The sequence below is a fragment of the uncultured Nostoc sp. genome (assembly GCF_964247315.1).
Lineage (GTDB): Bacteria > Cyanobacteriota > Cyanobacteriia > Cyanobacteriales > Nostocaceae > Nostoc.
Genome location: NZ_CAXTTT010000047.1, coordinates 1 through 53,052, shown reverse-complemented (window position 1 = coordinate 53,052; position 53,052 = coordinate 1). Strand labels below are relative to the sequence as shown.

Here is a 53,052-nt window from a genome sequence, read left to right as displayed (position 1 = left end):
AACTCGCGAATATTGTTGTCTTTTTCCCATCTTTTTGCCAAATTGGGATGCTCCCGTTTAAGAATATATCTTCACCTTGGGCGATTAATCCCTTAGTAATTTTAACTGCCCCTACCCATTGATAGGAAATGGGATTATTGGGATTGAGTCCCTTATTTGCAACTAGTTGTGATGCTTCTTGAGGACTCAGCAGTTTGCCGAAATAGTCGTAATAGCCTAACGGTTGAGTCGGAGCAGGTTGTAAAAGCTCAATTTTTGCGAAAGCTGTCTGGCTTGTCATCAACCAATTTGATAACAAGATCCCAAAAACGCTAATGAGAAAAACGCAGATTAATAAAAAAATCTTGGTTTTTGAAACATACAATACCCTAACGACACCAGTCTTCGGGTTGTTTTTTTTTGTTTCATAGTGAGGTATTTACTAAAAACCTATGGGTAGATATATCACACTATTACGTAAAGATATGTAATAGTGTGTTTAACTTTTTTATCAATTTGATGGCTGGATTACTTACTTGTATCTAAGTATATACTCATAAAACCATCACCCGATATTGAACCTAAAGGCTTGTCTTACCTACCTCAATCTATTTTTTGAATTCGTTGAACTTCAGGTTAAATTTAGTGAATTCTCTCTCTAAGTAATTGTTCTTCTAAAGCAGCAATGCGATTGTACGCTGCTGTTAATTGGGCTGTCAGTCGTTGTATTTGAATTTCTGGTGTTATATTATCTCCAGCTTGACGATGCATGTCTAGATAAATGCCATCGGTCAACACATCCTTGTGTTCCATTTCTGGATTTAAATTGTTACGTCCTTTAAACTGGTAGCCTCCAGCCGCGCCATTTTGTTGGTAATTATCCTTTGCTTGTGTATTTGCTAAAGAACACTCTGAGAAAGTTTGAGTAACTTTACCATCAAGCTGCTCAATTACTTGGCACACGGCATCTAACTTTTGGCTTAAAGTCAGGATCTGCTGCTGTAATAGCTCCATTTAATACCTTTATTCGTACATTTTCTATATGTTATTCAATTTACTCCCAACCTTAACGATACTTATGGATTATTTAAGTATTGATAATTTTTGGTGGAAATGTGACATTTAAATCATTACTTCTAAATACAAGTAAGGTTTCACCATAAGTACCATCAAGTAAATTTATGGATAAAAATTAATCTTTAGGGAGAAATTTGCCAAAAAATCGCTAATTTGAGTCAAATATTCTAAATTAACCGTATTATCAAGAAAAAATACCGATAATTCTCCAGATTCATTTTTTCAGCTAGTCGGTCACTGCTAAATCTCTGCTTAATATTAGGTATAATCAAAAATCTCAAAATCCAAAATCAATGGATCGACGGTCTTTTTTGCTAGGTACAAGCACACTGGCACTTTCACAACTGCTTTTTGGCTGTGGTGGAAACAAGCAGATGCAACTAAAAGTACAGTTATTAAAAGGTTCTATACCTGGTCAGGTGGTGAATCAGTTCCACAAAGGTTTGCAACAACGGGTGCAGTTAAAGTTTGCTCCAGTTGGGCATATACAGGATTTATTTCAGCAATTACAAAATTGGCAGCAAAAGCCAAAGACCAGCGATGAGCAAGGATGGAGACGCTTTATACCCTTTAGGCAAGGTCAAAAAGCAGCTGACACAGACCTAGTGACATTGGGAGATTACTGGCTACAAGCAGCTATTGAGCAGAAATTGATTCAACCACTCCAAGAAGTACAGGGAAACCAATTAAAGCAGTGGTCTGTTTTAGATGAAAGGTGGAAACAACTGGTAACGCGTAACGATCGAGGTATTTTGGATACTCAAGGGAAGGTGTGGGGTGCGCCTTACAGGTGGGGTAGCACGGTAATTGTTTATAACCGTGACAAGTTGCAAAAATTGGGATGGACGCCCAAAGATTGGAGTGATTTGTGGCGAGATGGAATGCAGCAGCGTATTTCCCTACTCAATCAACCACGAGAAGTTATTGGTTTGGTCTTAAAAAAACTGGGAAAATCTTATAATACAGACAATCTTGACCAAGTACCAGACTTGGAAAAGGAATTACAGATATTAAATCAACAGGTGAAGTTTTACAGTTCCAATAACTATTTGGAACCTCTAATTATGGAAGACACTTGGCTAGCAGTTGGTTGGTCAAGCGATGTATTGCCTATTCTAGGACGTTATCCGCAGCTTGCCGCAGTTATCCCCCAGTCAGGAACAGCAATCTGGGCGGACTTATGGGTACGTCCTGCAGGAATTACTAAGGATACTTTATCAGATCAATGGATTGATTTTTGTTGGCAACCAAGCACAGCTAAACAAATTTCGGTGCTAACTAAAAGTAATTCGCCAATTTCTACAAATATTGCCGCTTCCGATATCCAAGAACCATTATGGAGTTTGTTAGAGAGCGATCGCAAAGTTTTCGATAAAAGTGAATTTTTACTTCCCTTACCTCCATCAGCAATAAAACAATACGAGTCTTTATTCGCCAAAATTAAGGTTTAATTGGAAATTGGGCATGGGGCATTGGGCATCGGTTATTTATTCTCCTTGTCTCCTCAGTCTCCAGTCCCCACTCCCTTTTTTTCTACAAAGAACGCTGTAACCCGATCTTGTTCTTAATAGTGGTTTGGATACTGCATAAAGCTGGACTTGTACTAAAGTTGCAAGTGTAGGTTGCCAAGGGTTCTTTTTGATAATTAAATACCCGGACGTTGTAACCAAAGTTCCGTGCAGCGCTACCCAAGCGATTTACGAAGTCGTAGCGCTCTACATACTCTAGTAAACTCCAAATTTGCTGATTCACGATCAAGTCTACTCGTGCAGGTTCTTTGTTAGAAGCTGGATATGCTATCCAATTATCCAATAGCTTTTTTTCAGAGTTTTGTTGTGCCCACCATAAACTGGGAACGGTTAATCGTTCTGGATGAATGGTGGTAGCTGTGATTATATAGTTTTTTGGCTTGGTCAATAAGTCTAGTTCTAAAGGCGCACTAGAAGGCGACGGGATTGAGGGGGTTTGTGCTAATGAAGGCGGGACTAGTAAAGTGGTGAGGCTAATAGTTAGTAGTAATGAAAATGATGTCTGGCGATGGCTGCGCCAAGGCCAAGGGCGATCGCACAATTTAGGTATATACATAACTAATTCGTAATTCGTAATTCGTAATTCGTAATTAAGGCATTAGTAAAAAATAGTACATTTTATAGTTTAATGGCAACGATGCGAATTCTTCGATAATCTGCTGTCCAAGTTCCTTGTTGATATAGTGTTGGCTTCAGATATTCCTCAACGACGCAAATTATTTGTATTTGTTGCTCAGGTGAAAGTCCTGCTAAAAAAGTGCTGGCGAACATTTTAATCCAGTTTGCGATGCCAGCTTCTCCCTCTGCTAGGGGAGTTGGGCGAGGAAACAGGATAGCATAAATGACATCAAAGCCATGCTGTTCTAGGAGGCTGGCGTATTCGCCAATGCTGGGGTAATACCAAGGATTCTCTACTTGTGCTTTAGGGATACCAATGGACTCTAAAGCAGTGTATAAAGCTGTGATGATCGCCTTTATATTCCCTTTACCCCCAAATTCTCCGACAAAACGCCCTCCAGGTTTTAAGGATTTATGTATGGAAGCGATCGCGCTATCTGCTTGTTTCACCCAATGTAATACAGCGTTGGAAAACACAGCATCAAAAGGCTGTTTAACTTGAAAATTTGTCGCATCCGCAACATCAAAGCGGATATGAGGATAGTTTTCTTTTGCCTTTTCAATCATCGCAGGTGCGCTATCAACTCCCATTACTTCAGCACCAGCTTGGGCAATTTTTTCTGTGAGTTGTCCAGTACCGCAACCAAGATCCAAAATCGATTCTCCTGGCTGAGGGTTGAGTAATTTCAATAAGTCTTCGCCATACTGCCAGACGAAGGCGTGTTTATCTTCGTAAAGGGAAGTGTCCCAATTATTGCTTGTCGAAATATTATTCATAACGTAGGATTTTATGGTGTGTAGAGACGTTGCATTGCAACATCTCTACATTAAATTACAGCGATCGCTAATCCTAATCCCGTACTACCAACACCTTTAGTGGTAAACAATTTGAATTCCCACAACAGTAGTCAATGGTTGAAGAATTGAGTATTGATGAAGATTCAATCGGGAGAGTTAGCAAAGAGTGAAGATTGAAAGTATTGCTATTGTATCAATTTAGCTCTGTGATCGAAAATAAACGTTGTCGGTCTATTTGTTGAAGCTTGATTTTTTCAGCGTAGAAAGCCTGATAATAATATTGATACCGCTCTGGTTCAGCTTCTGGATCGGTTTGTTGCCATAGTTCCAAAAAGTGACGATAGCGTTTTTCAAGCATCACTAAATCCATACAAGCGATCGCAGCTTGAACTACTTGCGGAGTCCGCAGTATTTCTTTCTGGTTTTTTTCATCCACATGAAATAAATGAGAAATTAATCCGATCTCGCTGTCAAATTCTAAGAACCGATCTTGGAGGCGGGAAATTAAATTTGGTAGAGACACAAAGTTTTTCGTCTCTCCATCACCGGATGAAATTTCTAAAATCTGTTGCCATAAAAATCGGTGGTGGGAAAGGCTAAATTGCAAATCTCGCTCCTCTAGTTCGTCAACAATCATTTGACGCTGTTCGGGACAATGCAAGTAAACTCGCAATAATAACGCCTCTGCGTGTTCTAAAAGGCTGCGTTCTGTGGGGAGTGAGGAGTCGGAAATGGGGAGTAAAGATTTACCACCTCCCCATGCTTTCTTCGCTGACACGGGCTTAGAGTATGTAGCCGCAGCCGGAGCAATTTGAGTTAGCAGATTTTCGACTCGTAGAGGTATGAGTCTGGTATCTCCCAAGCTGAGTATTTCAGCACAATAAGAAACATAATAATTTCGTGTATCGCTGTTAGCTATATTTTTAAGTAATTTGACTATTTGCTGAGTTACTTGCTGAAAATCAGTAGCCTGTTTTAAGTCTCGGTCTTGAATAATTTGCTGAATCTGCCAGTCTAGCCAAAGTGGCGCATTTTTTAGCAGTTCTCCATAATCTTCAGGAGAACGCTTATGCAAGTATTCATCAGCATCTTTACCATCGGGTAAATTGAGAATTTTTAGCTGAACTTCGCCCTTATATGCTAATTCGGCAATTTCACCGATCGCACGAACGGCTGCATTAGTTCCGGCTTTATCAGCATCAAAGTTGAGTACTAATTGTTTCGATTCGGTGTAACGTAATATTAACCGAACTTGTTCTAAGCTTAATGCCGTACCGAGGGAGGCGATGGCGTTATTAATACCAGCAGCGTGGAGAGCGATCGCATCAAAATATCCCTCCACCACCACCGCTTGATCGAGTTGAGAAATTCCATCTTTCGCTTGATCGAGGGCAAATAATGTTTTACCTTTACTAAAAAGCTCGGTTTCCGGTGAATTCAGATATTTAGGTTGTTCGTCAGTCAGGGTTCTCCCACCAAAGGCAATGACGCGCCCTTGAACATCACGAATGGGAATCATCAAGCGATCGCGAAATACATCATAATAACTGCCTCCTTCCTTGCGTGGCTTAATCAATCCCGCTTTTTCCAGAATTTGCACTGGGTAATGTTTATCATCCACTAAATAACGATAGAGAGTTTCCCAACCTGCGGGGGCAAAACCTAAACCAAATTGCTGTATAGTTTCTTCTTTGAGTTGGCGATTAGATTGCAAATATTGAAGTGCCTTTTGCCCTTGGGATTGTCTGAGGGCGTGTTGATAAAACTGGGCGGACGTTGCCAGAACTTCATATAACTGTTCGCGCAAAGATAGCTGACGCTGTAATTCTTGGCGTTGTTCGGGTTTGAGAGTTTGTACAGGTACTTGGTAACGCCGTGCTAAATCCAGCACCACGTCAGCAAAAGAACGCTTTCCCAACTCCATGACAAACTTAATCGCATTTCCCCCAGCTTGACAGCCGAAGCAATAGTACATTTGCTTGGTTTGACTAACGGTGAAACTGGGAGATTTCTCATCATGGAAGGGACACAAACCGACGAAATCCTTTCCTCGTTTGCGTAAAACTACGTATTCCGAGACGACATCTACAATATCAGCCCGTTGTTTAACTTCCTCAATTGTGTCTGGGTGTAAGCGGGGGATTTGCATGGCTTTGTCATTAGTCATTGGTCATTGGTCATTGGTCATGAACTTTGGAGAAATACCAAAGGACAAATGACTTTAGACTTCTGATCGCTATTATATTCTTGTTGCTAGATCGAGAATGATGTATACAATTGCTTAAACTTAATTTTATCAGAGGAAATACTGAAAATGGGGCGTATTTTTATATCAGCAGCTCATGGAGGTCAAGAAGCGGGAGGAATAGATCGAGGTGCGATCGCAGGTGGTACAACTGAAGCCAAAGAAATGATTTTGCTGCGGGATTTGATTGTCACGGAACTGAGAGCGCGGAGTTTGGAAATTTTAGCGGTTCCTGATGACTTGAGCGCCGCCCAAACTATCACCTGGATCAATTCCCGCAGCCGTCGGGGTGATGTCGCTCTAGAAATTGCAGCTAATGCAGCTAACAGCCCTTCTGTGCGTGGGGCTAGCGTTTTCTACATTGTTAATAATAGCGATCGCAAGAGTAATGCTGAACAGTTACTAGTAGGGTTGTTGCGCCGCGTACCCCAATTACCGAATCGCGGAGTCAAACCAGATACAGATAGTGGATTGGGTAGGTTAGCATTCTGTCGCCAGACAACGCTGCCAGCTTTGGTGATACAAGTAGGGTTTCTTAGCAATCCAGAGGATCGGGCTTTGCTGCAAAATCGTCGCCGCGATTTTGCTTTGGGAATTGCCGATGGATTGCTAACTTGGAGTCGTGTAATTGACCCCACTCCTGGAACTCCAACAGAAGCAAATTATCCGCCAATTAATATTAATATTAATGGACAAAGTTACACAGAACAGGGGGTTTTAGTTAATGGTAATGCTTACATCCCCATTGATTTAGTAGACCTTTTACGAATTGACCTTTCAAAAGCAGCTAATGTCAATCGGATTACCTATCACAAAGTAGTTTATGTCAAAGCGATCGAATTGCGAGATTTTAATGTTGCAGTCACTTGGGATGCTGCAACGCGTACTGTCAGCTTGCGCTCGAATTTAGTAGTTTGCCCTGGTCAATTTTCGCGGGTAATGTCAAACGGTAATACTTCCGAAGTACAGTTACAATTATTCCTCAGAAACAATAATGAAAATGCTTTAGCAAAGTTTCCTGACATCCCAAAACTTTATCGAGAAGAAGCAGGTATAGAGGGAGTTAACTATGATATTGCCTTTTGCCAAATGTGTGTAGAAACAGGATTTTTACGGTTTGGTGGTGATATTAAACCTGAGCAAAATAACTTTGCCGGCTTAGGTGCGATCGGTGGTGGTTCGGAGGCTGCGTCTTTTCCAAGTGCCAGAATTGGAGTTAGGGCACACATCCAACATTTGAAAGCTTACGCTAGTTTAGAACCCTTGGTACAAGAAGTAGTAGATCCAAGGTTTCGTTTCGTCACACGTGGGATTGCGCCATTAATCGATCAGCTATCAGGGCGGTGGTCAGCAGATTTGGATTATGGTACGAAGATTTCAGCAATGCTTAAACGATTATATGAATCAGCAGGACTTCTTTGAGTATTGAGTAACTTATTTAAGTAGGTCTGCGTCAAAATTTGTAGTTAGAATAAAGCAAGAAGCAAGAGGGCTTTAGCCTAGTTTATCTTTGTTTATATAGTTTGGTTTTAGCCAACCTACTTAGCAATTTTTTTTAGGATATTGTTCCCTAGATTAATATTCATAAAATTTCTGTTTAATACTCTAAGTTAAAATATTAGGTGAAAAATTTATGTATAAATTTATCTATAAAAATGTAGAATAGAAAAGAAAATGAAAGAACTATTTGATTATCTATTGATAAATGAAATTGCTAATGATGTTGTTACAATTGCTTTCTTTGTTATTGTTATTTCAATAACGCTGATATATGTTTTTGCATTTTTTCAGGGGCGAGATGTTTCGTTCTGGCCTCCAAGCATCGGTAAGCTACCAGTTAACTCAGCAGTACAGAGTAGTTCTCCAGGTGGTTCAGGAATTTCGACAAATCGTCGAAGTTTTATACCTACTGTTATTGGTACATCAGTAGGGTTAACTGCTGGTTGGCTGATTCGAGGTCGCTTGCCACTGCTGAAAGCCTTTCTTTTTAGGACTCTAAGAGCTGCTTAAGAACATATCGGGCACGGTTATAAATAACACCCGGTCGTGAGCTTTCTCGTGGACCAGCAACATTCAAAATGCGAATGTTGTGCTTCTGAATCCAACTCCAGAAACGAGCAGCGTCATTTCCACTGAACGACAACGCGTTAATAATGAGGACGGGGCGATCGTACTTATGCGCTAGGTCAGCCGTAAGCTTTGTTCCTTCTTCAAGCGATCGATACGCTAGGACGAGCGTCCCGTCCGAATCTCGAACGTTCCACTCGGTACGCAACGCATAGTCTGTACTCGTCGTCTCTTGAAGCGGATATACAGATGGTATCTTTCCATCCTCTGCAAGCCGCTCCTTTGGACACCATCCACGAACTGGTAACAAAAGTGACAAAGCTGTATCGAGCGCAGCCCTGTCAACTCCTGTCTGACCTCCGGTTACAACCCAAAGCCGTTGATGAGACGATATTGACTCTCGTTTCTGGGATGGTGTGGCGACCAAAAGTGCGATCGCATTTCTTACTTTTCTTCTCAAACTTGAAAACAATTAAGTCTGAATCCTTATCTTTCTTACATATCTTGCTGATATTCTTCTAACAATTGCGGAATGTGATCGTATCCATCCACACCAATAACCGCAATAATTTTCGGACGATGTTGCTGTAAAAACTTTTGGAAAGCTTCTACCCCGATTTGTCTTTGTAAAATTGTCAGTAACCCTGCTGGTTGACGCCATTCACTAGAAGCAATTTGCTCTAAAAGATACATTCCCAAGCAGCCCGTGTAAACAGTTTTTTCGGAATTTTGCAGATGATAATAAGCTTCTGCTAAATAAGCTAAATTCCGCCCTTGGAGATACAAATCACCGGAAACTTGCGCTGTTTTAAAACCATCTTCAAGATATTTAATTGCAGTTTGGTGTTCTCCAATTACTAGATAGGCAATTCCTAAGCTGCTGACACATAAGGCTTTACTTTGAATATCGCCTAATTTTTCTGATAATTTTAAACCTTGTTCCAAATAGTTAATTGCAGCTTCATAGGTTTCGGGTTCTAGGTTTTCCAATTCCTGAGCTTGCATGACTTCGCTGTAACCTAAATTTACCAGCGCGTTTGCTTCTCCTGTCCTATCGCCTGCTTGCCGACTTAATATTAATGCCCGTTGACTATAGTTAATTGCCTCACCATAATTTTGCTGTTGTACGTAGGTGCGGCTGAGGTGATTGAGATTGGCAATTTCACAGGTGCGATCGCCTGCATTTCTGGCTATCTCTAGCGCCTGCTGATGAAAATCAATGGAGCGTTGGTATTGTCCCAAAGCACGCTGAGAATAGCCTAAAAGTGTCAATATCCTCGCCTTTTCTTGGGTTCCCTCGCCTCGTCGTAACGGTTCATCCAAATAATCTAGGGCATCTCGCAAATAGGTGCCAGTAAAAGAGGCAAAAATCCCACCGTAAAAGGGAAAATACGGACGCTGGGCAAAGGTTCGCAAAATCTGGAGCATGATTTGAGAACAGGCATCGCTGTATACTGTCCCAATACTCCCAAAACCACTTGCTAACTGACTCCAAATCACTGCAAAGGTCAAAAAAGTGGAAATGGACAACTTTGGCCCCGCTTTCACATCGTAAGCTTGTTGGTCAAACCAGTTAATTAGTCCCCGTTGCAAGTACTGTAAAATCAATGCCATTTCCACCCAATCTCTAAGGGTAATCCCCCGTTGTCGCTCGGCAAACTCTATTGCAGATTCTTCCCTAGCTAAGGTGCGAAGCAGTGCTTGTGGTAACTCACTATTAAGTTGTTTCGCCCAACTTGCCCAAGGGCCGCGTTCTCCCGGTACACCGCCAAACCCCAGAGATTCTTTTTGCTCGTACATCCAACTGAGCAAGTTGTCTTGCAATCGCTGCCAAGAAGCTAAACCACGGGTAATCCCTTCAGAAAATTGTTGTAAATCAGCATCTGCCTGAGCAAATTGCTGCAATGCCTTTGATAATTGCTGTAACTGTTGTAAATTTAGCGGATACTTCTGATTCGGGTCAGTAACTCGGATAAATACCGCTAGACGCTCGGCAGCAGGGGCTGTGGTGATTTCTGTAACTGCGGAGGCGATCGCTTCTGTGGCTTTGTTTTGCTCTTGCCAGCGTTGCCATTGACTTTGAATAGTCTTAATGGCTCTTAAACTCCGAGTCGCTTTAGCTTTCTTGAGTTCGTCTTTTTCGCTATCTACTTGGGTTTGCAGGGAATTCAGGCGATCGCTCAAAGCTAGCTCAAAGACTTCCCCTGTACCGGAAGTAATTCCTTTAAGCAGCATTTGATACACCTGTTCTACAGAGCTAATTTTGCCCTTGAGGGTGGTTTCGACAATTTCATCGATTAAGGCAAGATAGCGATCGCTTAATGGCAGAGAGTCTGGCACTTTGGCTACTAGAAGAATGTCACATCAATTTTAATTCTAGTCTTGGCAGCAGAGGTAGGGGAAACAATTTGCCACTTTTGGGCAGTCATGGTTATAACAAATGCAAAATTTAGAAAAAATTTATTTAGCGATTTGTTATAATTCCTTGAGCGATTCGCTTTTTAACTACGCGATAAAAAAATAATGGAATGCCTACAAGATAACGGTCTGCTAGACGATTAGGTTCAGTAATTAAGCGTGTTAACCACTCCAGACCATTATCAGTCAGCCAACGCGGCCCGCGATATATAGAGTCAGTATAAAAATCTAGACAAGCACCCAAAGGTAAAAATACAGTAGTTTCAATTTTATTGAAGTTATCTAAAATCCAGCGTTCCTGTAACGGCATACCAAAACCAATATATAAAATATCTGGTTGGAATTTATTAACTTTTTCTATTACCAAATCATTTTCTTTTCCTGATTTTTCAAAATAACCATGATGTCCCTGTACGCGTAAATTAGGCGCAATTGATACTAATTTAGTAATTGCTTTATCAACTACGCCAGGTTTTCCAGCTAACAAAAATAAAGAAAGGTTTTCTTTCTCACATTTTAATGCTAAATCTTCTATGTAATCTGGTGCTGTCATTCGATGTGCAGATTGCATGGAATAACCATTGAATCTAGCTCCTACCATTACACCAAATCCGTCACAAAATACTAAATCAGCCTTATTCAAAAAATCTCGATACCAAGATTTTTCATAAGCGAAATTCATGGCTCTGATATTCACATGTCCTACAACTGTCTTTTTTTGGGTTTTTGCTGCTTCTATTAAATAATCAACTAATTCCTGTACTTTAACTTTATGGAATCTTGTATCAAACAACTTCACTTCAGGAAAAGTTTTCATTTCTGCACCTCCTTATTTATTACCCAGTATACCAAGTTTATAATAATGCGAACAACAAAAGAATAATATCTTTATCGCTCCTTGACTTTTCCTAATATTAAATCTATACCTTTTCAACGCCTATTATCCTTATACAGAATGAATTACGTCGTTTGTAAGTTCGCTATTTAATACATAGTGTAAGTCACTTCAAACTATTTTCGTCAAGATAATTCTTGATTTATAACTGCTGTATACATGCATCTTAAACATGTAAGATAACTGTTTATGTCCAAGTTTTTAACTCTGACTCGTGCATTACTTCCCAAAGATATTCTCAGATTTTCGTCTGCAATTAAGGATTGCATTGCTTCTGACAATTGTTGAATATTTCCCGGATTAACTAACAAACCATTCTGATTTTGAGTAACTAATTCGGGTATTCCTCCTACTGCGGTAGTGATAACTGCCAAACCCCAACTCATTGCTTCTAGTAATGCCATAGGCAGACCTTCGTTATAGGAAGGTAATACAAAGACATCAGCTTTAGTTAAAAGCTCGTCGCGTTTTTCTTTATCTACCCAATCAAGAATAGTGATGTAGTCAATAAGATTTAGAGTTGGGATCAAACTACGAGCTTGTTCTACATCTCCATCTCCCGCTATAACTAACTTGGCTTGGCTTTGTTGAGCAACAGGCATAGAAGCAAATGCTTTAATTAAATCAAAAGCACCTTTGCGCTCACCAATACGCCCTAAAAATAAGAAAAATATCTGTTTAGAATCTATTCGCTGTGGAATTTGGGCGGGAATTTTTACTGGGTTAGGGAGAACAATAACTTGCTCTGACTTCAAGCCAAGATTCTCAATGTAGAATTTTTTCCAGCTATCTGATAAAACAATGAAACGGGTACATTTACAAAACGACCAATTTAACCACTGTTTAAGCCATTGAGGTAGTTTAGAGTAAAACAAATGAAAATCAGCACTATGAGTATGAATAATTACTGGTTTTTGAAATAGCCAACCAATAAGAGTAGTGATTGAATGACGAAAAGCGCTACCTCTATCAGAAACATGAATGTGAATTAGGTCAGTCTTTTGATTTAATAAGTTCCAAAACAACTCACCTATTGCCTGCAAAAACACTAACACTTTATGGATAGCAGAACCATTCGGTAAAGTAGCAATATGTTTAATTTTAATATCAGAGGTAGTTTCTTCAAGAATGAGCTTTTCCACAGAAACTATTCCACCTTGGCGCTCCAAGCTTTCGCCCAACATAGTAATTTTTATGGGACTCATAATTGCTATTAATCTGTTTTGGAAATTGAGTACATGGCTATTTCTATAAACTATATATAAGAACGGATTTCTGATATTTTATATTTAAAGGCTTACTTTAAGGGCATTTTGAGAGTTAATGCCACTAATTCTTAAAATGCCCGATCGCAGTTCCACAAATTTATTCGATATACGCTTTATTAATTTTACAGGATTACTGCAAAAAAAAATTCTGCCATAGGAAGTGCTATAAAAGGATGTTTAAAAAGTATTGTTTTTAATAAGAAAATATTATATATTTAACCCTCTTTTTATTTGAAGGTATGGCAGTTTCAAAGTCCCTCACGAGTGTGGGAGGTTTATAGTAGACTTTTTGCAGCTTTTTAACCATCTACTTAAATATAGCAGAAGTTACAGGTCTTGGTAACTTCTTTATGATTTCCCTGCTTTTTCCAGCTAGAACGGCATAATTTTTTGTTTAAGCTAAATCATAATATTTACAGTTCGGAAAAACCAATGAATTTATTTGAGCTTTTAGTAGGGGCAGACAATCATCCAGCCCTAGTTACACCTGATGGGCGATCGCTAACCTATAAGCAATTGCGCGAGAATGTTATTGGACTGGTATCTCAACTCAACAGCTTTGGATTGAAACGGGGAGAACGTATTGCCATTGGCATGACTAACGGTTCACCAATGGCGATTACCTTTTTGGCTGCTGCCATCTGTGGTACTGCTGCACCCTTAAATCCGAAATACAAACAAGAAGAATTTGCCTTTTACTACCAAGATACCCAAGCAAAAGCACTGATTACGTTGTCTGAGGGATCGGAAGCAGCCATTACTAGTGTCACACCCGGTATGATGCTGATTAATGCTAAGGTAAATACTGACGGCACATTAAGCTTTGAATTAGTCAAAACAGGCTCACAACCAGCAGAACTAGCGAATCCCGTAGCCCCCAACGCTGATGATATAGCGATGATTCTCCACACTAGCGGTACTACCAGTCGTCCCAAGCGCGTGCCTATTCGTCATCGTAATTTAATCGCTTCAGCCAGCAACCTGATTAGTGCTTACTCACTTACAGCAGCTGATACTACACTATGCCTAATGCCGCTATTCCATGTTCACGGATTGGTGGGCTGTTTGCTGGCAACTCTGGCTTCGGGCGGTACATTAGTTTGTCCCAATGGTTTTAATGCCTTGGAGTTTTGGAAACTGGTAGATACCTACAAACCCACCTGGTACTCCGCAGCGCCAACCATGCACCAAACAATTTTGGCACGCGCTAGCCGCAATACAGAAATTGTCAAAGCTAATCGCTTTCGTTTCATTCGCTCTAGTAGCGCTTCTTTGCCGCCGATTATCATTGAACAGTTAGAGGCAACTCTTAATGCTCCTGTGGTGGAATCTTACAGCATGACTGAAGCATCTCACTTAATGACCACCAATCCCCTACCGCCAAAAGTCAGAAAACCAGGTACTGTAGGTTATGGCTTCGGTGTAGAAGTAGGCATTATGGACTCTGAAGGCAACCTGTTATCTAAGGGTAGCTTAGGCGAGGTGGTGGTAAAAGCACCCAATGTTATAGATGGCTACGAAAACAACCCAGAAGCTAACGCCACTGCTTTTGTGAACGGTTGGTTCCGCACGGGGGATCAAGGTACTGTGGATGCAGACGGCTACCTCCGTTTGACTGGACGGATTAAAGAATTGATTAACCGGGGTGGGGAAAAAATTTCTCCTTTAGAAGTGGATGATGTGTTGCTGCGCCATCCCGCCGTCGCCGAAGCCTTAGCCTTTGCCGTCTTCCACAAATCTTTAGGAGAAGATATCCACGCGGCTGTGGTTCTGAAAGCAGAAGCTGGCGAAAAAGAACTTTTAGCTCACTGTGCAACTATGCTGGCAGACTTCAAAGTTCCCAAGCAAATTCACATTTTAGATCGACTACCTTGTGGTGCTACCGGCAAACTGCAACGATTGACGATGGCGAAATTGCTGAATATAGGAGAGTAGGAAGTAGGGGAGATAACGGAAGTTTAGTGTACATCAAAAGTTATCTACACTGTATTGCAACCTCCTACCTCCTTCACGACTTTGTTTTTAATTAAAAAGTATTGAATGCAGTTGACAAATTCTTCTAATTCTAAAATTAAATTAGTAGTGCCTTTAAGGTCTCGATCGTTAGCTAGTTGTTCTAGTTTGTCAGCTACTAAGTACATAGCTGTGGCTCCAATGTTGGCACTAGCACCTTTAAGGTGATGAGTTTCTCGCGCTATTTGCCCAAAGTCATCAGCTGCGATCGCTGCTTTAATTATTTCTAAACGGGGTTTAATATCTTCAACGCATATTTGCAATAGATTTAATTCAAATTCTTGATCATTTCCTGATATCTGATGCAAGTGTTCCCAATCAATTGCTAAGTCAGTGGAAACTGTCTGTTCATAGACAACTCCTTCTTGTTGGGAAACAATCGCACCTATCCAATGCTCCAAAGTCTCAGCCAACTTTTCTTTAAATACTGGCTTACTTAAATAGTCGTCCATTCCGGCATTTAGACACGTTTGTTCGTCTTCTTTCATCACATTAGCTGTCATTGCAATCACCACAGGACGATGACCTAATGCAAAAGCATCTTCTTGCCAACGATGAATTTCTTTTGTGGTTTCCAAACCGTCGAGAATTGGCATTTGGCAATCCATTAAAATCAAATCGTAAGGAATTTTTTCTAATAGCTGCAAAACTTCCTTTCCATTGGCAACGACATCGGCTTTATAGCCCAAACTCTCGAGTTGCTTTAGGGCTACTTTTTGATTCACCAAATTATCTTCGGCTAAGAGAATTCTTAACTTGGATTTAGTAAAGGAGTTAGAGGAAGAAGTCAGAATACCTGAAGTTTCTATACTCGGAATTTCTTCTGTAGCCTCTAGCCTCCTGCCTCTAAACCCTTGTTCTGATTCCGGCTGAGTTTCTAAAATATTTTTGATGGTATCAAGGAGTCGTGATGGCTTAATGGGTTTGAATAAATAAGCAACAAATCCGATTTTGAGCGCCTGTTGTACTTCATCCCGTTGATTAGTAGAGGCGAGCAGAATCAAAGGTATCTCAGCAATTGCAGAATTGGCTTGAATTTGTTCTTTTATTGTGATGTTATTTGTTTGGGGTATTTGCATATCAACCAAGGCAACATGATAAGATTTCCCTTGCTCGCTAGCTTGCTGAATAACTTTAACGGCCGCAGCAATACTGTCAGTTCGATCTACCTCTATTCCCCAATGAGTAGCTTGATGGGAGATAATTTTATAATTAGTTGCGTTGTTATCCACTACCAATAAGCGGCAATTTTGCAAAAGTCCGCGTTCGGATTTTGGCTCAACAGGCTCAACTTGTTTGGTAAAAAGCACCTCAAACCAAAACTTAGATCCTTTGTCCATTTTACTTTCTACCCCAATCACTCCTCCCATCAAAGTTACAAGTTGTTTACAGATGGCTAATCCCAAACCGGTACCACCATACTTGCGAGTGGTCGAAGCATCGACTTGGGTAAATGGTGTAAAGAGTTTACGTTGGTCTTCAAGGCTAATGCCAAGACCTGTATCTGTAATGGCAAAATGGATGGTGGCTGTAGTCGGAGAAAGCGATCGCAATTCGGCTTGTACTAATACTTCGCCAGCGCTGGTAAATTTGATCGCGTTGCTGATTAAGTTCATCAAAATTTGCCGCAGCCTACCAGTATCTCCTTTGAGTTGGGTGGGGACGTTGCGATCGATCAGTGCGGCAATTTCTAATCCCTTGTTATGGGCTGAGGGAGCCAATAATTCCACCACTTCTTCTACACAAGTGGATAGGTCAAAATCGAGAGTTTCGAGAGCCATCTCTCCAGCTTCAAGTTTGGAAAGATCCAAAATCTCGTTGATTAAACTTAAAAGAGCGTCTCCACTACTCCGAATTGTTTCAATAAAATCTCGCTGTTCTGGGTCTAAGGGAGTATCTAACACCAAACTGGTCATCCCTAATACAGCGTTCATCGGCGTGCGAATCTCATGACTGATATTTGCCAAAAAGGCACTTTTCGTCTGAGAAGCTAATTCGGCTTGGCGACGGGCAATTTCAAGTTCTTGTCGCTGACGAGTTTCTGCTGCTAATAGTTGAGCTTGGGTTAAAGCAATACCTACTTGGTCGGCTATTTGTCGCAAAAGATGAGTTTCAAAGCTAGACCAGTGGTGGGAATCGTCACACTGATGAACTATGAGCAAACCGCGAAGTTCTTCTTTGACAAGAATGGGCACAACTAAATTGACTTTGACCCCAAACTGTTGCATTAATTCCAGATGGCTTTGTTCAACTTCCAGGAGATCCAAGTTATCCAGTCCGAAAATCTTTCCTTGACGGTACTGCTGTAGATAGTACTGTTGGAGATATTCTGCTTCAAAGTAGGGGGCAGTGTTGTTTTGCTCTTTGATTGCTGGTAAGCCAGAAACTACTGCTTCAATAACAGTGTTTGCAGACTGATCTGGCAAAAGCTGATAGATCAAAACTCGGTCAGTCTGGAGAATCTGTTGTACTTCTTCGACAGTGATTTGGAGAATTTCTTCGATATGCAAGGACTGGCGAATCTTCAGGGTGATTTCGGTAAATAGTTGCGATCGCAAATTTTGGCGTTGTATTTCTTCTTCAGCCTGTTTACGCTGGATAAATTGCCCCACTTGCTCGCCAATAGAATTCATCGCTTTTACTAAATCTTTGTCAAGCGGCTGGATTTCCCGGTTGAAGCAGGTAATGACACCGAGGATTTTGTTACCACTGCGGATTGGAAAACCAAAAGCTGCGTGTAGTCCTACTTGAGCAGCTATTTTGAAGTTAGGGAAATTAATATCTTTAGCGATATCAGTAATCCAAACAGGTTCACAATTAGCCCAAACCCGGCCAGGTAGTCCAATTCCTCGTACAAAGGTGGTTTGGCGCTTCAGTGTTTCAAATTCTTGCATCTCAAGGGATGGTTTATGCCAGATATCGAGAAAACGCAACACATTTGCCTGTTGATCGACCATCCAAATTTCACCCAAATCCCATCTCAAACTCTCACAGATCCCTTGCAAGATTTGGCGGGTAGCTTCGCTAATTGTGGCTGACTCTGCTAGGACGCGGGTTGCAGCATATTGTGCAGTCAGATGCTGCTGTGTTCGTTTGCCATCGGTAATGTCAATGCCAGTGCCAACGATGTACTCAACACGGCCTTCATAGTCTTTTAAAATGGTATTCGACCAGGAAATCAGCCGCCGACTACCATTCTTCATTACCCAATAATTTTCATAATTATTGGAAAGTTGACCAGATCGTAACTGGTCAAAAACTGCTTTGACTGGCTCTACCTCTTCAGGAATGAGGAACAAGTTCCAGCTATACCTACCCCTCACCTCATCAAAGGAGTAACCAGTTATTTGCTCACAAGCTTGATTGAAACGAACGATTTGCCCTTGAGTATTGAGAACTATTACCAACGCGCCAACTGTATCAAGGACTGCTGAGATAAAGTTGCGTTCTTGATTTAAAGTTTCTTCTGTCCTCTTGCGCTCAATAACCTCACGATAAATCAAGTAGTAGACTATAGCAAGAACGATAAAACTTAGGCAAATAGCGATCGCAAGTGTCACAATTGTGTTGCGATCGCGATTCTTTGCTGCTTGTGACTGCTGTTGGAGTTGTCCCCTGGACTCGTTTTCCATTTCATCGATCGCCTTGCGGATATCATCCATGAGATTTTGTCGATCGTTTCTCAGTAGTACTTGCAACGCCGCTTCTAATCCCTTGTTCTGGCGCAAGTTGATAGTCTCTTTTAGTTCAGTAAGTTTAGCCGTTATCAGAAATTCAAGCCTTGCAATCTGTTTTTGTTGATTCGGTCGATCTGCTGTTAAACTCTTCAGCTTGATAATTTCTCGATCGACGTTACCAAGTGCTGTTTGATACGATTTTAGATAAAGTTTTTCTCCAGTAAAGATGTAGCTACTTTGTCCAGTCTCAGCATCCTTTATCTGGGACAGTATTTCTTCTAGGCTATTAAGTTTTTTATAAGTGTTTTTTACTATACTGCGATTATTAGTAAATAGTGTTGTATTTTGATAAGAAACCACCCCAATCAGAACTAAAATTACCGACGACAAACCAAAACTTGCTGCAATCTTTTTGAAAAATTGCTTACGTACCCTCTGTGCCTGTTGGCCTTTCTTGGTAACAAGTACCAAACTTGCTAAATTTCGACGCAATTCCAGTTGCTTAATGACTTGACGACCTAAAGTTCGTAATGCCTCTATTTGTTCTGGATTAAGTTCTCGTGGTACGTAGTCAATTACACATAGAGTTCCGAGGGCGTATCCTTCAAGGTTAGTTAGAGGTACACCAGCATAAAACCGAATATTTGGATCAGATGTCACCAGTGGATTTGTAGCGAACCGTTCGTCATCTCTTGCATCAGGCACGACCAAAATATCAGGCTGGAGGATGGCATGGGCACAGAATGCAAAATCTCGGTGTGTTTCTAGGGCATCCAAACCGACTCTTGACTTAAACCATTGGCGATTTGTATCAATCAGACTAATTAACGCAATAGGAGTCTGACAAATATACGAGGCTAAATGAGTCAGATCGTCAAAGGCGGCTTCCGATGGCGTATCGAGAATCTTATACTGCAAAAGTGTCTCGATTCTCTGTGCTTCGTTATCAGGTAATGGTGCTTTCATCCTTAGTTTGCTTAAAAGCGTTAGCGTAATTTTACTGAGTTCTCTGTTGTGAAATAATCAGTCAAATGATTAAGTCTCTGCTGTATTTTTTGTGGGCTGGTTTATTTGAAATTGGGGGTGGCTACTTAATCTGGTTGTGGTTACGCGAAGGTAAGCCGTTCTGGTGGGGCATATTGGGGGGAATTGCTTTAGCTTTCTATGGGATTCTTGCAACTTTCCAATCGGCAAATTTTGGCAGAGTATATGCGGCTTACGGCGGCGTATTTATCGCAATGGCAATGCTTTGGGGTTGGAAGGTAGATGGCGTAACTCCAGATCGCTACGACTTAATCGGAGTATGTTTAGCCTTGGTGAGTGTTTTAATTATCATGTTTGCTCCCAGAAGTTAAGTAAAATTTCTATATTATTTTTGACCAATAACTTTTATATTGTTCCCTTTGAAACAGATAATAATCTCACGCAAAATAGTAAAAGTTTTTTTGCAACTAACCTGTCAAAAGCAAGCATCTAGATATCTACGTGTTTATGCGGGAGATATAAAGAAAACTCATAATGCAGTATTTTGTAACTCCATGAGGTATACTCATCCCCAATCCTCACGCCACTTGCTTCTCCCTTCTCTAGGAAATGCTTTGCGATCGCACGGGTGGGTATTTATTTCTCTCTCTCACATTGGTCTAGCCTCTGTCCTTAACACGCTGTTCGCGTTCGTAGAGAAGTTTAAATCTGCTGTATATTTTGTGTAAATTCTCGGAAAATACTGGTGATACTTGACAAAAATTATAAATTATTACCAATATTTTGCTTTGTAACAGTAGGTAAATAAAAATTTGGAATTTTGTCGGGCTTGAATAAAATATTCTATTCTTCAAAAAATAAAGATGCAATGTAATGATTGCGTGTTTATACGCTAATTTAAATCTTGGCAACTACAATCCGGTTTATATTTTTGTTAACATCTCAAGAAAATTCGGGTTAAGTAACTTTCAAGACAAAAATGTGTCCATAAAAGTAATCAAATGTAGTTAAGAATACAAATCATTGGTGCTTAGGAAGAAAAAAAAGTGTTGAAGAAAGTTGTGATGATTGGAACTATCACCCTACTATTTTTAGGAGGGCCGTTGATGGGCAATGCTTTTGCCCAAACCCCAACTGCTGCCCCGCCTACTGCTGATACTGGAGACACAGCATTTATGCTGATTTCAGCAGCACTTGTGCTGTTAATGACTCCAGGATTGGCGTTTTTCTATGGTGGATTTGTGCGATCGCGCAACGTCCTAAACACATTGATGATGAGCTTTGTGTTAATGGCGATCGTGGGAGTTACCTGGATTTTGTGGGGCTATAGTCTTGCCTTTGCGCCAGGTTTACCGTTCATCGGTGGATTGCAATGGCTTGGGTTGAATAATGTCGGGTTAGAGATAACCGATTATCTCAAAGGGTCAAACCCGCCAGAAGTCGTCTCTTATGCCGGAACAATACCCCATCAGGCATTCATGATCTACCAAGCCATGTTTGCCATTATCACCCCAGCCTTAATTTCTGGAGCGATCGTTGAACGGATGAGTTTCCGTGCCTATTCGCTGTTTGTCCTCCTGTGGTCAACCTTTGTTTACGCCCCCCTAGCACACATGGTCTGGGCAAAAGGTGGATTCTTGGGTTTGTATGGTGGATTGGGTGCCCTCGACTTTGCAGGTGGCACAGTAGTTCATATTAGTTCTGGGGTTTCAGCACTAGTAGCAGCGATCGTCCTTGGGCCTCGGAAAACCCATCCCGATCGTCTTAGCCCGCCGCACAACGTTCCGTTTATTTTACTGGGTGCTGCCTTGCTGTGGTTTGGCTGGTTCGGTTTCAACGCTGGAAGTGCCTTATCTGCTGCCAGTGGAACTTCTGGTAATGTAATAACAAATTTAGCAACAACAGCCTTTGTTGCTACCAATACAGCGGCAGCGGCAGCAGCTTTAATGTGGCTAATTTTAGAAAGCGTTTTACGGAATAAACCAACCGCCGTAGGAGCAGCAACAGGAGCCGTTGCTGGTTTGGTGGGTATCACCCCCGCTGCCGGATTTGTCACACCGCTATCAGCGATTTTAATTGGTTTCATCACCGCCTTTGTTTGCTTCTATGCTGTAAGTTTCAAGCACAAGCTGCAAATTGACGATGCCTTGGATACCTATCCTGTGCATGGTGTTGGTGGTACAGTGGGGGCAATTTTAACGGCCATCTTTGCCACGACTCAAGTCAACGGAGGAGGTAAAGACGGAGTGCTGCGTGGTAATTTGGGTGAATTGGGAGTTGAACTAGTAGCAATTGCCGTTGCTTATGTAATCGCAGGTGTTGGTACGTGGATTATTCTCAAAGTTATCGATGTTACAGTCGGGCTGCGAGTCAAAGAGGAAGCAGAGTTGCAAGGTTTAGATATCAACGAACACGGCGAAGAAGGTTACAATTCCGAGTTTGGCGATCGTCCTACTTAGTAATGAGTGCTGAGTTTGGAGGAAAGAGCTTTCTTTTTGCTTTTCCAATGCCCAATGCCCAATGCCCAAATTAAGATTGTGTAATTTGCGATCGCTAGCGTTAAAATTTGATTCAAATAATTGGTAAATTTCGCTAGTCGTGTCTACTTCTGTAAAAACCTTTCCTATCTGGGCATTTTTTTCGCTGTTAACCAACGGCATCCTAATGTTGGCGGTCATCCTGCTAATTTGGCAACAGCAGAGATTGGCCGCTTTTTTTGGGATAACGACACCCCCAGAGTCAATTAACCTAAGCAACTCACCGCAAATTGCTACACCTGATTTAGGTCGCCGTCACCAACTTACTTATCAAGAGTGGGTAGATATCCTCAAGCAAGAAGCCAAGGTGGCCGCTGACCAACATCCTCCGCATTTAAACATCCTGGCAGGAGATTCTTTAAGTTTGTGGTTTCCCCCTGAGTTATTACCCGAAGGTAAAAGTTGGCTCAATCAAGGAATTTCTGGCGAAACCAGCAATGGACTCTTGAAAAGATTAAAAATATTTGATCGCACCCAGCCAGAGGTGATTTTTGTGATGATTGGCATTAATGACCTAATTCGGGGGATGAGCAATGGAGAAATTTTAGATAATCAGCGGCAAATTATCAATTATCTACAAAAGACGCATCCCACAGCGCAAATTGTTGTCCAATCGATTTTGCCACATGGGGCAGAAGAAGCAAGTTGGAAAGGACGAGATAAACTGTTGGCTATTGCCAATAGTCGCATTCGCCAGTTGAATCAGCAGCTGCAAAGCATATCTACCAAAAAAGGTGTCAAATATCTCGATTTACACCCCCTTTTTACCAACAAGCAAGGAAATCTCCGCCGCGAATTTACTACTGATGGCTTACACTTAAGTCCTGAAGGCTATATGGTTTGGCGTTCTGCATTGCAGATTTATAGCGAGATTGAATTAAAACCCCAGCGTCAACGTCCTGCGGGAGAAAAAGGCTAAAGCCCAAAAAGAAGTAATATCTTTGAAGACAACTCTGTATCAATCGCGTCTAGGCGCGAGAAAATAAGCAATAGTGGTTTAAATAGAAAAATCTCATGGATACAAAAGCTTTTAAACGCAGCCTCCAACATTCAGAAAATTACAATCGCAAGGGCTTTGGTCATCAAGCAGAAGTTGCTACCCAGTTGCAATCTGAGTATCAGAGTAACTTAATTCAGGAAATTCGCGATCGCAATTACACCCTACAACGGGGTGATGTGACAATCCGACTAGCACAAGCCTTTGGCTTTTGCTGGGGTGTAGAACGGGCTGTGGCTATGGCCTACGAAACTCGTCAGCACTTCCCCACAGAACATATCTGGATTACTAACGAGATTATCCACAACCCTTCTGTAAATCAGCGGATGCAAGAGATGGAAGTAGAATTCATCCCTATTGAAGGAAAGAATAAAGACTTTTCTGTTGTTGGAATTGGTGATGTAGTGATATTACCTGCTTTTGGGGCTAGCGTTCAAGAAATGCAGATACTTCACGATAAAGGCTGCAAAATTGTTGATACTACTTGTCCTTGGGTATCTAAAGTTTGGAATACAGTAGAAAAGCACAAAAAAATTGATTATACATCAATAATTCACGGTAAATATAAGCACGAAGAAACAGTTGCTACTAGTTCTTTTGCTGGCAAGTATTTAATTGTGTTGAATTTGCAAGAAGCAGAATATGTTGCTAACTATATTATTAACGGTGGGAACCGTGAAGAATTTCTGACAAAATTTGCTAAAGCTTGTTCAGCAGGATTTGACCCCGATCAAGATTTAGCAAGAGTTGGCATTGCTAACCAAACCACGATGCTTAAAGGCGAAACTGAGCAAATCGGCAAGCTTTTTGAGCGGACTATGTTACAGAAGTATGGCCCCACCGAGTTAAATCAGCATTTCCAAAGCTTTAATACTATTTGTGATGCCACCCAAGAACGGCAAGATGCCATGTTGGAGTTAGTGGAACATAATTTAGATTTGATGGTAGTAATTGGTGGCTTTAATTCATCGAATACTACTCAGTTGCAACAAATTGCTTTTGAGCGGGGAATTCCTTCTTATCATATTGATACTGTTGAACGGATTCAATCAGGATATTTTATTGAACATCGGCAATTAAATGGGCAGTTAATAACTACAGAAAACTGGTTGCCTGATGGAAAAATTGTTGTGGGAATTACTTCTGGTGCTTCCACGCCAGATAAGGTGGTAGAAGATGTAATTGAGAAGATTTTTACATTAAAAGCAACAGCAGCGCTGGTTTAACAGTTCTCAGAGGGACTTGCAAATAAAAATATCCAATTACTTCTTGTAGGGTGGGCATCTTGTCTGCCTTACACAAATTATCGATTTCATTATTGGCGAAATACCACACCAATATCAGTTATCAGTAACTAATCTTCAGTGTTTGAATAATTTGAAAAACTTGCTAGCTTCTGCTGATGAAATCGCCGTCAGGTGTCAAAGGCTAGCAGCAGGTATAAATAAAGGACGCATTACTGAGATTGTCAAAAAGTATAAAAATGATTACTGAGATTATTTGTTTATATAGTAAAAGCCTTAGTGGTTAGGACATTAACAGATGATAAAACTTAGACACAAAGCTACTTTTTACCCAGTCACCAGTCCCTTGCTATAATTGCCGATAAAGTCGAGCTAAAGAGTGAAAGATAATGAGTGAGGTACAAGAATCCTACCTTTCACCTCCTGCCAAAAGCAAGGAAGGGATTATCGGGACTATGATGTACCTTACTATGATTAGGAAACGCTATATTTATTCACACATCACGCGCTTTGAAAAAATTATAGATAGCAAGGCCAATGGCTATAAGCAACACTGCGTGAATTAGATTTCCGGCAATATGAAGTGTCAGTCCTAATGCCCAAAAGGCAACCAGTATAACAACAATACCCCAAAGTATACTAAACATATATTTGTTCTGAATCAAATCAGTTTTAATTTGTTCAAATATTTTACTCCCGATCTTCACTTTTATTCTATTTGCCCTAAGAAAGATTACTTTGCGCCATCACTTAAACTAACTTGGTATGCTTAATCTTTCGTTACTATTTAATTAGATAAAGCTAGCGGCTCTGGGCTGTCAGTTAGCTACCCCCATCATTATCTCAAGCGGCAGGATTGCTCTATAGTTGGAGTCTCCTCAAGTTGCACCATTATCAGAACAGCAGGTACATCGCCTACTGTTCCAGATAAGTGACCTTTATGACCTTGCGCGTCTGCTTTGGTATTCTGATCTTCTCCAAATGAAATTTCGCCAGGGCCCATCTCGACTCGCTGTCCGTCCATAGTCTCCACAAACCAGCGTCCCGACAGTGGGATGATCCACTGGGGCTTGGGGTTCTCATGCCAGTTGCCAACCCATCCTACAGGTAGCACAGTAAAGGTGATTGTGGCACCGGACTGTTTCAACTTAGAAAGCCACTGCGGTGAAGTATCTGGGGCTATGCCTTTTTCAATGAAGTCCTCAATTTTACAACGGGATTGGTGACTGATACCGTTGCGATCGGTCCAGACGTGCCAGTAGTCAATTGTTGGTTTATTTGATGAGTTGTTCTGCATAAAAATGGCTCTTTTTTCTTGTGTGAGTAAGGACTTTAATCCTTATTTTCTAAGCACTAAAGTGCTTACTACAAACTCTGAAAACTTGCAATAATTACTATTAATCAACTGCAACTGTATAATTGTGTTCTTCCCATTTACTGCTTTCAATCCAGAAAAAGGTAAAGCTGATTGGCTGTTGCTGGTTATCAGAAACAGAAATATCTACAAAATTTACTCCTAATTTTGTGGAAGTAGAAGGCGTATCTTTTACGGTTTGCCAATTATCATCTGACCAATGCAATTGAAAAGATGCTAAAGCGTGAATTCGCAATGTGTGACCTTTTTTAACTTTGTCTACTTGACGGTTAAACTTCCAAATTTCCAATGATTTACACAGCTTTCTTTCGCCTAGATAGCGATTTGCCACCTCTGGAATAAAATCAAACACCTGTCCGTCATGATTTGACCGTAGCAGCTTGATATACTCTGCGTGTGCCCACATTAAAGGCATGGCTGAACCTGTTGGTTTTCCTAAATACATATAGATATCAGGTATATCTGCCTCATCCCAAACCTGTTCTGGTAGCAAACAAGTGTCTGAAGCAAATCCTTCCATCGCCTTGATATATGTTTTGACATCGCCGCCAGCAGCTAGTTCATAATGTCCTCGTTCTCCTGCCAAGAGAGGCCAAGCGCGTCCCTTACCCGAACTGACATAAGGATTTCCGTCTTTTTGCTGACCGTAGCCGTCATGGTTGTAACGATGCCAACAAGGTCCAACAAGTGTATCTACTTTCAATACTGCATCAATTACTTTGACAGAATCAACAATAATCGGGTCATTTGGTTTACGAATTCCATAGCGTACTAATTGGAGAAATCCGCCATCGACAATTTCCTTGGCTGGAAATTCTGCTGGTTCACCAGCTGGCTGACTGCTGATCAAAAGAGTTCCTTGGTTAGGATTTTCGTTGGGGTGAGGATTATTAATATCTGAGGGAGTTATTCGGATATAGTGCCGTTTGATCCCAGGAACCAAAGTTCCTTCAGTAGTAACTGTCCAAGCTTCAATGTGAGATTCTAAAAAATCTGCGTATTCTTCTATAAACTTTGCTGTTGCTTCATCTCCTTGTTCACGAACAAATTGAGCAGCACAAATTAAGGCGGCAATATTGGATGCTAGTGTTGATGGTGAATAACCACTGTTTTCTTCCCAGCGTTCTTGTTGGGTAGCCGGGCCGTGACGAATTAAATAACCCGCCGCCCGCAGAACCATCGGATAAATATCAAATTTTAAACAAGTCTTCTGTTGGTGCAATAGCCATGCTAGAAGAATCGGAAATGCCACCTCATCTAGTTGGATACCTTTCCAGTAAGGTTTACCATCAACCCAGAAATTTTGGGCAAAACCGCCATCTTCCTGCTGACTAGTGGCGAGATAAATTAGCGATCGCACTGCTGTTTCTGTTTCCCCAGCAGCCACTAAACCTGATGCACTGCTTACCATATCCCGCGTCCAGACAAGGTGATATCCTCCTTCGTCTTGGTCGTTTTTGGCTTCACCCCAAGGGATCGCAAGGGATGCAATCAACGCACCTGGATAAACTTTGTCTTCATGTGCTAACAACAAACTAATGCTGTTGTGATACAACTTCCCATCATTGTATGAAACATCTTCTAGCGGTCGGATATTGCGGCGCGATCGCTTCCACTGTTCGCTGTATTGCTGCTTCTGCTGTTCAAAAGGAATATTGAGCGACTGAAATAGTGTAGAAATCGCATTGTGCTGATTTGTGCCAAACGCCAGTCCTAAAGTAAACTCTTTAGTGCAATCTAGATTTAGTTTTCCAGTCAGAGCAAGGTTGCCATCTACAGCACTATCAAACTCCCAATCCATCTGGAAATTATCAGCTAAATCTGTCCAGCCATCACTTTTACCGACGTAACCACAGGAAAGGCGGGTAAAGGGAACTGTTGCACCCAGCGCCAGCCATGTTCCTTGTTTCTCGGCTATTAGAATATGATGCCCAGCAACCTCTACAGCGTAACCATTATTACCCATACCTCCAACTTCCAGATGCGGCGCACACAAAGCATATAAATGAAGTTGGGAGATAAAATCGTCCTCTCCTGTTAATTTTGTGTGCTGTAAGATACAGGATAAATGCGGATCGGCAATTACTTCTTTGATTACGGCATAACGTCCTTGGGGGTCGGAATTAGTGATCCGGTATCCTAAACCATGAGTCCACATCGGTTCCATTTTGGATTCGAGATGGCGTTTCTCTTCGTGGAAAAAGCTTTTTCCATCAGAAATTAGATACTGCAAATCCCGAATTTGGGGTCTGTCTACTGTGGGATGGTAGACTTCAGTAACAACACCATTCCAGATAGTAAACCAAACGCGACTAGAGGTAGAGTAAGCTGTTCCGACTCCATCTTTATTCGCTTGAGTCCATCGAGGTTCAATACCTGGCGAGCCAAAAGCTTCTGCTTGACCAATAATCTTTACCATACTGTTTTGTTGTACCGATAATCTTTGAAGATTTTTTGAAAATTCTATATTGGATATTTATTTGATTAAAAATTTATTGATAATTTGGCGGAAATTTGCGAGCGGCAGTTAAGGATTTTGCTTCAATAAAAATTTGTTTGATTTCAGGATGCTTTTGGCTAATTTTTACTTCTAAACTTTCTACTGTTAATGCTATTTCCTCACCTGTTAGATTTTTAGAAAATTGGATTTCTAAGTTGAGTAATACTTCCTGGGGAGCAAGCTGCATTGTTAATACACGTATAACTTCTTGCACTCCTGGTTCGGTTTTTGACAAAGAGCGGATATTGATTATAGTTTGAGGATTAGCACTTTCACCAAGTAATAATCCTTTACTTTCTCTCGCTAGTACCACTGCTACTATCGCCAAGATAATGCCAATAATAATCGAGGCAATGCCATCAAGATAAACATTATTAAATAAATGTCCTAAAAAGATTCCTATTAAGGCAACGAATAAACCTAAAATTGCAGCAGAATCCTCAAATAATATTGTAATTACTGTGGGGTCTTTACTGTTTTTGATTGCTTGCCAGAAATTTTGTCTACCCTTAGTCGGCAAAAACTCTTTTAAAGCTACAGTCCAAGAATAACCCTCCAATAATATTGCCATACCTAACACAATATAATTCCACATTGGGTTTTCTAAAGGGCTAGGTTTAATTAAATGAGTGATTCCTTCATAAATTGACATACCGCCGCCAAGGGCAAAGATCAGGATAGCAACGATGAAAGTCCAGAAATAAAGTTCTTGACCATAACCAAAGGGATGGCTATCATCTGCTGGCTTTTGGCTTCTGCGAATTCCCAGCAAAAGTACCAGTTGATCGCCAGTATCTACCACCGAATGAATCCCTTCAGATATCATGGCGGAACTGCCAGTAATGGAGGCGGCGATAAATTTAGTAATAGCGATCGCTAAGTTAGCGCCCATCGCTGCAAATATAGTTTTATGAGATGAATTAGATGCCATAAGAGTAAATAATAATTATGCAGAAACTTCTAATTCACCATCCAGATGGGTAACTTCCCATTTGGTTTGTTCGCCATCACGCCAAAAGCGCAATCCTACCGTAGCGTCTCCTACAGACAAGTTTGTCAGTTCTAAATCGGGTAAGGAATCTGGTAGATTCGGCTGTACTTTTAACTGTTGTTTTGAGGCATCGGCTTTAAGTCCTAAAATGGTACGAATGAGTAAGAAAATTGAACCAGCAGCCCAAGCTTGGGGTATATTAGCATCTGGGTAGGGAACTGGAAAGTTATTATCTTGGCGTTCAATTCCCGCAAACAATTCTGGTATTCGCCCAGCTTGAAAATAACTAGCAGCAGCAAAAATCCCCTCAGCAATGCGGTTAGCTTCTTGGTGATAGCCATACTTTTTTAATCCAGCCGCAACGATCGAGTTATCATGAGGCCAAACACTACCCCGTTGATAACTAATCGGGTTATATGCCGGATTTTCAGATGAAAGAGTCCGCACACCCCAACCACACCACATATCTGGTTGAAAAAGCCGATTAACAAGTTTTTTTGCTCGTTCCTGTGGTACTATACCAGACCAGAGCAGATGACCAGGATTTGAGGTAATTGATTGAATTTGTTGCTTTTTATCGTCTAATCCTAAACAGTAAAAGCCAGCTGAATCCATCCAAAAGCGATCGTTAAATCGTTGATAAAGTTCTTCTGCTTTCTGACGCAGCTTTTTCGCTTGCTCTTTTTCGCCCCACACTTCATAAATTAAAGCTGCTCTTTGCCAAGCGTCATAAACGTAACCTTGTACTTCACACAAAGCGATTGGCGGCTCGACTAACTGACCATTTGGGTAAACTATTGCGTCCCCCGAATCTTTCCAACCTTGATTGCGTAATCCTTTTGACGAATGAGTTAAATACTCAACAAAGCCATCCCCGTCAAAGTCGCCGTATTTGTCAATCCAATTTAGTGCCTTTTCCAGTGGCGCTCGACACTCATCAAGCATACTGACATCGGCGTTCCAGTTATAGGCTTCAGCTAAAGTAACAATCCAAAGGATGGTAGTATCTACTGTTCCGTAGTAGGGATGATATGGAAGGAGGTTTAGTGTAGTTAACTCATCACGCCGCAGTTCATGCAGCATTTTGCCCGGTTGGGCATCGTGCCAATCATCCAACTCAGTTGCCTGGAGTTGAGCCAGTTTCAGTAAGGTGCCACGGGCAAATTCATGATAAACTGCGATCGCTTGCAAGCTAGCAATTATTGAGTCGCGTCCAAAAACGGCAACAAACCAGGGAATCCCAGCAGCAGGCATCCAAAATTGATGCCCATTGTCATATACTTCAATCCGCAACGCTCCCATATCTACGATCGCTTGCTGATAGTATTCGGTAATTTCAGCATTAGACGATCGCAACTTTGTCGCATTAATCAGAAACTCATCCCTAACTTTTCCGGCTTGTGTATTATGAGGTACAGCGCAGGTGTCTTGAGGTTTGAAGACATTTCCATTGGCTAGGGCTGTAAAATTGATACAAGTGTGCCATGTTTTGCCAGAAGCAATGGTAACATCAAACATTAAACGACCATTGGCATAGCGTGGCTCAGAACTAGTACAAACTGGCTCAATCACAATACCTCTTAAAAAAGAGCCGTTTCGATATTCAGTAGTGAGTACACCATTTGCCCATCTGGTTTCTGTCTCACCCCGTGTCAAGATTTGCTGTGATTTGACATCAAAAATGTCCGCGAAATCAGAGCGCACAGCTAGCATTAATTGAAATTTAACAGTCTCACTGTGATAGTTAGTTATATCAATATCTTCATGCATACCTTCCACAATGTCGCGCCGAACCGTTACAAGCAAACTACCAGGAGGTAAAGTACCGTTGATAATAGGAAGTTGCGGGTTGGTGAATTGGTAAAGCGCATTATGATGGGTGATATTGCTAGAAGCTAGCAGCGAAAGTGGGTGGCGATTGAGAGAAATTTCGTAGTAAGAAATTAGGCGTGTGTCCCAAACAAAAAAACCTTGAGCTAAGTTTTCGTCGATAGAACCATCACTAGCTGTTACTAGAAAAGAAGAACCATCGTTGATAGTTATCAAACCAGGATTGACAGTAACTTTTGTCGGCATTGTCAATTAACCATTCTCTGTAAAACCTGGATACAAGGTCATACCACCGTCTACAAACAGTGTTGTACCATAAACATAATCAGATTCATCAGAAGCTAACCAAACTGCTGCTTTGGCGATGTCTTCCACCTCTCCGACACGTTTCGCTGGAATCAGTTTTAGTAAATTCGCTTCTGCCTCTGGAGTATCCCAAGCTGATTTATTAATTGGAGTTTTGATTGCACCAGGAGCAATACTATTGACGCGAATTTTATGGGGTGCAAGTTCTTGAGCAATACTTTGCATCATCATATTTATACCGCCTTTACTCGTGGCATAATTAACATGACCCGCCCAAGGAATTACCTGATGCACTGAACTCATACAAATAATCTTACCTGCGGCAGATGAAATCTCAGATTGTACACCTCGGCGCAAAAATTCCTTTGCAGCTTCCCGTGCACACAAAAATTGTCCTGTCAGGTTCACCCCAATAACTCCATTCCATTGGTCAAGAGTCATATCTACAAACGGTGAATCTTTTTGAAGACCCGAATTGTTTATCAAAATATCAATAGTGCCGAATTGCTTGATCGTCTGGCTGAACATTGCCTTTACTTGGTCTTCTTTGCTGACATCAGCTTGAATAGCAAATGCTTCACCATTAGCCGCTTTGATCTCATCAACAAGTTTTTGAGCTGAATCAGCTTCCGAATGATAGTTGACGGCTACTGCTGCACCTGAAAAAGCTAAATAGCGAGCGATCGCTTCACCAATGCCAGAACTAGCACCCGTAACAAGTGCTTTTTGACCTTTGAGCAGGTAAGGGGAATAGCTCATAATGCTTTTGATATTTTTAAAGCTTGTATTGCTTGTGAGTTTCTGAATATTTGGAAGGCTTTCATGATATTTTTGCTTTCTGAGCGTAGTACTGTAGTATTACTTTGTCTATTTAAATTTTAAGATTTAGTTAATTATGTGATTAAGAAAGCAAAACCTTTTTATGATTTTAAGAATCTCTAGTATTTTTATAATCTATCCAGAGAAAGATAAATAACATATTGTTTTACTAAATAAATATTTCAATCATTTGTCATTTCTGTGACAACAGTATTAAAATTTGCAAAATTGCAATTTTTAAGCTTAAATTAATCTTAAGAAAAAATATTATGGTATATTCAAAGCAAGTTAAGTTATTGGTTAAAGTAAAATATTTTAGTTAATCAATCAATCACAAATCTCAGATGACATAAATAAAAGAGCCATAAAAGACTTATGACTCTCAATTGTCTGATTAGATTGACTATTGTTAAATATTGCTTTAAAAAAAAACATCATTTTTTAGTTTTCGTAAATGCCAATTGAGATTATAATATCAATCAAGAATTTAGTTATTTGATTGAATTTTAACACTTGTGAAAAATAATTACTAGAAAATAGAAAGTATGGAAAAAAATTATTTCAAAATTTACTTTACAAATTTCAATGCATCGTAAATTTCCAATTTTTTTTAATTGGTTGATCTGTGGCGTTAGCACAGTATTCTTGAAAATATGAATAATGCGTTAGGCGGATGGAAATTCCATGCAACGCATCTACATATTTAAATCCATGAAGGAGAAAGCGATGCCTGCTCTGTCTCTGAATAACCAAAATTTACCATACCCTGACCCTCTACACCCAATCGTTGTCCATTTCGTAATCGCAATGGTGCTTTTTTCTTTCGTGTGCGATGTGCTGGGCTATTTCACGCGCAACGTGCGTTTATTTGAGGTGAGTTTCTGGAATATGTTTGTGGCCTCAGCAGCTATCTTTATAGCGGTGATTCTTGGTCAGTTTGAAGCAGGTCTGGCGAACATCTACCCAGCAGTCCAACCAACACTGAATTTTCATACGTTGATGGGTTGGTCACTGGCGGCTATTGTCGTTGGCATTACAGCTTGGCGTTTCGTGATTCGCAAACGCACCCCACGGAAAGTATCGCCTGCTTACTTGGGTGCTGCAACGTTTTTAGTCTGCCTAGTGTGTTTGCAAGTCTATTTAGGGAGTAAGCTAGTTTGGGTGTACGGGTTACACATCGAGCCAGTTGTGCAAGCGATGAAGCAGGGAGTTTCGCCATGAACTGGCAACTGATTGACCAGTTGAGATTGAGGCTGAATGCTAACGGATTACCTTATGAGATTCCGATACATCCGCAACTGGTGCATCTAACATTGGGTTTATTCATTCTTGCGATCGTTTTTGATATTGCCGGAGCGCTTTTTGCTTTAGAAAAACCAATCTTCAAATTTTTGGGTCTGCCTACCCTGCGTTCTGGTTTTTTTGATGTCGGGTGGTATAACCTCATAGCAGCAGCTTTTATCACCTTTTTCACGGTTGCAGCTGGTTTTTTCGAGCTACTGCTAGCAAATCCACCAATCGATCAAAAAAGCGTTTGGGGGTTAACTGCTGGTTGGACAATGCTTTTGCATGGTTTGGGTGGTGTTTTGCTATTGGGAGCGATCGCAGCCATGACACTATGGAGAGGTTTACAACGCTATCGCTGGCGCAAGGATGCTTCTAGGCAAGTGCAGTGGAGTTACTTGTTAGCAGGTATTGCAATATTGGGCATCTTGTTTGTCCACGGAACTTTGGGAGCGCAATTGGGAGAAGAGTTTGGAATTCACGTTACTGCTGCGAAGTTACTCCAAGAAGGTAAAAACCCAAATTTACTACCCAAATAATCAAGCAAGAAGCACTCTTACATGAGATTATTATGTTTAGTTTTTTTGAATATGTACTAATAGCGTTTTATGTCGCAGGGCTGCTAATTGTCAGTCGATGGATTGGACAACAGGCGTTTTCTTGGATGCCTCCCCAGGCGACAGCAGAAGCACAACGGGTAGATGATTTATTTAGCTTTTTAGTCTCAATTGGAGCATTTATCTTGCTGGGGCTTATTGGTGTTATTGTGTATGCCATAGTTTTCCATCGCGCCCGACCGGAAGACTACAGCGAGGGACACCCTTCTAGAGGTAATGGGAAGCTAGAAATATTGTGGACAGCGACTCCGACTCTGCTAGTAGTATGGATTGCCTTGCAAAGCTTCAATATTTATCAGCAATTAGACATTCTCGGTCTAAACCAAATTGTGCATTTGCACACACCCTTAGAATCTGCACCCGCCTACGCCACAACCGTTAGCGATGCCCCCAAACCTGCATCTGAAACAATAGATGTTTTCGTTAAGCAGTCAGATTGGTCTTTTCGCTATCGAAATAATCTTATTAGTAAGGAATTACATTTGCCGAGCGATCGCAGCACTCGCTTAAATTTGCAAGCACAGGATGTAATCCACGGTTTCTACGTTCCTGAGTTTCGCTTAAAACAGGATATTGTTCCAGGGCGCAAAATTGACATTGTGCTAACACCGATTCGCCCAGGCAAATATCGACTAAAAGATTCTCAATTTAGTGGTACTTACTTCGCCTTGACGGAGGCAGATGTATACGTTGAATCCCTTGATAAGTATAATCAGTGGCTCGCGCAAACGGTGTCTAGCGAAAGTGGAAATGCTCCAAATCAGGCAGTTGCCGAAAATATCCAACCACCAAAGACATTATTTCAAAGCGGCTGGCACACCATTACACCTGCTCAACCTGCTATAGCGAATCAAAGGAAGATAAATAATGACACATGATATGAGTGAAGCTATAGCCAAGAATAGAGAACATCAAAATGACTGGCGGCAATATTTCAGCTTCAGCACCGACCATAAGGTAATCGGTGTTCAGTACATGGTGATGACCTTCATTTTCTTTTTGCTTGGCGGGCTGTTGGCGATGATTATCCGGGCTGAGTTGCTCACCCCGGAATCAAATTTAGTCGATCGCCCCCTCTACAACGGTTTATTCACCATGCACGGGACAATCATGATTTTCCTGTGGATTATTCCCTTCAATGCAGGTCTTTCTAACTACCTAGTACCATTGATGATTGGAGCGCGGGACATGGCTTTTCCCCTGCTCAACGCCATCTCTTTTTGGATTTTGCCACCAGCAGGTCTTCTACTACTATCTAGCTTCTTGCTACCTAACGGGACTGCACAAGCTGGCTGGTGGTCTTATCCACCAGTTAGTCTGCAAGTTCCAGGCGATCAGTTCATTAACGGTGAATTCATTTGGATAGTTAGCCTAGTACTAATCGGTATCTCCTCAATTATGGGGGCTGTCAACTTTGTCACCACAATCTTTTGGATGCGATCGCCAGGGATGACATTTTTTAGAATGCCCGTCTTTGTGTGGTCAGTTTTTAGCGCCCAGTTGTTGCAGCTGATTAATTTGCCTTCCTTGACGGGTGCATTGATACTACTGTTGCTTGACCTCTCCTTCGGTACACAATTTTTTAAACCTGAAGGAAGTGGCGATCCCATTATCTACCAACATTTATTCTGGTTCTATTCTCACCCGGCAGTGTATATCATGGCGCTCCCAGCCTTCGGTATTATTGCGGAAGTTCTGCCAGCCTTTTCTCGCAATCCTCTATTTGGCTATCGGTCAGTTGCTCTTGCTTCTTTGGGTATCGCTGTAGTCAGCATCTTCGTCTGGGTGCATCACATGTTTACCAGTGCTACCCCCAACTGGATGCGGATGACCTTCATGGCCACCTCGATGTTAGTTGCCATACCCACTGGTGTTAAAGCATTTGCTTGGACTGCCACCATCTGGAGGAGCAAATTGCATCTAGAGACACCAATGTTATTTGCAATGGGAGGTGCAGCGATGTTTATTTTTGGCGGTGTCACTGGTGTGATGCTTGCCGCCACCCCATTTGATATCCACGTCAATAATACTTACTTTGTAGTAGGTCACTTCCACTACATCGTTTTTAATACGATCACAATGGCAATCTTTGCAGCCATTTACTTCTGGTTTCCCAAGATAACTGGCAGGATGTACGCCGAGGGTTGGGGTAAACTGCATTTCTGGTTGACCTTTATTCCTGCTAATATTACCTTTTTCTCCATGCACCCATTAGGTTTGCAAGGGATGTTACGCCGAATTTCTTCCTACGATCCCCAGTATCAAGGTTGGAACGTCATCGCTAGCCTGGGATCGTTCTTACTGGGAGCATCGACACTGCCCTTTATTGCTAATATTGTCGGTTCCTGGCTATACGGAGCCAGAGCAGTCGATAATCCCTGGCACGCTACGGGATTGGAATGGACAACTTCCTCACCACCTCCGCGAGATAACTTTGAAGAGATTCCTGTTGTCAACAGGCCTCCTTACGACTATGGCGATCCCAAATATTCATTCGTGGAAAATTCTAATGATGCTGAGTAAGAAGTTAAGAATCAGAAACTAATTAAAATTGGGCAATAGATTCAAGGGCAAAACCTAGATGAAACTTGAATTTCTTAATTACGAATTACGAATTACGAATTGGTATTATGCAACGTGGCAACATTCATATAGATGAAAGTCCGATCCGTTTTGACCAGTGGCGGCGACGCTTACCAAATTGGTTACAGCGCTTTTTACCATCTGGTGGCGGAAGTCATCAAGATCATCATGGCAAAGGAATGTTCGGATTTAGTGTGTTTCTGTTGTCAGAGAGTATCATTTTTTTGAGTTTTATCTTTACTTATGTTGCTCTACGACTGAATACTACTAACTGGCTACCACCCGGTATTTCTGGGCCAGAATTGTCTAAGCTCGTGATTATTAATACGGTAGTTTTACTTTCTAGTAGCTTTGTGATTCAACCAGCAGAAAATGCCCTCAAGCGTAATCAACTGGGTAAATTTCGCGGGCTATGGCTGATCACGATCGCAATGGGAACCTACTTTTTAATTGGTCTATTAATTGAGTGGAAAAATCTTGATTTCAAGATTACTACAGGATTAGTGGGTTCCACATTCTATTTGCTGACAGGTTTCCACGGTCTACACGTTCTGGCTGGTGTTGTGCTTCAGATAATTATGCTGATTCGCTCATTCATTCCAGGCAATTATAATAAGACTCACTTCGGTACAAGTGCGACTACGCTATTTTGGCACTTTGTTGATGTAGTTTGGGTCTTTCTTTTCTCGCTTATCTACCTTTGGCGGGCATAAAGATTTTCAGTTAACCAACTATTTTCAGGAGTAATTTCATGAACTTATTATTACAAGAACTACCAGCATCAGAACTCGCCCCAAAAGCAGTTCAAGAAACTCCCGCACCAGGTAAAGACCCATTAATTGCACATGGGTTACAAAAAGAGCAATATATTGGCATTATTGGGCTAGCGATCGCTCTAATTGCTGCTGTGGGATTTTTTAGTCGTAGAGTCGAATATGCTATTGCTTTCGCTTTATTCCTCAGCGTCATTTTAATTGCGTTATTTTTATTCATATAGCAGATTTGTCATTGGTCATTTGTCATTTGTACTTTGGCGAAAATCTTAATTTTGACTCTTTGTTTGCACCTCTGCGTGAGACAAGAAAATCTGATTTAAATGCTTAACATCCTGGCAAAATCCTGATTTGACAATACTTTGGAGATATTTTATGAACAGCCCAGTTTACCAAACTGTGATTGTCGGTGGTGGCTTTACCGGCTTATTTACAGCGTTACACCTAGCTCACGAACATTATCCTCGCTCTGTAATTTTGATTGATAAAAATGAACGTTTTTGCTTTAAGCCATTACTTTATGAGTATTTCGATGGTGAGATGGATGCTTTTCAAGTAGTACCGCGTTTTTCGGAATTGCTTAAAGGTAGCGGTGTCATCTTTGTTCAAGATACAGTGCAATCAGTAGACTTGCATCAACGAGAAATAAAATTAGCTTCGGGAAACTCCTACAATTACAGTAATTTAGTATTAGCTTTGGGTAATGTTACTGCTTATCATCATCTTGAAGGTGCCCAAGAATACGCTTTTCCTTTTTGGACACAAGAAGATGCGATCGCTCTTGACCATCATTTACGCGACTGTTTACAAAAAGCAGTCAAAACAGAAGATATAGAACAACGCCGGAAACTATTAACAGTAGTCATAGTTGGTGGTGGTGCTTCTGGTGTAGAAATGGCAGCTACTTTAGCAGATTTACTCCCACATTGGTATAGCGCTATGGGAGGAAATTCTAATGAAATCCGTGTGGTAATGCTCAATCACGGTAAAGAAATCCTCGACGCTGATATTAACGATCCTCTACGCCCAATTGCCGAGAAAGAATTACAAAAACGTACTGTACCAATTGAAATCCTTACGGGAGCAGAAGCTACTGCTGTTCACCCTAATGCAATTGAATATAAGAGCAATAATCAAGTTAATACACTGACAACTTTTACCACAGTCTGGACAGCTGGTACTTCTATTCATCCATTGATTAAAGATTTACCAATTTCCCAAGAACATCGCGATCGTCGCAATCGCCCCATAGTTACTCCCACAATGCAACTACTTGACTTTCCAGAAGTCTTTGCAGGCGGGGATTGTGCAGCCGTTGAGAATAAATCACTGCCGCTAACAGCCCAAGTTGCTTATCAGCAAGGAGCCAATATTGCCCGAAATTTGAAAGCATTAGCGTTGGGCGAAGACCTCAAACCAGCAAAGGTAAATATACGCGGAACTCTCTTAAAATTAGGGTTAAATAATGCTGCTGCTAACGTTTTTAATGTTTTGGAAATTACAGGCGAATCCGGGCATTTAATCCGTCAAGGCACTTATTTAACGCTATTACCAACACCAATTCATGATTTCAAAGCAACAACTGAATGGGTGGATGAAGAGATTTTTCACCATCACCTTGACCCTAATAATGTAGGCAAAAAAGTTGTTCAAGCAGTGGAAGTGGTTGGTGCAGGAGTTCTAGGCGTTTTAGCTGCCAGAAAATTATTGAAAATGTTGGGTTCGGATGATAAAAAAGACTAGGGATTAGTAATCTGTCAAGTTTAAATTGATGTGGAAACAAATTCGTAGTGAGTTAGCGCGGTCTTCTCCTAAAGGGAGAGGCTAGCGCCAAGAGGGGTTTCCCCCATGAGCGACTAACTTTCCCGTTGGGTAAGGACTTTAGTCCTTATTTTCCAAGCACTAAAGTGCTTACTACAAACTCTTCATTACTAACTTAACAAGCCACTAGAGATTGGGAGAGGGTAAAGAGGGCTTTGATTTATGACTACTCATATCAACGTACAGGTGCAAAGAATTCGAGCTATTGGATTAACAGTGACAAACTGCGATCGCTCTCTAAATTTCTATCAAGAAGCACTAGATTTTAAACTAGTTTCTGACATTACTGTTGAAGGGCACAATTACAGCGATTTAGAAAATATAACTGGGGCAAAAGTTCGCGTTGTTAGCTTACAACTTGGAGATGAATTTATCGAGTTGATAGAGTATCTCAATATTCAGGGTAAACCCATTCCCAGCGATTCACAAAGTAATGACCTGTGGTTTCAACATCTGGCGATTGTAGTGAGTGATATGGATCGCGCTTATGCTCACTTGCGTTCATTTCCCATTCAACCAATTTCAGTTGCTCCCCAGACAATACCACCTGAGAATGAAGCATCTGGTGGTGTCCGTGCTTTCAAGTTTAAAGATCCTGATGGTCATGATTTAGAGTTAATTTGGTTTCCGCCTGATAAAGGTAAAGATAAATGGCATCAAAACAGTCATAGCTTGTTTCTGGGAATCGATCATAGTGCGATCGCAGTTTCTAACACTGAGCAAAGTCTACACTTTTACTGCGACCTTCTGGGAATGCAAATTGATAGTCGCAGTCTTAACTGGCGTGCAACTCAAACTCGCTTGGATAACTTACCAGGAGCCAAAGTGAGAATTACAGGACTGCAACCAGTTGAAGATGGTGTAGGAATTGAACTGTTGGACTACATTTTGCCTGGAAAGGGTCGTCCTATACCAAGTGACTGGAAAAGTTGCGATATTGCAAGTGTGCAAATTGAGCTTGTTACCAATGATATTGAGCAGCTAATAGATAAGCTACGGCAAAATCAGATACCGATTGTAGATAACTCTTTTTCTAATAAGCAAGGTTATTTAATAAAAGATCCTGACAAACACACCATTCTACTCATTGCAGAATGATATTAGGGAAATTTTCATAAATCAGAGCGCAATTTCGGGCGACATAAATTTTAATACATTTAGTCATGCTTTTGTCACAATTTCGCAATAGCTTTGTCAATACCCCGTGTAATGCTATAGCTCTGGCTTGGGAAATAGTCTCAGACTAAACCCACATACCAGAATCTACAGAGGAGAATCACTCAAGGCACAGTCCCTTATGAAGATGACTCTTCAAATAGAAATTGCAAAATCTCATACAGTTGGAAGGAACAAGAAGATGAATTGGAAAATACTTGCTTTGCTCCCTGCTTTAACTCTAGCGGCTGCTTTGCCTGCTTACTCTTTAACTAATAATAAAAGCCAAAATACAACGGCTACTACTACTCACATTGCCCAAAGTACTCAGCAAAGCAACATGATGAAAAAGCCTAGTGCTATGCATAAGGCTAATGCTATGCACAAGTCCAATAATATGGCAAAGCGTAGTACTGGTAATGTATTAACAGTAGGCAGCAGAGGAGAGACAGTGAAAACTGTTCAGAATTCTTTAAAGCAACAAGGATTCTATACAGCAAGTGTAAATGGTGTCTTTGATAATAAGACTCGTGCAGCGGTGATGAAATTTCAGAAGTCTAAAGGATTAAGAGCAGACGGAATAATTGGACGCCGGACTTTAGCCGCTCTTAAATAAAATGATTTACTAACATCCTGATTGCGGAAATGTCTTAAAGACAAAAGGCTAGGAAATAAATTCTAGCCTTCAATTTTTTACAAAGCCAAGCATATTGATAAATAATTAGGACTTACGCAAAAACCCTCTTAAAGTCTCATTTCTCCGTGACCTCTGCGTACTCTGTGGTTCGTTTTCCGTTACCTGTGCGTAAGTCATAATAATGTATGTATCAACGTCCAAAAATTAAAGCATCAAGTGAATAAGCTCCAGGGCCTAAAACCGCGATCGCAATCAGCATGACGCAGTACATAAACGCCTTTTCCCAACTTGGGGGTTCACCTTTTCCTAAAGGGCCTTTATACTGTTGTTCAGGAATTAAGTATGGATCTTGGGCTACAAAAGGCTTACTTCCAGAAATGTCTAAATATATCGCAAAAATCATTGAGCAGAGAATCGGCAAGGTTGATAAGAGTGTCAGGAATCCAATTATTAGAAAAATTCCGCCACCTAACATCGATGCAGCCGATAAAAAGCAAAGAAAGACAGGCGTTTTTAGAGAATCAGCCCACTGTTGAAGATGCGTTATCTTGGGATAACCGTGTAGTATAAACAACCAGCCAATACTAACTCTGAGTAGCAAAAGTGCCAATCCTGGAAATCCGTCAGAATACACAAAAGAGAGTGAACTTAACAAGTGTGGGCCTAATTGAGGGAAATTAAATGCAGCCAGAAAAAAGGCGATCGCTACACCCAGCCCAAATTGATAAATCATAGTTGCACACCACGGGTATTAAGGTCTATAGCATATAAAGAATGACCGGCTGTGATAAATAAGCGATCGCGTTCCTTACCACCGAAAGTTAGGTTAGTACTTGTCTCCGGGATGAGAATTTTTCCTAGCTTAGTTCCGTCTGGGGCGTATACCTGTATGCTGTCTTGAGAACTAGTAAAAATATTGCCATGTTCGTCAACCCGAAATCCATCCGGTTGTCCTGGATCGATGACTGCAAACACACGCCCATTTTTTACATGGCGATTATCTACAACTTCGTAGACGCGAATATGATGAGGCCCACCAGGAATATTAAACGCAGCTGTATCTGAAACATACAGTAAACTTTCGTCTGGACTGAAAGCCAGCCCATTCGGGCGCACCATATCTGTTACTACAGGATAAATCTCATCAGTAGTAGGGTTAAAGCGGTAAACGTAACTTCCAGGTTGTTCCTGTTCGCCGCCGTAACCTTGGTTTGGTTCGGTGATCCCATAAGGGGGATCGGTGAACCAAATCGTGTTGTCACTTTTGACTACTAAATCATTTGGACTATTCAGGCGTTTGCTTTGGTAGCGATCGACTAAAACCTTCCATTCACCATCGTGTTCGCGTCGGATAATAGCACGCAGTCCAGAGGAACAAGCAACCAGACGACCCTCCAAGTCGCGGTAATTACCACTTTGATAATCAGATGGGTCGCGTATAACACTCACGTTATTGGTAGAATTACAGTGCAACAGGCGGTTGCCGTGAGCATCACTCCACACAACACTGTCATCTTCGTGGAAGTAAACAGGGCCTTCGCTATGGACTGCACCGTTTGTCAGCTTTTGCAGTGAAGCACCTGGGCGTATTAAGGCACAGATACGATCGTCAGAAATCTCAATGGCTTCAGGCATAGGAATCTCCTACTATTTAACTTGGTTACTGGCGATAAATGGCAGGTTCAAGTTAATACCAATTTAAAAAGTAATATTTATAAAATTTCTATGCATTTTTATAAATATTAAATATGTTTGATTTACATAATATATAAACAAAAATAAAATTAAAATGAAATACTACCCTCTCTTTAGACATAAATAATAATTAATCCCTTGGATAGAATCTAAAATCTAAAATTGGTAATATCTCTTTAACTCTAGGTTATGCCAATCCATCTATCACCAAATTTTTTCTCAATTCTTAATTCAAACAATTTTTTTCAGTTTATCTATGTCTAAAGGCTGAATTTATCATCTTAAGAGATATACCATCGATAAGTTGAAAAAATTAGACTTTGTGACATAAAGTAAAATGTAGAAATAAAAACTATTTAAATATTTATTTCTTAATTAATCGGTTTGGCGTAAATTGTTCTTCATCTAATAAATAGCTTATGGATCTTGGTCTTAAAGATAAAGTTGCTGTAATTACTGGAGGTGATTCCGGCATTGGTAAAGCGACAGCGAAACTGCTCGCTCGTGAAGGTGCAAAGGTTACTATTCTCGATAAGACTTCGGAAAACCTTGAACTGGCGGCTGAAGAGTTGAGAAACTTTGGAGAAATATTTACAGTTCAAGCAGACCTCACTCAGCCCAAACAAGTCGAAGCTGCCAAAAAGCAAATTCTTGAGCGCTTCGGAACAGTTCACATCCTTGTTCACGCAGCAGGAATCACAGGTGCTACGGCAGATTTTCTGGAACTGAGTGATGAGGAGTGGTACAAGACAATTGATGTTGACTTGATGGGGGCGGTACGTACGTGTCGCGCTTTTATTGGGGCAATGCGTCAAAATGGTTGGGGAAGAGTCATCCTCATTAGTTCGGAAGATGCACTACAGCCCTACCCAGAAGAGATACCTTATTGCGCTTGCAAAGCAGCAGTATTGAATCTGGCTAAAAATTTATCTAAAGCTTATGCAAAAGATGGCGTGTTGGTAAATGCAGTTTCTCCTGCCTATATTGCCACCCCAATGACTGACGCAATGATGGAAAAGCGCTCAAAACAATTGGGTGTAAACTTTGATGAAGCAATTGGCAGTTTTCTTGATGAACAGCGCCCTCACATCGAACTTAAACGACGTGGCAAAGCAGAAGAAGTTGCGGCTGTGATTGCATTCCTTTGCTCTGAGCAATCAAGCTTTGTGGTTGGTTCTAATTATCGGGTAGATGGTGGCTCGGTTGCAAGTTTGTGAGCAAAAGAGGTGTAAGAGAAACTAACAGTAGGCCAGTTGTTTATTGTTATATCAATTCGTAATGAAAGGGTGTAAAACCTTGCATCCGTACATAAACTAATATGTTACCAAGTGTTCAAGAATTGGTATAACTCTTATTCTTAATTTAAGAGTTGATTATGAAACAGATAGAAGCAGTTGTTGGTAACATCAACGATCTAAATGATGGCGAAATGCGACAAGTGTCTGTTGGCGAAACAGAAATCTTATTAAGTCGTATAGATGGAAAGTATTATGCTGTTGGCGCACACTGCACTCATTATAAAGCGCCACTGGCTGAGGGGGTACTGAGTGGACATCATGTTGTTTGCCCCTGGCACAATGCCTATTATGACGTAACGACTGGCGACCAACAAGAGCCACCTGGTTTGGATGCTTTAGCTTGTTATAAAATACGCATTGAAGGTGAAAATGTCATTGTCAGCGTACCAGAGGAAACTAACGGATTCCGATCGCCCGCAATGGCGCAATTCGACCCTAATGTTGATGGGCGGACATTTGCGATCTTAGGCGCAGGGGCGGCGGGTGTCCATGCCGCAGAAACTTTGCGAGTAGCTGGATATCAAGGGCGAATCGTGATGATTACTCAAGATAACAAGTTACCCTATGATCGCACCAAGCTGACTAAAGACTACTTCATTGGTAAGACATCCGCAGAGGAAATGCCCTTGCGATCGCCTGATTTCTTCAAAGAACACGCGATTGAAGTGCTGTTGAATAAGCGAGTTGAAGAGGTACAAACCACGAATAAAACGATTACCTTTACTGATAGCGACGCCGGAGCGTCTAGTGATTCATTAACCTATGATGCCTTACTAGTAGCAACAGGAGGCAAACCACGCCAGCTAGATATTCCCGGTGCAGACTTGCAAAACATTTTGACATTACGCAGTTTTCATGATACCGATCGCATCTTGACAACCAGCAAGCAAAAAGGACAAGCGGTAGTCATTGGCTCCAGTTTTATCGGCATGGAAACGGCAGCTGGGCTGAGGCAGCAAGGCTTAGAAGTAACTGTTGTTTCACCAGATTCTGTACCTTTTAAGAAAATTCTGGGCGAGGAAATTGGCAAAATCTTTCAGCAAGTCCATGAGGAAAACGGCGTTTCCTTTAAGTTTGGTAGGAAAGCGGTGCAATTTGAGGGTAGCGACAAGGTTGAAGTTGTAATTTTAGATAATGGCGATCGCTTAAAAGCAGATATAGTAATTGTCGGAATTGGCGTACAGCCTGCAACAGAATTTCTTCAGGGTATCGATTTGCATCCCAAAGATAACAGTGTTGTTGTTGATGAATACTTGCGTGCAGCTGATGGCATCTATGCCGCAGGTGATATTGCCCATTATCCCGATTGGCGGACAAACGAATCGATTCGCGTTGAACATTGGCGAGTCGCAGCACAGCAGGGGCGAATTGCCGCTCAGAACATGACAGGTAAAGCAGTCAAATTTAGAGGGCTTCCTTTGTTCTGGACAATGCAATTCGACTTTCCGTTGCGCTACATCGGACACGCCGAAAGTTGGGATGAAATAATTGTAGATGGGGATTTGCAAAAACAGGAATTTATCGCTTTTTATCTCAAAAACAATCGAGTCTTGGCAGTTGCAACCAGCCATCAAGATACAAAAACAGCAGCGATCTCAGAATTAATGCGCTTGAACCAGACGCTAACTGTTGATGAATTACGGCGTGGTATCGTTGATTTGATTCAAAGACGACAGCCTGAAGTTAGTAGTAAGCGCTAGAGCATATATATATGACAAACATCACTGAGCGCTATGACATCATCATTATCGGTACGGGAGCAGGTGGAGGTACGCTAGCTCACCGCCTCGCACCCACAGGTAAAAAAATTCTAGTGCTGGAACGAGGCGATTTTTTACCGAGAGAAAAAGATAATTGGAATCCCCAGGAAGTCTACCAAAAACATCGTTACCATACCGATGAGCAATGGTATAACAAAGAAGGCAAAGTTTTTAAGCCTCAGACAGGTTACTGGGTTGGCGGCAATACTAAACTCTACGGTGCAGCCTTAATTCGATTCCGAGAGCGAGATTTTGAAAGGGTAATTCACAAGGGAGGAATTTCTCCAGAATGGCCGCTCAAGTACTCAGACTTTGAGCCGTATTACACACAGGCAGAAAAACTGTATGACGTACATGGTCAAGCAGGAGAAGACCCAACAGAACCACCTCGCGGCGAACCATATCCCTATCCGCCAGTGAGTCATGAGCCGGATATGCAGTCCCTTGCTGATGGCATCCGCGAACTGGGTTATTACCCATTTCACCTACCACTGGGATTAAAGCTTAATGAAAGCGATCGCACCAAGAGTCCCTGCATTCGTTGCGATACTTTTGATGGATACCCCTGTCTCGTACACGCAAAAGCCGATGCCGATGTCAACGCCATTCGTCCTAGCCGCGAGATGTATACCAATTTCACTCTTTTAACTAATGCCAAAGTCTTGCGGCTGCATACCAGTGAGTCGGGGCGAGAAGTGACGAGAGTAGAAACTGAAATTGCCGGGGAAAAACATTGGTTTACAAGCGATATTGTCGTTGTTGCTTGTGGTTCTATCAACTCAGCAGCCTTGCTGTTACGTTCTGCTAACGATAAGCATCCCAATGGATTGGCAAATAGTTCCGATCAAGTGGGACGGAATTACATGAAACAGCTGGAAACCGCGATAGTTTCCATACACCTAGAGGTGAATCACGCTAAATTTCAAAAAACGATCGCTGTCAACGATTTTTACTGGGGAGAGCCGGATTTTCCTTATCCAATGGGGATGGTGCAAAATACTGGCAATGTACTAGCAGATATGATTCCCGCAGAGGCTCCACCACTCATGGCTCCATTTATCAAGCTGATTCCTCATTTTGAACGAAATTTGCTGGCCGAGCGATCGGTTGGCTGGTGGTTGCAAACAGAGGATTTACCAGACCCAAATAATCGGATTCGTGTGGTGGGCGATCGGATTCATGTTGATTATACATTGAACAATATTGAAGCAAGCGATCGCTTAATCCATCGTTGGACATCTGTACTCAAGTCAATTCCTCATTCGGCTAAAAGCGTCTTGCCATTTAGCATTTATCCCCGCACTCAAATACCTGAACAAGCAGTTGCTCATCAATGTGGTACTTGTCGATTTGGTACAGATCCTAAAACTTCAGTCCTTGACCTCAATTGCCGTACCCATGATGTCGATAATCTCTACGTGGTAGATAGTAGTTTCTTTCCCTCAAATTCAGGTGCTAACCCAACATTAACGATTATGGCTAATGCGTTGCGCGTTGGCGATCTGCTTGCAGCAGCGTTTGGCTAAGGCATAATAGCTGAACGATACCAATAGTGATTATTTATTTGTAAGGATAAAAAGGGCAAACATTATGACAAATGATCAAGGGCAAATTACACCACAACAGCAACCACAAATTCAATCTCAACAGAACGAGTCAGAAGGAATACAATCCCATCCATTGGCTACAGGTTTAGGTACTGTGGGAGGTGGCGTTGCCGGAACCGCATTGGGGCGCTCCATTGGTGGTAAAGTGGGTGCTGCCATTGGTGGGATTGCAGGGGCAATTACTGGTGGCATTGCAGCCAATAAGCTGGTAGAGTATGCTGAAGAATTAATTGAAGAAATCCAGCCGACAAGTGGATTAGGATTAGGAGCCGATCGCAAACCAATTGAACTACCCTCTCATTATTCTTGGGAAGAATTACAAGCTTTATCAAAACCTTCAGCAATTTACAAGGCTTGAGAGGGTTTAATATCAGGTTTGGTTAAACACTTATAATATATGTAGGTTGGGTTGAAGAACGAAACCTGACATTTTATTCTAGTTAATGTTGGGTTTCACTATCGTATCCCACTGGGGAAGTAAGCTATAACCCAACCTACATATAGCAATCCTTACAGGAGTCGTAAAAATATAGATAAGGAAACAAACCGCCAAGAACGCCATCGCGTAGCGTCTCGTTAGAGAAGGACGCAAAGGGAAGAAAGAAGAAAGAGATATATCATTTTCACAAATGATTTATGACTGCTATATTTTGAAAAACATTAGTTTTGCTTTTCCAAATTTCAATATTTTAATATACTTTATTAGCTTTATAAGGGCAATCTACTAAACCATTTCTATATTTTTCAAGATACACCAGAAGTTCCTCTACTACTTGATAGCAATTGTTCGTAATCCTTTGGTGTATCAATATCGATATCGCCTAGTGGAAATGGAATAGAAAAAACTTCATTAAGGTTATTATTAATAACTCTTTTTGCTCCTGAAGTTTCTTTCAAAGCAGCAAGTTCTGAAAAAAATATCTGATTAAATAGAGCGGGTACACCTAATGTATCCCCATATTCACAAGCAATAATCGGTTTTCTTGTCGAATAATATGTATCAACAAGTTGATTAATAATTTTGTGAGAAACAAATGGCTGGTCACAAAGTGTAATAACTACTGCTTCTGTTTGTTGCGGAAAATTATTTAAAAATTCAATACCGCTCTTGATTGAAGCACTCATTCCACAAGCCCAATCCAAGTTTTTAACTACTGTAACGGGAAGTTGCTCGATTTGGGGATGAATCTGTTCTGCATTTGCTCCAAGTACTACTACTACAGGTTGACAAACTGAAGCGATCGCCATGTCTGTAATATATTGCAACAAACTACGTCCTTGGTAAAGCAATAGTTGTTTAGGTGTACCCATCCGTGTAGATGCACCAGCAGCAAGAATCATAATCGCTATGGTTGATTTTTCATTGTCTATAGTAGTCATAAAAACTATGTGGTGAGTAGCAAGTTTGAGTTGCTTTCATCGTATTGGTGAATCGGTTGATTGCGATTTCTTAAAAAATTACCACTGCGATTTGTTCGCACTGCTTGAATTTCTGCAATAATAGCGATCGCTATTTCTTCAGGTGTATCTGCTCCGATATCAATCCCAATCGGGCCATGCAATCTGGTTAATTGTTCAGTAGTATAAACTATTCCTTGCGAACCTAAATCTTCAAGCAATCTTTCAGTACGCGCCTTTGGGCCTAAAACCCCTATGTAGCGTGCAGGAGATGGTAGCAACGTTTTCAAAATTTCCAGGTCATCAAGGTAATTATGCGTCATCACTACAGCAACTGTGTTGGCATCTATAAATACCTGTTTTTGTACAATTTCTCGTCGAGTAAGAATCACATCACAAGCTATTGGAAATCGCGCTCTAGTTGCCTCATTAGCTCGACAATCGACTACAGTAACGTTCCAACCTAATGCTTGAGCAAACTGTGCTACGGGTACAGCATCATAACCAGCACCAAATATTACTAAAGGCGTGGGTGGTTGGATGACTTCAATAAAAACTTCGGCACTGCCTAAAGATAACTGATAGTTTTTTACACTAGACTTTTGATTAGTAAAAGCTGCTTGAGTATCTGCAATCAAAGATTGAATTAAATTTGGATCTTTAATATCAGTGATAATTTTACCATCTGGATACAGCAGTAAGCGCGACCCAAGTTTCACATCTACCCCATCTTCAAAGGCAAAAACTGTAGCAATAATACCCAAATGTTTTTTATGAAAGCACTCTTGTGTAAAAGCGATCGCATTCGGTGAACTTTCTTTTTCAAGACGTTCGATGAGAACTTGCACTGTCCCATTGCACCCCAGACCAAAGCCCCAAAGAATATCTTCAGAGGCAGTGTTATCGTAACTAACAACAATTGGTTTGCCATCTGACATTCGTTGTTGAGTATGCTCAAATACGTCGTTTTCCAAGCAACCAGCGCTGATTGTTCCGATCATCCGACCTGTATTTGTCATCAACATTTTGGCACCTGGTCGGCGATAGGTTGAACCTTGAGTTTTGACTACAGTGGCAAGGAAAGTGATTTCACCATTTTTTTGACTTGACTCGAAGCCTTCTAAAATTGCTTGTAATTCGTTCATTTGATTGCTGATTTTTCTGTTTTTAGCAGTTTATGAACTTGAGCAGGCAGTCCCAATCAAAACAATGTAATGACTGTGCGATTGTACATTGCTGCTAGTGTCAAACACTCTTTCGATTTACCACCCATTAACGATTACAGTATATACGTTAGATTGAGGTGCGTTGTTTCCGCCGCAGGCATCGCGGTGTTCTGCTATCCAAGATAAGCTAAAACACCACTGAAATCATGCGCTGCAGGATAGTGGCTAACTTTAGTCATTTATCTATCAAAACCTGCGATCGCAGGCCCAACTGCTCGGGCAATATTAAACCCAGCACTATATTAAAGCGATCGCAGCCATGAGTTCCGATCGCGGTACTAGTTCTGGTACAATTGCTTGCCAAGCTGGGCCATTCATTGCCGCTGTTTGCATCAGTGCCACCAACAGGGGAGAGGTGGTGAGAGAAGTCATTAACCAAGCTCCCGCCGTGTCCTCCATCCAACCGCCAATGTTGGAGACAATCGAGGCAATCTGGCGATCGCGAAACAAAGATTTACGGAGCGGACTCCAAGCAGAGGTTGGCAAAGTAATTCGTAATTGATAATTCGTAATTCGTAGTTGCAATCAGTTCAGGATTGTACTTTCCACTGATTTTAAACCACCAAAATCTCTGATTTGGCGGGGGCTATGACACCAAGTAATTACGAATTACGAATTACGAATTACGAATTAGTAATTATTTGGTCATGACTGCGGTATGCAAGTATTTACTTCAGCATTCGAGGAGCGGGGCCACGAGTAGTATCCAATCCTGACACACGAGGTAAGGTAATGGTTTTGCCTGTTTGTGCGGCTTCGTAAATCAACGTGATTAGTTTTTGGTCTTGCAAACCTTCTTCACCAGGCGTATGGGGTTGTTTATTTTGAATCACACAATCTGCCATGTGATCGATTTCCAAAGCAAACTGATTCTTCTCACCTATCCGCACTTCGCTAATGTTTTCTGCCATGCTGTTTGTTGGCGATTTACGCGAAATCATCATTCGCAAACCGTTATAAGAAAATCCTGGATCGAGCTGCGCCCAAGCATCAGAACCGAAGACACGAAAGCGGCGTGCTTCGTGAAAGCCGTAGCTAGTGGAGCAAATCCCTAGTATTCCACTGGGAAACCGCAATTGGAAGGTGACACTTTCTTCTACCTCTTTGAAGCGCGGATCGCCAGGAGTGCTGAAGATTTGGGCGCTAATTGCGATCGGTTCTTCTCCCGTCAAATAGCGAGTTGCATTCAAGCAATAAACTCCCACATCCGGTAAAGAGCCACCTCCAGCTAAGGTGCGTTTCAATCGCCACTGGTTTAAGTCACCGCCTTGGTTTTGGCCGTTATCTGCTTGAATTACCTTGATGGCTCCCAATTCTTTGCTACGGATCATCTGAATCATGGCGCGATGGTGCGGCTCATATTGGCAGCGATAAGCAATCATCAGCTTGCGATCGGCTTGTTTGCACGCATCTATCATCTGTTGAGCATCTTCGACTGTGGTTGCCATTGGCTTTTCACACAGAATGTGCTTTCCTGCTTTCGCACCACGCACCGTATATTCCCGGTGCATACTGTTAGGCAATACAATATAAATCACGTCAACGTCTGGATTGTTACGGAGATTATCGTAATTCTGATAGTTGTAAACGTTCTGCGGTTTGATGCCATATTGCTGGGCAACAAGATTTGCTTTGGCAGCATCGCCACTAACTAATGCAGTTGGCTTTGCTAGTTTACATTCTGCAAACGCAGGCATGATTTCTTCTAATGCTAGTCTCCCTAGTCCGACGATCGCAAACCCCAAACGTCGCTCTGGGGGTAATGCAGTTGGTGGCCCACCTGTATCAACCTCAGTCTTTTCCGAGATGGGCGGAAACTGAATCTGAGGCGGTAAGGGGCCTCCGCGTGGGGTGGCTTGTCCAGTTGGCTGTTGGGCAATAACCTCTTCGCCCATACTACCAATTGCGGTGGCTGAAATGGCTCCTAACCCAGCAGTAGTAAGAATCTGACGACGAGAAAATTTTCCTTTAAACACTTCAGGCATCGTGGTTCCTTAATGATGAAATTTTGGATTTAGTACAACAATTCGTAGCGAATTAAATTTGGAAATACCCTGCAATGCCAATGCGTTGCCTGACAATGCCAATGCGTCGCCTAACAATGCCAATGCGTTGCCTGACAATGTCAATGCATCGCCTAACAATGCCAATGCGTCGCCTAACAATGCCAATGCGTTCCTCTGCAATTAAAAATCTACGCTTTTACACAAAACTGTACTTAGAGAACTCCAAGAAATAAATTATCTAATTCCTTCATGCAACGCTAATATTAGATTTTTCTGGCTAAAACTCTTTAACGTAGATGCAGAGCGACTTGCCACAGCTATCGCTTTCTTTACGAGACACTACGCGTAGCTTGCTTCTTTGCAAAAGTACGCATAGCGGACGCAAAGGGAAAGAAGAAATGTTTAACTGAACTGTATTGCCTTATGGGGTACTGGTTGGAGTTGGGGTACTAGTTGAAGTTCCAGGATTAACAAGGGAACTAACCTGTTGCAGGTGTTGTTGGAGGGTTGGTAGCGTTTGAGCAGCAAATGCTTTCACGTCTGGATCTTGTCCCTGTTGAGCTTCAGTTTGAAATGCGGAGACATCATTTTGATGATCTTCAAGCATCTGATTCAAATATTCGCGGTCAAAGGTAGCACCAGAAAGTTTGGATAAGCGTTGCTGGACTTGCTTATTTGTGCTATTGAGAGTAGTTGGCAGCGTTACACCTTTTTTAGCCGCCAACTGTTTAAGTCGATTGTTTACCGGGGTGTGATCTTTAACCATGCGCTGTGCATACCGTTTTACCGCATTGCTAGTTCCACGTTTTGATGCCAGTTTTCCTAATTGGACTTCTGCTAAACCACCTTGAGCGGCTTCAGTCATAAACTGTCTGTCTGAAGAACTGAGGCTATTTTGCCCTGATGGAGTTGGTGAAGTAGTTGGTGAGGCGGTTGGTGAGGCAGTTGGTGAGGCAGTGGGTGAGGCAGTTGGTGAGGCAGTTGGTGAGGCAGTTGGTGAAGTAGTTGGTGTTGGACTCTAAGTG

The 53,052-nt window shown here is 41.4% G+C and carries 44 protein-coding genes and 2 pseudogenes; 22 read left to right on the top strand and 24 right to left on the bottom strand.

The genetic code is table 11. From position 1 onward, the window contains the following. Both ACFE93_RS15780 and ACFE93_RS15775 read right to left on the bottom strand, forming a co-directional pair. Positions 1 to 280, bottom strand: a pseudogene (locus ACFE93_RS15780) (hypothetical protein); the annotation flags it as partial. A 341-nt stretch (positions 281 to 621) separates the two neighbouring features. Next, positions 622 to 993, bottom strand: a complete 372-nt coding sequence (locus tag ACFE93_RS15775) for a hypothetical protein (RefSeq protein WP_375474182.1) — start codon at positions 991 to 993, stop codon at positions 622 to 624. 356 nt (positions 994 to 1,349) lie between these two features. Here ACFE93_RS15775 and ACFE93_RS15770 point away from each other — a divergent pair, with 356 nt between their 5' ends. Then, entirely contained in the window at positions 1,350 to 2,507 is a 1,158-nt protein-coding gene (locus ACFE93_RS15770) for an extracellular solute-binding protein (RefSeq protein WP_375474181.1), read from the top strand. An 82-nt stretch (positions 2,508 to 2,589) separates the two neighbouring features. Here the strand turns inward: ACFE93_RS15770 and ACFE93_RS15765 are convergent, their stop codons facing one another. The 3 genes from ACFE93_RS15765 to dnaG all read right to left on the bottom strand — a co-directional run bounded on the left by ACFE93_RS15765 (position 2,590) and on the right by dnaG (position 6,150). Beyond that, positions 2,590 to 3,141 carry a hypothetical protein gene (locus ACFE93_RS15765; protein WP_375474180.1) on the bottom strand — a complete coding sequence of 184 codons (552 nt, stop codon included), beginning with the start codon at positions 3,139 to 3,141 and terminating at the stop codon, positions 2,590 to 2,592. Between the two features lie 62 nt (positions 3,142 to 3,203). After that, the gene (locus tag ACFE93_RS15760; RefSeq protein ID WP_375474179.1) at positions 3,204 to 3,980 is read right to left on the bottom strand and encodes a class I SAM-dependent methyltransferase; all 777 of its coding nucleotides are present in this window, start codon (positions 3,978 to 3,980) and stop codon (positions 3,204 to 3,206) included. Positions 3,981 to 4,194: 214 nt separating this feature from the next. Continuing rightward, complete coding sequence (gene dnaG, locus ACFE93_RS15755; RefSeq protein WP_375474184.1) at positions 4,195 to 6,150, bottom strand: DNA primase; 1,956 nt, start codon at positions 6,148 to 6,150, stop codon at positions 4,195 to 4,197. Between the two features lie 165 nt (positions 6,151 to 6,315). On the opposite strand from dnaG, the gene ACFE93_RS15750 reads away from it, so the two are divergent. Together ACFE93_RS15750 and ACFE93_RS15745 are read left to right on the top strand one after the other, a co-directional pair. Beyond that, positions 6,316 to 7,668 carry an N-acetylmuramoyl-L-alanine amidase gene (locus ACFE93_RS15750; protein WP_375474178.1) on the top strand — a complete coding sequence of 451 codons (1,353 nt, stop codon included), beginning with the start codon at positions 6,316 to 6,318 and terminating at the stop codon, positions 7,666 to 7,668. A 252-nt stretch (positions 7,669 to 7,920) separates the two neighbouring features. Continuing rightward, on the top strand, positions 7,921 to 8,256 hold the full coding sequence (locus ACFE93_RS15745; protein WP_375474177.1) for a hypothetical protein: 336 nt from the start codon (positions 7,921 to 7,923) through the stop codon (positions 8,254 to 8,256). Here ACFE93_RS15745 and ACFE93_RS15740 read toward each other — a convergent pair. From ACFE93_RS15740 to ACFE93_RS15725, 4 genes are all read right to left on the bottom strand, one after another. Beyond that, positions 8,234 to 8,773, bottom strand: coding sequence for a putative molybdenum carrier protein (locus ACFE93_RS15740; RefSeq protein ID WP_375474176.1), 540 nt, complete (start codon positions 8,771 to 8,773; stop codon positions 8,234 to 8,236). The genes ACFE93_RS15745 and ACFE93_RS15740 overlap by 23 nt on opposite strands. Positions 8,774 to 8,808: 35 nt before the next feature. Further along, positions 8,809 to 10,653: a tetratricopeptide repeat protein gene (locus ACFE93_RS15735; RefSeq protein WP_375474175.1), complete on the bottom strand. Its 1,845-nt coding sequence runs from the start codon at positions 10,651 to 10,653 to the stop codon at positions 8,809 to 8,811. A 124-nt stretch (positions 10,654 to 10,777) separates the two neighbouring features. Then, the gene (locus ACFE93_RS15730) at positions 10,778 to 11,548 is read right to left on the bottom strand and encodes a WecB/TagA/CpsF family glycosyltransferase (protein WP_375474174.1); all 771 of its coding nucleotides are present in this window, start codon (positions 11,546 to 11,548) and stop codon (positions 10,778 to 10,780) included. Positions 11,549 to 11,751: 203 nt separating this feature from the next. Beyond that, positions 11,752 to 12,831, bottom strand: a complete 1,080-nt coding sequence (locus ACFE93_RS15725; RefSeq protein ID WP_375474173.1) for a glycosyltransferase family 4 protein — start codon at positions 12,829 to 12,831, stop codon at positions 11,752 to 11,754. Positions 12,832 to 13,326: 495 nt separating this feature from the next. On the opposite strand from ACFE93_RS15725, the gene ACFE93_RS15720 reads away from it, so the two are divergent. Continuing rightward, positions 13,327 to 14,829 (top strand): acyl--CoA ligase, encoded by a 1,503-nt coding sequence (locus tag ACFE93_RS15720; RefSeq protein ID WP_375474172.1) that lies wholly within the window; start codon positions 13,327 to 13,329, stop codon positions 14,827 to 14,829. Positions 14,830 to 14,873: 44 nt separating this feature from the next. Here ACFE93_RS15720 and ACFE93_RS15715 read toward each other — a convergent pair whose 3' ends face one another. Continuing rightward, entirely contained in the window at positions 14,874 to 19,550 is a 4,677-nt protein-coding gene (locus ACFE93_RS15715; RefSeq protein WP_375474171.1) for a GAF domain-containing protein, read from the bottom strand. Between the two features lie 65 nt (positions 19,551 to 19,615). Here ACFE93_RS15715 and ACFE93_RS15710 point away from each other — a divergent pair, with 65 nt between their 5' ends. The 5 genes from ACFE93_RS15710 to ACFE93_RS15690 all read left to right on the top strand — a co-directional run bounded on the left by ACFE93_RS15710 (position 19,616) and on the right by ACFE93_RS15690 (position 24,596). Further along, complete coding sequence (locus ACFE93_RS15710) at positions 19,616 to 19,939, top strand: YnfA family protein (RefSeq protein ID WP_375474170.1); 324 nt, start codon at positions 19,616 to 19,618, stop codon at positions 19,937 to 19,939. A gap of 693 nt (positions 19,940 to 20,632) precedes the next feature. Continuing rightward, entirely contained in the window at positions 20,633 to 22,027 is a 1,395-nt protein-coding gene (locus ACFE93_RS15705) for an ammonium transporter (protein ID WP_375474183.1), read from the top strand. Between the two features lie 139 nt (positions 22,028 to 22,166). After that, positions 22,167 to 23,024 carry an SGNH/GDSL hydrolase family protein gene (locus tag ACFE93_RS15700; RefSeq protein WP_375474169.1) on the top strand — a complete coding sequence of 286 codons (858 nt, stop codon included), beginning with the start codon at positions 22,167 to 22,169 and terminating at the stop codon, positions 23,022 to 23,024. Positions 23,025 to 23,119: 95 nt separating this feature from the next. Next, positions 23,120 to 24,328: a 4-hydroxy-3-methylbut-2-enyl diphosphate reductase gene (locus ACFE93_RS15695; RefSeq protein WP_375474168.1), complete on the top strand. Its 1,209-nt coding sequence runs from the start codon at positions 23,120 to 23,122 to the stop codon at positions 24,326 to 24,328. A gap of 142 nt (positions 24,329 to 24,470) precedes the next feature. Next, positions 24,471 to 24,596, top strand: coding sequence for a hypothetical protein (locus ACFE93_RS15690; RefSeq protein ID WP_375474167.1), 126 nt, complete (start codon positions 24,471 to 24,473; stop codon positions 24,594 to 24,596). 244 nt (positions 24,597 to 24,840) lie between these two features. On the opposite strand, the gene ACFE93_RS15685 is transcribed toward ACFE93_RS15690, so the two are convergent. The 6 genes from ACFE93_RS15685 to ACFE93_RS15660 all read right to left on the bottom strand — a co-directional run bounded on the left by ACFE93_RS15685 (position 24,841) and on the right by ACFE93_RS15660 (position 32,107). Beyond that, a complete protein-coding gene (locus tag ACFE93_RS15685) occupies positions 24,841 to 24,993 on the bottom strand; it encodes a lmo0937 family membrane protein (RefSeq protein ID WP_094351065.1) in 153 nt (50 codons plus the stop codon). Positions 24,994 to 25,184: 191 nt separating this feature from the next. Next, a complete protein-coding gene (locus tag ACFE93_RS15680; RefSeq protein WP_375474166.1) occupies positions 25,185 to 25,643 on the bottom strand; it encodes a cupin domain-containing protein in 459 nt (152 codons plus the stop codon). Between the two features lie 100 nt (positions 25,644 to 25,743). After that, complete coding sequence (locus ACFE93_RS15675) at positions 25,744 to 28,140, bottom strand: glycoside hydrolase family 15 protein (RefSeq protein WP_375474165.1); 2,397 nt, start codon at positions 28,138 to 28,140, stop codon at positions 25,744 to 25,746. Positions 28,141 to 28,213: 73 nt separating this feature from the next. After that, positions 28,214 to 29,152 (bottom strand): cation diffusion facilitator family transporter, encoded by a 939-nt coding sequence (locus ACFE93_RS15670; RefSeq protein WP_375474164.1) that lies wholly within the window; start codon positions 29,150 to 29,152, stop codon positions 28,214 to 28,216. 15 nt (positions 29,153 to 29,167) lie between these two features. Further along, a complete protein-coding gene (locus ACFE93_RS15665; RefSeq protein WP_375474163.1) occupies positions 29,168 to 31,288 on the bottom strand; it encodes a glycogen debranching N-terminal domain-containing protein in 2,121 nt (706 codons plus the stop codon). 6 nt (positions 31,289 to 31,294) lie between these two features. Next, positions 31,295 to 32,107, bottom strand: coding sequence for an SDR family oxidoreductase (locus ACFE93_RS15660; RefSeq protein WP_375474162.1), 813 nt, complete (start codon positions 32,105 to 32,107; stop codon positions 31,295 to 31,297). 786 nt (positions 32,108 to 32,893) lie between these two features. Between ACFE93_RS15660 and ACFE93_RS15655 the strand changes: the two genes are divergently transcribed. The 9 genes from ACFE93_RS15655 to ACFE93_RS15615 all read left to right on the top strand — a co-directional run bounded on the left by ACFE93_RS15655 (position 32,894) and on the right by ACFE93_RS15615 (position 41,016). Next, complete coding sequence (locus ACFE93_RS15655) at positions 32,894 to 33,388, top strand: DUF2231 domain-containing protein (RefSeq protein WP_375474161.1); 495 nt, start codon at positions 32,894 to 32,896, stop codon at positions 33,386 to 33,388. Continuing rightward, positions 33,385 to 33,990 carry a DUF2231 domain-containing protein gene (locus ACFE93_RS15650; RefSeq protein ID WP_375474160.1) on the top strand — a complete coding sequence of 202 codons (606 nt, stop codon included), beginning with the start codon at positions 33,385 to 33,387 and terminating at the stop codon, positions 33,988 to 33,990. Before ACFE93_RS15655 ends, ACFE93_RS15650 begins: the two co-directional genes overlap by 4 nt. Positions 33,991 to 34,022: 32 nt before the next feature. After that, positions 34,023 to 34,946, top strand: coding sequence for a cytochrome c oxidase subunit II (locus ACFE93_RS15645; protein WP_375474159.1), 924 nt, complete (start codon positions 34,023 to 34,025; stop codon positions 34,944 to 34,946). Beyond that, positions 34,936 to 36,591, top strand: a complete 1,656-nt coding sequence (gene ctaD / locus ACFE93_RS15640) for a cytochrome c oxidase subunit I (RefSeq protein WP_375474158.1) — start codon at positions 34,936 to 34,938, stop codon at positions 36,589 to 36,591. Before ACFE93_RS15645 ends, ctaD begins: the two co-directional genes overlap by 11 nt. 107 nt (positions 36,592 to 36,698) lie before the next feature. Next, positions 36,699 to 37,364 (top strand): heme-copper oxidase subunit III, encoded by a 666-nt coding sequence (locus tag ACFE93_RS15635; RefSeq protein ID WP_375474157.1) that lies wholly within the window; start codon positions 36,699 to 36,701, stop codon positions 37,362 to 37,364. Between the two features lie 38 nt (positions 37,365 to 37,402). Further along, the gene (locus ACFE93_RS15630) at positions 37,403 to 37,648 is read left to right on the top strand and encodes a hypothetical protein (protein ID WP_375474156.1); all 246 of its coding nucleotides are present in this window, start codon (positions 37,403 to 37,405) and stop codon (positions 37,646 to 37,648) included. Positions 37,649 to 37,799: 151 nt separating this feature from the next. Next, positions 37,800 to 39,167 (top strand): NAD(P)/FAD-dependent oxidoreductase, encoded by a 1,368-nt coding sequence (locus ACFE93_RS15625; RefSeq protein ID WP_375474155.1) that lies wholly within the window; start codon positions 37,800 to 37,802, stop codon positions 39,165 to 39,167. 240 nt (positions 39,168 to 39,407) lie between these two features. Further along, positions 39,408 to 40,343, top strand: a complete 936-nt coding sequence (locus ACFE93_RS15620; RefSeq protein WP_375474154.1) for a VOC family protein — start codon at positions 39,408 to 39,410, stop codon at positions 40,341 to 40,343. Positions 40,344 to 40,602: 259 nt separating this feature from the next. After that, positions 40,603 to 41,016 carry a peptidoglycan-binding domain-containing protein gene (locus ACFE93_RS15615; protein ID WP_334850649.1) on the top strand — a complete coding sequence of 138 codons (414 nt, stop codon included), beginning with the start codon at positions 40,603 to 40,605 and terminating at the stop codon, positions 41,014 to 41,016. 211 nt (positions 41,017 to 41,227) lie between these two features. Here the strand turns inward: ACFE93_RS15615 and ACFE93_RS15610 are convergent, their stop codons facing one another. Both ACFE93_RS15610 and ACFE93_RS15605 read right to left on the bottom strand, forming a co-directional pair. Continuing rightward, positions 41,228 to 41,770 (bottom strand): DoxX family protein, encoded by a 543-nt coding sequence (locus tag ACFE93_RS15610; RefSeq protein WP_375474153.1) that lies wholly within the window; start codon positions 41,768 to 41,770, stop codon positions 41,228 to 41,230. Beyond that, positions 41,767 to 42,672, bottom strand: a complete 906-nt coding sequence (locus tag ACFE93_RS15605) for an SMP-30/gluconolactonase/LRE family protein (protein ID WP_375474152.1) — start codon at positions 42,670 to 42,672, stop codon at positions 41,767 to 41,769. The genes ACFE93_RS15610 and ACFE93_RS15605 overlap by 4 nt, the downstream gene beginning before the upstream one ends. 479 nt (positions 42,673 to 43,151) lie before the next feature. Here ACFE93_RS15605 and ACFE93_RS15600 point away from each other — a divergent pair, with 479 nt between their 5' ends. The 4 genes from ACFE93_RS15600 (at position 43,152) to ACFE93_RS15585 (ending at position 47,755) form a co-directional block, all read left to right on the top strand. After that, positions 43,152 to 43,949, top strand: coding sequence for an SDR family NAD(P)-dependent oxidoreductase (locus tag ACFE93_RS15600; RefSeq protein WP_375474151.1), 798 nt, complete (start codon positions 43,152 to 43,154; stop codon positions 43,947 to 43,949). A 158-nt stretch (positions 43,950 to 44,107) separates the two neighbouring features. Further along, a complete protein-coding gene (locus ACFE93_RS15595) occupies positions 44,108 to 45,730 on the top strand; it encodes an FAD-dependent oxidoreductase (RefSeq protein ID WP_375474150.1) in 1,623 nt (540 codons plus the stop codon). Between the two features lie 11 nt (positions 45,731 to 45,741). Continuing rightward, entirely contained in the window at positions 45,742 to 47,316 is a 1,575-nt protein-coding gene (locus ACFE93_RS15590) for a GMC oxidoreductase (RefSeq protein WP_375474149.1), read from the top strand. A 64-nt stretch (positions 47,317 to 47,380) separates the two neighbouring features. Further along, complete coding sequence (locus ACFE93_RS15585) at positions 47,381 to 47,755, top strand: colicin V family bacteriocin (RefSeq protein WP_375474148.1); 375 nt, start codon at positions 47,381 to 47,383, stop codon at positions 47,753 to 47,755. A gap of 386 nt (positions 47,756 to 48,141) precedes the next feature. On the opposite strand, the gene ACFE93_RS15580 is transcribed toward ACFE93_RS15585, so the two are convergent. The 6 genes and pseudogenes from ACFE93_RS15580 to ACFE93_RS15555 form a co-directional block, all read right to left on the bottom strand. Beyond that, on the bottom strand, positions 48,142 to 48,777 hold the full coding sequence (locus tag ACFE93_RS15580; RefSeq protein WP_375474147.1) for an NTP transferase domain-containing protein: 636 nt from the start codon (positions 48,775 to 48,777) through the stop codon (positions 48,142 to 48,144). Positions 48,778 to 48,782: 5 nt separating this feature from the next. Next, the gene (locus tag ACFE93_RS15575) at positions 48,783 to 49,940 is read right to left on the bottom strand and encodes an XdhC family protein (RefSeq protein WP_375474146.1); all 1,158 of its coding nucleotides are present in this window, start codon (positions 49,938 to 49,940) and stop codon (positions 48,783 to 48,785) included. Positions 49,941 to 50,258: 318 nt separating this feature from the next. Further along, positions 50,259 to 50,507 carry an MFS transporter gene (locus ACFE93_RS15570; RefSeq protein ID WP_375474145.1) on the bottom strand — a complete coding sequence of 83 codons (249 nt, stop codon included), beginning with the start codon at positions 50,505 to 50,507 and terminating at the stop codon, positions 50,259 to 50,261. 182 nt (positions 50,508 to 50,689) lie between these two features. Next, positions 50,690 to 52,006 carry a Gfo/Idh/MocA family protein gene (locus ACFE93_RS15565; protein WP_375474144.1) on the bottom strand — a complete coding sequence of 439 codons (1,317 nt, stop codon included), beginning with the start codon at positions 52,004 to 52,006 and terminating at the stop codon, positions 50,690 to 50,692. A 9-nt stretch (positions 52,007 to 52,015) separates the two neighbouring features. Continuing rightward, positions 52,016 to 52,207, bottom strand: coding sequence for a hypothetical protein (locus ACFE93_RS15560; protein WP_375474143.1), 192 nt, complete (start codon positions 52,205 to 52,207; stop codon positions 52,016 to 52,018). A 241-nt stretch (positions 52,208 to 52,448) separates the two neighbouring features. Further along, positions 52,449 to 52,895: pseudogene (locus ACFE93_RS15555) on the bottom strand (DUF4142 domain-containing protein); the annotation flags it as partial. Positions 52,896 to 53,052 lie beyond the last annotated feature (157 nt).

Coding starts and splice junctions, on each gene's coding strand:
- ACFE93_RS15775 (WP_375474182.1), bottom strand. CDS start 993: ATGGAGCTATTACAGCAGCAGATCCTGACTTTAAGCCAAAAGTTAGAT.
- ACFE93_RS15770 (WP_375474181.1), top strand. CDS start 1,350: ATGGATCGACGGTCTTTTTTGCTAGGTACAAGCACACTGGCACTTTCA.
- ACFE93_RS15765 (WP_375474180.1), bottom strand. CDS start 3,141: ATGTATATACCTAAATTGTGCGATCGCCCTTGGCCTTGGCGCAGCCAT.
- ACFE93_RS15760 (WP_375474179.1), bottom strand. CDS start 3,980: ATGAATAATATTTCGACAAGCAATAATTGGGACACTTCCCTTTACGAA.
- dnaG (WP_375474184.1), bottom strand. CDS start 6,150: ATGCAAATCCCCCGCTTACACCCAGACACAATTGAGGAAGTTAAACAA.
- ACFE93_RS15750 (WP_375474178.1), top strand. CDS start 6,316: ATGGGGCGTATTTTTATATCAGCAGCTCATGGAGGTCAAGAAGCGGGA.
- ACFE93_RS15745 (WP_375474177.1), top strand. CDS start 7,921: ATGAAAGAACTATTTGATTATCTATTGATAAATGAAATTGCTAATGAT.
- ACFE93_RS15730 (WP_375474174.1), bottom strand. CDS start 11,548: ATGAAAACTTTTCCTGAAGTGAAGTTGTTTGATACAAGATTCCATAAA.
- ACFE93_RS15725 (WP_375474173.1), bottom strand. CDS start 12,831: ATGAGTCCCATAAAAATTACTATGTTGGGCGAAAGCTTGGAGCGCCAA.
- ACFE93_RS15720 (WP_375474172.1), top strand. CDS start 13,327: ATGAATTTATTTGAGCTTTTAGTAGGGGCAGACAATCATCCAGCCCTA.
- ACFE93_RS15715 (WP_375474171.1), bottom strand. CDS start 19,550: ATGAAAGCACCATTACCTGATAACGAAGCACAGAGAATCGAGACACTT.
- ACFE93_RS15710 (WP_375474170.1), top strand. CDS start 19,616: ATGATTAAGTCTCTGCTGTATTTTTTGTGGGCTGGTTTATTTGAAATT.
- ACFE93_RS15705 (WP_375474183.1), top strand. CDS start 20,633: ATGATTGGAACTATCACCCTACTATTTTTAGGAGGGCCGTTGATGGGC.
- ACFE93_RS15695 (WP_375474168.1), top strand. CDS start 23,120: ATGGATACAAAAGCTTTTAAACGCAGCCTCCAACATTCAGAAAATTAC.
- ACFE93_RS15685 (WP_094351065.1), bottom strand. CDS start 24,993: ATGTTTAGTATACTTTGGGGTATTGTTGTTATACTGGTTGCCTTTTGG.
- ACFE93_RS15680 (WP_375474166.1), bottom strand. CDS start 25,643: ATGCAGAACAACTCATCAAATAAACCAACAATTGACTACTGGCACGTC.
- ACFE93_RS15675 (WP_375474165.1), bottom strand. CDS start 28,140: ATGGTAAAGATTATTGGTCAAGCAGAAGCTTTTGGCTCGCCAGGTATT.
- ACFE93_RS15670 (WP_375474164.1), bottom strand. CDS start 29,152: ATGGCATCTAATTCATCTCATAAAACTATATTTGCAGCGATGGGCGCT.
- ACFE93_RS15665 (WP_375474163.1), bottom strand. CDS start 31,288: ATGCCGACAAAAGTTACTGTCAATCCTGGTTTGATAACTATCAACGAT.
- ACFE93_RS15660 (WP_375474162.1), bottom strand. CDS start 32,107: ATGAGCTATTCCCCTTACCTGCTCAAAGGTCAAAAAGCACTTGTTACG.
- ACFE93_RS15655 (WP_375474161.1), top strand. CDS start 32,894: ATGCCTGCTCTGTCTCTGAATAACCAAAATTTACCATACCCTGACCCT.
- ACFE93_RS15650 (WP_375474160.1), top strand. CDS start 33,385: ATGAACTGGCAACTGATTGACCAGTTGAGATTGAGGCTGAATGCTAAC.
- ACFE93_RS15645 (WP_375474159.1), top strand. CDS start 34,023: ATGTTTAGTTTTTTTGAATATGTACTAATAGCGTTTTATGTCGCAGGG.
- ctaD (WP_375474158.1), top strand. CDS start 34,936: ATGACACATGATATGAGTGAAGCTATAGCCAAGAATAGAGAACATCAA.
- ACFE93_RS15635 (WP_375474157.1), top strand. CDS start 36,699: ATGCAACGTGGCAACATTCATATAGATGAAAGTCCGATCCGTTTTGAC.
- ACFE93_RS15630 (WP_375474156.1), top strand. CDS start 37,403: ATGAACTTATTATTACAAGAACTACCAGCATCAGAACTCGCCCCAAAA.
- ACFE93_RS15625 (WP_375474155.1), top strand. CDS start 37,800: ATGAACAGCCCAGTTTACCAAACTGTGATTGTCGGTGGTGGCTTTACC.
- ACFE93_RS15620 (WP_375474154.1), top strand. CDS start 39,408: ATGACTACTCATATCAACGTACAGGTGCAAAGAATTCGAGCTATTGGA.
- ACFE93_RS15615 (WP_334850649.1), top strand. CDS start 40,603: ATGAATTGGAAAATACTTGCTTTGCTCCCTGCTTTAACTCTAGCGGCT.
- ACFE93_RS15610 (WP_375474153.1), bottom strand. CDS start 41,770: ATGATTTATCAATTTGGGCTGGGTGTAGCGATCGCCTTTTTTCTGGCT.
- ACFE93_RS15605 (WP_375474152.1), bottom strand. CDS start 42,672: ATGCCTGAAGCCATTGAGATTTCTGACGATCGTATCTGTGCCTTAATA.
- ACFE93_RS15600 (WP_375474151.1), top strand. CDS start 43,152: ATGGATCTTGGTCTTAAAGATAAAGTTGCTGTAATTACTGGAGGTGAT.
- ACFE93_RS15595 (WP_375474150.1), top strand. CDS start 44,108: ATGAAACAGATAGAAGCAGTTGTTGGTAACATCAACGATCTAAATGAT.
- ACFE93_RS15590 (WP_375474149.1), top strand. CDS start 45,742: ATGACAAACATCACTGAGCGCTATGACATCATCATTATCGGTACGGGA.
- ACFE93_RS15585 (WP_375474148.1), top strand. CDS start 47,381: ATGACAAATGATCAAGGGCAAATTACACCACAACAGCAACCACAAATT.
- ACFE93_RS15580 (WP_375474147.1), bottom strand. CDS start 48,777: ATGACTACTATAGACAATGAAAAATCAACCATAGCGATTATGATTCTT.
- ACFE93_RS15575 (WP_375474146.1), bottom strand. CDS start 49,940: ATGAACGAATTACAAGCAATTTTAGAAGGCTTCGAGTCAAGTCAAAAA.
- ACFE93_RS15565 (WP_375474144.1), bottom strand. CDS start 52,006: ATGCCTGAAGTGTTTAAAGGAAAATTTTCTCGTCGTCAGATTCTTACT.